This is a genomic window from Methylomicrobium lacus LW14 (genome assembly GCF_000527095.1).
In the GTDB taxonomy this organism is placed as follows: domain Bacteria; phylum Pseudomonadota; class Gammaproteobacteria; order Methylococcales; family Methylomonadaceae; genus Methylomicrobium; species Methylomicrobium lacus.
This window is the reverse complement of sequence record NZ_AZUN01000001.1, coordinates 2,625,639-2,681,333: the sequence shown is the minus strand read 5'-3', so window position 1 is coordinate 2,681,333 and position 55,695 is coordinate 2,625,639. Positions and strand designations below refer to the sequence as shown.

Annotated in this window: 57 protein-coding genes and 1 pseudogene (2 of these 58 running past the window's edge); 29 read left to right on the top strand and 29 right to left on the bottom strand. The window is 53.3% G+C overall.

Annotated elements, in window-relative coordinates; translation table 11 throughout:
* From METLA_RS0112265 to METLA_RS0112255, 3 genes are all read right to left on the bottom strand, one after another.
* Positions 1-39, bottom strand: partial view of a DUF4136 domain-containing protein gene (locus METLA_RS0112265; protein WP_024298829.1) — the beginning only. 516 nt of this gene lie to the left of the window's left edge; the window shows 39 of its 555 coding nt (coding positions 1-39); the start codon lies at positions 37-39; the stop codon falls past the left edge of the window.
* Between the two features lie 427 nt (positions 40-466).
* On the bottom strand, positions 467-1,204 hold the full coding sequence (locus METLA_RS0112260) for a hypothetical protein (RefSeq protein WP_024298828.1): 738 nt from the start codon (positions 1,202-1,204) through the stop codon (positions 467-469).
* An 857-nt stretch (positions 1,205-2,061) separates the two neighbouring features.
* Positions 2,062-2,607, bottom strand: a complete 546-nt coding sequence (locus METLA_RS0112255; RefSeq protein WP_024298827.1) for a hypothetical protein — start codon at positions 2,605-2,607, stop codon at positions 2,062-2,064.
* Positions 2,608-3,014: 407 nt separating this feature from the next.
* On the opposite strand from METLA_RS0112255, the gene METLA_RS20900 reads away from it, so the two are divergent.
* Complete coding sequence (locus METLA_RS20900; RefSeq protein ID WP_036281702.1) at positions 3,015-3,278, top strand: hypothetical protein; 264 nt, start codon at positions 3,015-3,017, stop codon at positions 3,276-3,278.
* A gap of 128 nt (positions 3,279-3,406) precedes the next feature.
* On the opposite strand, the gene METLA_RS0112250 is transcribed toward METLA_RS20900, so the two are convergent.
* From METLA_RS0112250 to ylqF, 7 genes are all read right to left on the bottom strand, one after another.
* Complete coding sequence (locus METLA_RS0112250; protein WP_024298826.1) at positions 3,407-3,685, bottom strand: hypothetical protein; 279 nt, start codon at positions 3,683-3,685, stop codon at positions 3,407-3,409.
* Between the two features lie 166 nt (positions 3,686-3,851).
* Entirely contained in the window at positions 3,852-4,271 is a 420-nt protein-coding gene (locus tag METLA_RS20895) for a DUF4431 domain-containing protein (protein ID WP_036281698.1), read from the bottom strand.
* A 104-nt stretch (positions 4,272-4,375) separates the two neighbouring features.
* Complete coding sequence (locus METLA_RS0112240; RefSeq protein ID WP_024298824.1) at positions 4,376-4,813, bottom strand: hypothetical protein; 438 nt, start codon at positions 4,811-4,813, stop codon at positions 4,376-4,378.
* A gap of 459 nt (positions 4,814-5,272) precedes the next feature.
* A complete protein-coding gene (locus tag METLA_RS20890) occupies positions 5,273-5,674 on the bottom strand; it encodes a DUF4304 domain-containing protein (protein ID WP_152539432.1) in 402 nt (133 codons plus the stop codon).
* A 78-nt stretch (positions 5,675-5,752) separates the two neighbouring features.
* On the bottom strand, positions 5,753-6,211 hold the full coding sequence (locus tag METLA_RS20885; RefSeq protein ID WP_152539431.1) for a hypothetical protein: 459 nt from the start codon (positions 6,209-6,211) through the stop codon (positions 5,753-5,755).
* A gap of 160 nt (positions 6,212-6,371) precedes the next feature.
* Entirely contained in the window at positions 6,372-7,238 is an 867-nt protein-coding gene (locus tag METLA_RS0112230; RefSeq protein ID WP_152539430.1) for a hypothetical protein, read from the bottom strand.
* Positions 7,239-7,531: 293 nt separating this feature from the next.
* Entirely contained in the window at positions 7,532-8,455 is a 924-nt protein-coding gene (ylqF, locus tag METLA_RS0112225; protein WP_024298821.1) for a ribosome biogenesis GTPase YlqF, read from the bottom strand.
* Between the two features lie 76 nt (positions 8,456-8,531).
* Here ylqF and METLA_RS0112220 point away from each other — a divergent pair, with 76 nt between their 5' ends.
* The 5 genes from METLA_RS0112220 to METLA_RS0112200 all read left to right on the top strand — a co-directional run bounded on the left by METLA_RS0112220 (position 8,532) and on the right by METLA_RS0112200 (position 15,199).
* A complete protein-coding gene (locus METLA_RS0112220) occupies positions 8,532-8,792 on the top strand; it encodes a hypothetical protein (RefSeq protein WP_024298820.1) in 261 nt (86 codons plus the stop codon).
* Entirely contained in the window at positions 8,792-9,406 is a 615-nt protein-coding gene (gene yfbR, locus METLA_RS0112215) for a 5'-deoxynucleotidase (protein WP_024298819.1), read from the top strand. The genes METLA_RS0112220 and yfbR overlap by 1 nt, the downstream gene beginning before the upstream one ends.
* Before the next feature lie 401 nt (positions 9,407-9,807).
* On the top strand, positions 9,808-10,470 hold the full coding sequence (locus METLA_RS0112210) for a DedA family protein (RefSeq protein ID WP_024298818.1): 663 nt from the start codon (positions 9,808-9,810) through the stop codon (positions 10,468-10,470).
* A gap of 35 nt (positions 10,471-10,505) precedes the next feature.
* A complete protein-coding gene (locus tag METLA_RS0112205; RefSeq protein WP_024298817.1) occupies positions 10,506-13,595 on the top strand; it encodes an efflux RND transporter permease subunit in 3,090 nt (1,029 codons plus the stop codon).
* Positions 13,583-15,199, top strand: a complete 1,617-nt coding sequence (locus tag METLA_RS0112200; RefSeq protein WP_051459775.1) for a SagB/ThcOx family dehydrogenase — start codon at positions 13,583-13,585, stop codon at positions 15,197-15,199. The genes METLA_RS0112205 and METLA_RS0112200 overlap by 13 nt, the downstream gene beginning before the upstream one ends.
* On the opposite strand, the gene METLA_RS0112195 is transcribed toward METLA_RS0112200, so the two are convergent.
* The gene (locus METLA_RS0112195; protein ID WP_024298815.1) at positions 15,126-15,881 is read right to left on the bottom strand and encodes an ABC transporter ATP-binding protein; all 756 of its coding nucleotides are present in this window, start codon (positions 15,879-15,881) and stop codon (positions 15,126-15,128) included. The genes METLA_RS0112200 and METLA_RS0112195 overlap by 74 nt on opposite strands.
* Entirely contained in the window at positions 15,878-17,014 is a 1,137-nt protein-coding gene (locus METLA_RS0112190; protein ID WP_024298814.1) for an efflux RND transporter periplasmic adaptor subunit, read from the bottom strand. The genes METLA_RS0112195 and METLA_RS0112190 overlap by 4 nt, the downstream gene beginning before the upstream one ends.
* A gap of 166 nt (positions 17,015-17,180) precedes the next feature.
* On the opposite strand from METLA_RS0112190, the gene METLA_RS0112185 reads away from it, so the two are divergent.
* From METLA_RS0112185 to dcd, 4 genes are all read left to right on the top strand, one after another.
* A complete protein-coding gene (locus tag METLA_RS0112185) occupies positions 17,181-17,801 on the top strand; it encodes a methylthioribulose 1-phosphate dehydratase (protein WP_024298813.1) in 621 nt (206 codons plus the stop codon).
* Complete coding sequence (locus METLA_RS0112180) at positions 17,798-18,358, top strand: 1,2-dihydroxy-3-keto-5-methylthiopentene dioxygenase (RefSeq protein WP_024298812.1); 561 nt, start codon at positions 17,798-17,800, stop codon at positions 18,356-18,358. The genes METLA_RS0112185 and METLA_RS0112180 overlap by 4 nt, the downstream gene beginning before the upstream one ends.
* Entirely contained in the window at positions 18,355-19,047 is a 693-nt protein-coding gene (gene mtnC, locus METLA_RS0112175; RefSeq protein ID WP_024298811.1) for an acireductone synthase, read from the top strand. Before METLA_RS0112180 ends, mtnC begins: the two co-directional genes overlap by 4 nt.
* A gap of 63 nt (positions 19,048-19,110) precedes the next feature.
* The gene (dcd, locus tag METLA_RS0112170; RefSeq protein WP_024298810.1) at positions 19,111-19,677 is read left to right on the top strand and encodes a dCTP deaminase; all 567 of its coding nucleotides are present in this window, start codon (positions 19,111-19,113) and stop codon (positions 19,675-19,677) included.
* Positions 19,678-19,689: 12 nt separating this feature from the next.
* Here dcd and METLA_RS0112165 read toward each other — a convergent pair whose 3' ends face one another.
* Positions 19,690-19,944: a YcgL domain-containing protein gene (locus METLA_RS0112165; RefSeq protein ID WP_024298809.1), complete on the bottom strand. Its 255-nt coding sequence runs from the start codon at positions 19,942-19,944 to the stop codon at positions 19,690-19,692.
* Positions 19,945-20,025: 81 nt separating this feature from the next.
* Here METLA_RS0112165 and METLA_RS0112160 point away from each other — a divergent pair, with 81 nt between their 5' ends.
* Complete coding sequence (locus METLA_RS0112160) at positions 20,026-20,628, top strand: CPBP family intramembrane glutamic endopeptidase (protein ID WP_024298808.1); 603 nt, start codon at positions 20,026-20,028, stop codon at positions 20,626-20,628.
* Positions 20,629-20,671: 43 nt separating this feature from the next.
* Here the strand turns inward: METLA_RS0112160 and METLA_RS0112155 are convergent, their stop codons facing one another.
* On the bottom strand, positions 20,672-21,058 hold the full coding sequence (locus METLA_RS0112155) for a hypothetical protein (RefSeq protein ID WP_342665874.1): 387 nt from the start codon (positions 21,056-21,058) through the stop codon (positions 20,672-20,674).
* 342 nt (positions 21,059-21,400) lie between these two features.
* Here METLA_RS0112155 and amoC point away from each other — a divergent pair, with 342 nt between their 5' ends.
* From amoC to METLA_RS0112130, 5 genes are all read left to right on the top strand, one after another.
* Positions 21,401-22,153 (top strand): bacterial ammonia monooxygenase, subunit AmoC, encoded by a 753-nt coding sequence (gene amoC, locus METLA_RS0112150; protein WP_024298806.1) that lies wholly within the window; start codon positions 21,401-21,403, stop codon positions 22,151-22,153.
* A gap of 124 nt (positions 22,154-22,277) precedes the next feature.
* On the top strand, positions 22,278-23,021 hold the full coding sequence (gene amoA, locus METLA_RS0112145; protein ID WP_024298805.1) for a bacterial ammonia monooxygenase, subunit AmoA: 744 nt from the start codon (positions 22,278-22,280) through the stop codon (positions 23,019-23,021).
* Between the two features lie 118 nt (positions 23,022-23,139).
* Positions 23,140-24,384, top strand: coding sequence for a bacterial ammonia monooxygenase, subunit AmoB (gene amoB, locus METLA_RS0112140; RefSeq protein ID WP_024298804.1), 1,245 nt, complete (start codon positions 23,140-23,142; stop codon positions 24,382-24,384).
* A 206-nt stretch (positions 24,385-24,590) separates the two neighbouring features.
* Positions 24,591-24,725, top strand: coding sequence for a hypothetical protein (locus tag METLA_RS23750; protein WP_281171951.1), 135 nt, complete (start codon positions 24,591-24,593; stop codon positions 24,723-24,725).
* A 92-nt stretch (positions 24,726-24,817) separates the two neighbouring features.
* Positions 24,818-25,018, top strand: coding sequence for a hypothetical protein (locus METLA_RS0112130; protein WP_152539429.1), 201 nt, complete (start codon positions 24,818-24,820; stop codon positions 25,016-25,018).
* A gap of 227 nt (positions 25,019-25,245) precedes the next feature.
* On the opposite strand, the pseudogene METLA_RS23235 reads toward METLA_RS0112130, so the two are convergent.
* The 7 genes and pseudogenes from METLA_RS23235 to groES all read right to left on the bottom strand — a co-directional run.
* Positions 25,246-25,539: pseudogene (locus METLA_RS23235) on the bottom strand (lytic transglycosylase domain-containing protein); the annotation flags it as partial.
* 72 nt (positions 25,540-25,611) lie between these two features.
* Positions 25,612-26,091, bottom strand: coding sequence for an SEL1-like repeat protein (locus METLA_RS23230; RefSeq protein WP_198408469.1), 480 nt, complete (start codon positions 26,089-26,091; stop codon positions 25,612-25,614).
* Positions 26,092-26,245: 154 nt separating this feature from the next.
* The gene (locus METLA_RS0112120; protein WP_342665873.1) at positions 26,246-26,899 is read right to left on the bottom strand and encodes a M48 family metallopeptidase; all 654 of its coding nucleotides are present in this window, start codon (positions 26,897-26,899) and stop codon (positions 26,246-26,248) included.
* Positions 26,900-26,963: 64 nt separating this feature from the next.
* A complete protein-coding gene (locus METLA_RS0112115) occupies positions 26,964-27,629 on the bottom strand; it encodes a transglutaminase-like cysteine peptidase (protein WP_024298801.1) in 666 nt (221 codons plus the stop codon).
* A gap of 29 nt (positions 27,630-27,658) precedes the next feature.
* Entirely contained in the window at positions 27,659-29,560 is a 1,902-nt protein-coding gene (locus tag METLA_RS0112110) for a bifunctional diguanylate cyclase/phosphodiesterase (protein WP_024298800.1), read from the bottom strand.
* 280 nt (positions 29,561-29,840) lie between these two features.
* The gene (gene groL / locus METLA_RS0112105) at positions 29,841-31,499 is read right to left on the bottom strand and encodes a chaperonin GroEL (protein WP_024298799.1); all 1,659 of its coding nucleotides are present in this window, start codon (positions 31,497-31,499) and stop codon (positions 29,841-29,843) included.
* A 51-nt stretch (positions 31,500-31,550) separates the two neighbouring features.
* Positions 31,551-31,838 (bottom strand): co-chaperone GroES, encoded by a 288-nt coding sequence (gene groES / locus METLA_RS0112100; RefSeq protein WP_024298798.1) that lies wholly within the window; start codon positions 31,836-31,838, stop codon positions 31,551-31,553.
* A gap of 131 nt (positions 31,839-31,969) precedes the next feature.
* Between groES and METLA_RS0112095 the strand changes: the two genes are divergently transcribed.
* From METLA_RS0112095 to METLA_RS0112080, 3 genes are all read left to right on the top strand, one after another.
* Positions 31,970-32,725 (top strand): HesA/MoeB/ThiF family protein, encoded by a 756-nt coding sequence (locus METLA_RS0112095; protein ID WP_024298797.1) that lies wholly within the window; start codon positions 31,970-31,972, stop codon positions 32,723-32,725.
* Between the two features lie 656 nt (positions 32,726-33,381).
* Entirely contained in the window at positions 33,382-36,288 is a 2,907-nt protein-coding gene (locus METLA_RS0112085) for a PAS domain-containing hybrid sensor histidine kinase/response regulator (protein ID WP_024298796.1), read from the top strand.
* Between the two features lie 20 nt (positions 36,289-36,308).
* Positions 36,309-37,508: an EAL domain-containing response regulator gene (locus METLA_RS0112080; RefSeq protein WP_024298795.1), complete on the top strand. Its 1,200-nt coding sequence runs from the start codon at positions 36,309-36,311 to the stop codon at positions 37,506-37,508.
* A 158-nt stretch (positions 37,509-37,666) separates the two neighbouring features.
* Here METLA_RS0112080 and METLA_RS0112075 read toward each other — a convergent pair whose 3' ends face one another.
* Positions 37,667-37,873, bottom strand: a complete 207-nt coding sequence (locus METLA_RS0112075; RefSeq protein WP_024298794.1) for a hypothetical protein — start codon at positions 37,871-37,873, stop codon at positions 37,667-37,669.
* 348 nt (positions 37,874-38,221) lie between these two features.
* Here METLA_RS0112075 and pqqA point away from each other — a divergent pair, with 348 nt between their 5' ends.
* The 5 genes from pqqA to METLA_RS0112050 all read left to right on the top strand — a co-directional run bounded on the left by pqqA (position 38,222) and on the right by METLA_RS0112050 (position 43,652).
* Entirely contained in the window at positions 38,222-38,296 is a 75-nt protein-coding gene (gene pqqA, locus METLA_RS22020) for a pyrroloquinoline quinone precursor peptide PqqA (protein ID WP_006892363.1), read from the top strand.
* Between the two features lie 118 nt (positions 38,297-38,414).
* On the top strand, positions 38,415-39,326 hold the full coding sequence (pqqB, locus tag METLA_RS0112065) for a pyrroloquinoline quinone biosynthesis protein PqqB (protein ID WP_024298793.1): 912 nt from the start codon (positions 38,415-38,417) through the stop codon (positions 39,324-39,326).
* Between the two features lie 10 nt (positions 39,327-39,336).
* Positions 39,337-40,068, top strand: coding sequence for a pyrroloquinoline-quinone synthase PqqC (gene pqqC, locus METLA_RS0112060; protein ID WP_024298792.1), 732 nt, complete (start codon positions 39,337-39,339; stop codon positions 40,066-40,068).
* A 271-nt stretch (positions 40,069-40,339) separates the two neighbouring features.
* Positions 40,340-43,033, top strand: coding sequence for a cation-translocating P-type ATPase (locus tag METLA_RS0112055; RefSeq protein ID WP_024298791.1), 2,694 nt, complete (start codon positions 40,340-40,342; stop codon positions 43,031-43,033).
* 232 nt (positions 43,034-43,265) lie between these two features.
* Complete coding sequence (locus METLA_RS0112050; protein ID WP_024298790.1) at positions 43,266-43,652, top strand: hypothetical protein; 387 nt, start codon at positions 43,266-43,268, stop codon at positions 43,650-43,652.
* 59 nt (positions 43,653-43,711) lie between these two features.
* On the opposite strand, the gene METLA_RS22965 is transcribed toward METLA_RS0112050, so the two are convergent.
* From METLA_RS22965 to zwf, 5 genes are all read right to left on the bottom strand, one after another.
* Entirely contained in the window at positions 43,712-43,888 is a 177-nt protein-coding gene (locus METLA_RS22965) for a hypothetical protein (RefSeq protein WP_161635408.1), read from the bottom strand.
* 18 nt (positions 43,889-43,906) lie between these two features.
* Positions 43,907-45,778, bottom strand: coding sequence for a hydrogenase maturation protein (locus METLA_RS0112040; RefSeq protein ID WP_024298789.1), 1,872 nt, complete (start codon positions 45,776-45,778; stop codon positions 43,907-43,909).
* 151 nt (positions 45,779-45,929) lie between these two features.
* Entirely contained in the window at positions 45,930-46,937 is a 1,008-nt protein-coding gene (locus METLA_RS0112035; RefSeq protein ID WP_024298788.1) for a GlxA family transcriptional regulator, read from the bottom strand.
* Between the two features lie 239 nt (positions 46,938-47,176).
* Complete coding sequence (gene edd / locus METLA_RS0112030; RefSeq protein ID WP_024298787.1) at positions 47,177-48,997, bottom strand: phosphogluconate dehydratase; 1,821 nt, start codon at positions 48,995-48,997, stop codon at positions 47,177-47,179.
* Between the two features lie 145 nt (positions 48,998-49,142).
* Positions 49,143-50,609, bottom strand: coding sequence for a glucose-6-phosphate dehydrogenase (gene zwf, locus METLA_RS0112025; RefSeq protein WP_024298786.1), 1,467 nt, complete (start codon positions 50,607-50,609; stop codon positions 49,143-49,145).
* A 689-nt stretch (positions 50,610-51,298) separates the two neighbouring features.
* On the opposite strand from zwf, the gene METLA_RS23225 reads away from it, so the two are divergent.
* The 4 genes from METLA_RS23225 to speD all read left to right on the top strand — a co-directional run bounded on the left by METLA_RS23225 (position 51,299) and on the right by speD (position 53,735).
* The gene (locus METLA_RS23225; protein ID WP_036281688.1) at positions 51,299-51,481 is read left to right on the top strand and encodes a hypothetical protein; all 183 of its coding nucleotides are present in this window, start codon (positions 51,299-51,301) and stop codon (positions 51,479-51,481) included.
* A gap of 183 nt (positions 51,482-51,664) precedes the next feature.
* Positions 51,665-52,027, top strand: coding sequence for a hypothetical protein (locus METLA_RS0112010; protein WP_024298785.1), 363 nt, complete (start codon positions 51,665-51,667; stop codon positions 52,025-52,027).
* 474 nt (positions 52,028-52,501) lie between these two features.
* Positions 52,502-52,921, top strand: a complete 420-nt coding sequence (locus tag METLA_RS0112005) for an OsmC family protein (RefSeq protein ID WP_024298784.1) — start codon at positions 52,502-52,504, stop codon at positions 52,919-52,921.
* Between the two features lie 4 nt (positions 52,922-52,925).
* Entirely contained in the window at positions 52,926-53,735 is an 810-nt protein-coding gene (gene speD, locus METLA_RS0112000) for an adenosylmethionine decarboxylase (protein ID WP_024298783.1), read from the top strand.
* 72 nt (positions 53,736-53,807) lie between these two features.
* Here speD and METLA_RS0111995 read toward each other — a convergent pair whose 3' ends face one another.
* Positions 53,808-54,998: a (Fe-S)-binding protein gene (locus METLA_RS0111995; protein ID WP_024298782.1), complete on the bottom strand. Its 1,191-nt coding sequence runs from the start codon at positions 54,996-54,998 to the stop codon at positions 53,808-53,810.
* Positions 54,991-55,425, bottom strand: coding sequence for a hypothetical protein (locus METLA_RS0111990; RefSeq protein WP_245598787.1), 435 nt, complete (start codon positions 55,423-55,425; stop codon positions 54,991-54,993). The genes METLA_RS0111995 and METLA_RS0111990 overlap by 8 nt, the downstream gene beginning before the upstream one ends.
* 268 nt (positions 55,426-55,693) lie before the next feature.
* Here METLA_RS0111990 and METLA_RS0111985 point away from each other — a divergent pair, with 268 nt between their 5' ends.
* Positions 55,694-55,695, top strand: a 2-nt sliver of a protein-coding gene (locus METLA_RS0111985) for a hypothetical protein (protein WP_024298780.1). It continues 469 nt past the right edge of the window; just 2 of its 471 coding nucleotides fall inside the window; only part of the start codon is in view: it crosses the right edge, with 2 bases visible at positions 55,694-55,695; the stop codon falls past the right edge of the window.

The window sequence follows — 55,695 nt, the reverse complement described above, 5'->3', positions numbered from 1 at the left end:
TAAGGCAACGAGCAGGTATGTGGAGGGTTTTGTAAACATAGCCGTTCTACCTCAGATTGGAAGTGCCGGAATGAAAAATCAACTTATACGACTCTAACATTGCTGTCGAGTTCAAGTGCCCCAACAAGAATCGAGGGCTTTATGACGGTGATATTGATCGATTCCGCAGGGGGCCTTCCAGGCGCCCTTGTTGTGAGTTGACCGATCTCCCGGGCAACAGTGCTTTGAACATGAATTCGTTAACCTGCCGCCGTTGAGGAAACAGCTTCATTAGCTTGTTTGCATTTGAAATGCGTCGATATTTGAGATAACCCTAACTGCATTAGAGAGGTAAGCGATAATCAAAGTCGGCAGGTAAAATTAAGGCTGCCTAAGGCAGCCTTAATTAAAACAGCATCATGCTCGCCTTAATTAGGCGTCGAATCCTAATACTAGGCAACCTAGTTATTACAACGTGAACTTAGTTCTACTGTGGCGCAGGTTTCAAGGGATCAATGCAACCAAGTTTCCGGTTAGTATTTTGTTCCCAACTCTGTGCGCAAGCGAACAAATCATTTGCGGTTGGAATTTTCGTAGGGTCCTTGACCCATGCGAATTTCAAGTTGGTGTGATCTTGGCCTTCAATTACTTCAGCACCTAACAGGGTCACGTTCTCGTGATAATCCGTCAAGCCTTGCTTTGTCGTTAAGGTCTTAACACTTGATAAACCTCCTTTACTAGCTATCTTGGGTTGCAGTATCAATGTGCCGGCAAAGCTTACGGCATGAAATTCAGGCTTGGTTAAATCAGAACCTACTGCCGGCATTTCCAGAAAAACCGCATCTTGCCCAACGTTGCCATCGGCCATGTCAAAAACTCTGTCGGCGGTGGACTGGTGTGTCCACGCGGAGTTAACAAAGCAATAAACCTCTACGAGATAATCAGGAGTAGCAGGAGCAGGGGGGGCAGGATTATTATCGATTAAGTGGGTATAGCAAGTTTTTTTGCCGGTATCGACTTTGAAGTTTTTGACAGTGACCCAAGATGAGGGATTTTCAGAATCCTTTTTGTCAATAACCTTTGGCAAGGTTTGTTTTATCTGCGTTTCAAACCATGTGTCATTCAATGAGCCGGGTGGTGGTACTGTGGCTGCTGCTGAGGCGTTCGCGCTCATGCCAATAGCGGTTGCCATGATCAAAGATGATACCAATGTTTTCTTTTTCATAAAAAGATCCTCTCAGTTTGTAAAGTATATAAAAACTTTTGCAGCTGCATAGCCTAAAGCGCTTAACAACAAGTCAGGCTATATACAAGTTTTGTCACTGTGTATTCAGGCATTGTGTTTAAAAACAATGCCCATGAGCCTGTTGCTAGGCGTCTAAGCAAACGAGACTCTCCTCCCTATTTTTTAAGCCACAATAGAATGATAAGCTATGGTAGGTAAGGAATAAGTGCCTAACAAAAAGATTTCCGGCATTCATATCTGAATCGGTCATGTGCACAGCACAGATGATGCAATAAAAAATACCCTTACAGTTTATTACGACCAGCTTAAGAAGTTCTCGTTAGGGGTTATTTGATCACATGGGCAACCTAAAAACTATTAGTACAATTACCTATATGAACTAAAAAATTTCGAATTAATAACCCATTTGCTTGAAAGGATAAAATTACAATAAGTGTGGTTTATATGCGAAATATCAATTACTTAGTGTTGTCAGGCCTTTGCTGTAACATTGCATTGGAAGCAGTTCAATGATTTTTATACTAAATCCTGTCAATACCTCCATCTCGGCTGAAACACAAACGGGCGCTCCCGGTTGATCTGCTATCTTGTAGATTTTTCAGACCATTCATCTTTTCCAGAAACGAAGAGGCATAGGATGGGGTGCAGACTCCTGTCTGTCCTTCCGCAATAAACCACGCATCTTACGCTGCCGACACCGAAATGATGCTTCTGTCGAGTTCGGTACGGTTCTTCGCTGCTTCAAGTGGGTTCTGGTCTCCACTATTTTGAAACAATCAAGAACGCCTAACGTAAAATTCAGGCGGTCCGCTGCAAGGCGGAGCTGGGTATTTTATTCATTTTACGAAACGTCCCATATCAATGAGTCCAAAGGCGCTCATCTTGTCGAATATCGGTGAGTAGATTGCCCATAACTCTTTTGTTGTGCCCGAAATTGAAACAACCGCAATGTCCGTTCCGCTACGCCCCCAAAATAGCGAGTAGAGAATATGGTAAGGGCCTTCTTCGGTTTCTAGGCATGTGTGTGTGAAAAGCCCCTGGTTCGATTCATTGCAAGAGTTGACGATCGTGGCTTCATTTTTCTTCGTCGCAAGAAAATCGAGTATGAATTGCTTTGCCGTTTTGCCAGTGCCTTGTTTGACGTCAACGAATGCCTGGATGCGAACACCCGTGGTATATGGCTTACTCCCTGAGGTGTCTTCACGGGAGAGCGTCCATCTGTACGCGGGGCCTCGATGTCCCTCAGCATAGAACCAGTCTTTTGGACGTAGAATTTTCCCTCCCGTGGGTTCGAGAACCTGTGTAACGAACTCCATCTGGGGCGTTTCAGCGCAAGCCGAAGCGCAGAACGTAAAAAGCAGGACGGATAATAAAGTTTTCATAATTTCCAAAACGTGGCTGGAATATAAAAATTTCAGTTGGCTCGGGCACCGGTGATTCCAGAAATTTCGACATATCCTGAAACGGGGAGGTTTCCGCATAGGCTGTAGGCAGTTGCGATAGTCCTATTACGCAACCGACAAGCAGATGCATGATAACATTCAAGCAGAGTTGACTCATTTAGCTTGAATTAAACGTTTTATTTTACAGGTCAGTCATGGTGCGCATCGCGCACCGTTTGTTTGAGCGGCCGTTATTGTGCAGAGCTGGGCTTAGGAAAATGGTGAAAAACTTTTTATAATATAGTATTTATACTAAGGTGGCTGACTAATTTTGTGATCTACCTAGCAAAAATCAAATTGTTTGCTATCATTAGCAAACACTGATTTTCTGAGGAAAGGTCTCTCAAATGTTTTATGCGGAAAGGGTTTACACTCAACGTAATCCTACTACGGGAATAATGGAATGGTTCTTTTTGGCAAGGGAAGGCAACTTTGGCCCTTATCGCAGCAAAGAAGAAGCAAAAGAACGGCTGAGTAAATTTATTTGCTTCTGTATTATGAATAACGATGATGGCGGACGTGGGGCAGGCAAAAATAATGGCCTACAATTAAGTTTACATCTTGAGCCGGTGCCGGAGTTTTCATTTAAACGCCGGGAATTTCGGGATTAAACGCATTGCTTCACGCAACTTTCGCTGTTGCGGCTCCTGCCGTTGGTACATTCTGTGACACAGGAATCGAGGGTGGTGGGGCATGAGCCTCTCGATTCCGTTACCCTTTTATCGAGGCTACCTGGCTTTTACGATTTAGCCTGTTTGAAATGCAAGAATTTAAACCCGATGGCGCAGACGGCGCCCACCAGGATATAAGCGTAATTGACAAACAAGCCGGACAGGGTGCCGGGATTATGTTCGACTGCATCACGCAGGCCTGGGGTTACGGTTAGGGTCCAGACTATGCAGGGAATCAAATAGGACAGAAAACCCAATCCGGCGGAAAATAACGGGTTCTTGCCGGTCGCTTCGGCGCTTTTGTAAAACCAGTAGGTGATGAGGAAAGCGGTAATTGTGCCAGCCATAATAAAACTCCGTGAGTTATGTGAGTTACAGCTGCACAGTATCAAAATGGTTTCTTACACTCAAGCATCGCTCGCGATTGATGCGCTTCGTGCCGCAGCGCCTCTTACGGCCCTGACAAACTCAGACGAACCGAGCGTAAAGATCATGCCGAGCAAATAGCCGAAATCAGGAAAAATTGGTTGGACGGCATTTGGCGCCGTCCAAGAGCACAGGCGAATGATGATGCTCGGTAATTGCATGGAAGAAACTGCCACGACAAACAACCTCTTTGCCTAGATATGGTCGCAATCGTTGATACGAAATGGTTCCGTCAGGGAATACGAGTTGAACTTGACTGACTTGCGGCTCCGCAGGCTCAAGGCCGTCGGTGTTTCTGCCTTCCGCGACACAAAAGGTTTTGTTGGGCGAGACAAAGAAATAGATTGCCTTGGCATCGCCTTTAGCGATGCTTTCGTAATTCGGCTGTTCGGGAAAAGTGTGCCGACCGAGCACGCCTTGAAGGGTGACCGGATTGAAATAGGTAAGGCACTCAGTAGCATGTGCTGAAGTACCGACCAACAGCAATAGAACGGTGGATAGTTTCATGATGCTCAACGTTGAAGTCAACCGGCAAAAAAGGGGGCGTAGCCAGCCGATATTTGTCCGGTTGGACGAGGGGTTCGGCCGCACTCTCGATATGTCAATCCGGATCAGTCGTTCATGTCGAGCCCCTTGAGCGCTTCGAACTTCTCGAAGCCGTGGTGGCCAATATCCACCGGCCAAACATAGTTGCGCGTGATAGCTTGGGTCGTCCGCGTCCCTCCCATGTTTTTGACTTCGACGATGAGTTTCGGCTTGAACTCAAACGCCGCGAGGTTTCGTAGGACCCCAGCGATCATCCATAGCTGGCACTGTGGGCAGACGATGTTGTCAACCCAAATCTTTACCTCTACCCCTTGGCCCGCAAAGCCAGTGCGGTGGGTGTCATACCACCCCTGAAGCTTCTTCTGGGCCTCCCTCCAAGCTTGCCGTTCCGCGTGACTCTGGGCTGTGTTGTTGTCTGCGCCAACGCTCGAGCCCTCACCAAACGGACCCTGCCAAGCGTTCCCGGCACCATCGAACCTGAAGAAGATTTTTGCTTTTGCCATTCTGCTCTCCTAGTCGTAATAGAGGATAAATTGCATTCAATGAGCGCCCGGTTTTGCGGCTAGCTGGGCTGCGACAAAACTCAATTTTAAGCATTGTAGCATTCGCGCCGAGTAGACTCCTTTATCCTGGGTTAAGCGGTTTATTTTGCATGTTAGCAAGTAGCCCGGATGCAGCGCAGCGGAATCCGGGATAGGCCTTTGCCGATGCCTAATTTTTTAGTTCCAATCGAGTGTCATGATTATGTCGATGGAAAATCACATGAACAGCACAGTTTGCGTCTGTGCAGCTCCCGGATTCCGCTGCGCTGCATCCGGGCTACTCGCTTTCGACAAGCTACAGCGACCCGCGACATCCGAAAAGCTATTTTCTTATAATAAAGTCTGCCTTCCACCACCGGGCTCGTCCAACAACCGGTTCAGATTGTGGTTCGCTTCGCTCACACAATCTAACCTTATTCGTTAGGCACCATTCTGCCACCAGTCTTCAGCCGCCTTGATATGAGGAAGAACAGAATTAGCTACCTCAGAATATGCTTCACTTTCAAATCTAAACCAAGCGTCCGTACCTGAACCTGGGAGTGGTCGGAGGCGCATTCGTTGATTTGGATTGAGATCGTGGGCTGTTACTTTATTTGGTGGAATGTGTTTGCCCCAAGAGGTTGTATGCCCAGAGATGGGGCAATTTGAAATCTCGATTATGAAACCACCGCCCCATTTATCAAATTGGAAGGTAAGTAAGTCAACTCTGTCAGTGAGCATTCTGCGGAAATGCGGGAGCGACCCTTTAAACCCATTGGTGCGAAGAACAGGAATGACAATGTTTTTGAGCGCAGCTTTCATCGCTTGTGAGTCAGTGGTCATGATGGCGCCTAACGTTTGAGTTCAGCGGGACGCAAAAGCGCAGCTTTTGTCGGTCCGCTGGAACGACTGGTTATGCGCTTACTTGGATGGAAACACATCTGCCGCCCCCTTTTGCGCGAAAGCCTCACCGAAGGTAAGTTGACCATTTAACAACTGGTACGGGAAGAAAACCGTAACCGAATAATTATCGCGGTGATTGAGAGACACGGAGATGGCATCAGACTTCTTGCCTGAGGAGGGTAGCACAATCTTCACGTCGTAAACCAAAGCAGTAGCTTTGTACTCCCCTGACTTTGCCCCTTTAATAAAGCCCTCTTTCAACAGGCGAATGATGTCGTTTGATGGCGGTTGTTCGTGACCGTCGTAACCAGCGAAACTTACAATTTCACTGGTTGCTTTGAGTGCGGCACCATAAGGAAAAAATTCGCCATGCTTTTGAAGCATTTGCTCAGCAAATGGCAGGGCTGAGTTCATAAGGTTTTCGCACTCAGCCTTTGGCGGTGTCATGTTCTGTGCTCCGGCGACCAGGGAATACATCAACGAAAGAATAGTGAGCGGGATTCTCATGGCGCATAACGTTACGGTAAGGGGCTGCCCGCGAGATTGCCTACAGCGAAGCCGCTTACCCGTGAAAAAAACAGACTTTGCCAGCCGGAACGGCGGGCAGTCCCTTTGACTGACTTGTTGGGCTACGATGTCACAGGTTTTTTTCAAGAACATGAATAATTATCTCTGCATCTGATAAAAGGTAGCTAAATAAGTTGTCAAGCCTATCAATGTGTGACTCAATAGGAGCTAGTTCTTCAATGCGAAACTCAAGTAGCAGGATGTTATTTTCTAGGACACCACCAGCGAAGTAAAACGCCAGAAAATTATAATCATCTTGTGAGTATTTTCCGTTGTTAAAAACGCCTGCGTCCGAAAGTATTTTTTCAATGGACTTTTTCGTATCCTGAACGCGACCAGCGTTGTGTACGATGATGTGGCGAAAATACTCTATTGCAAGAACTGACAGATGCAAGTTTGCATTTCTCTTGTTTTCTTTTTCTAGGCGTGATAACTCTGGATATTTCTGTCTGAGCCAATTACGAATACTAGTTGGCTTTCCTTTTTTGTCTTTCACTCGTTCTGAAAACCAACCGTAGTCTTTATTTTTCAGATCACTAAGTGTTATGTTGCCAAAATCTTGCAAAGGCCACGAATTGTTATTTATATAGCCAATGTTTGCGTAGATTTTTTCTAAAAAATCTTCATATTTTTCGTATGCTTCTGCTAAAAACCATTGGTATTGTTTATTCTTATGAATCAAAACCCTCTGGATTTTTTCGTCGATTGTCGTTTCCTTAAAGCCGTAGAAGAAATGCTCTCCGCTTAAAGCAGATAAAAAACTAATGTTATCAAGCGACTTTGAATATTTCTCGAATTCCGGGTTGTTTTTTACATGCTCTTTATATTTTGCAAGCGCTCCAAGTTCATCCTTAGAAGATTTTTTTGCTGTTCTGTAATAAAGCTGTATTTCAGCCATTTGGCTGAGATAATCTTTGAAAATATCTACTGGTCGCATTTCAGTTATTTTTATTAGCCCAACTAATATTAGACATCCTAAATGACGTAAAACATTGCGTCACCAAGTTGCCTTATGCATCATAAAAATGAAAAAATTATTTATATTCAGTTATATACGAAAATATATCGCATCCTAAATATTTGTTCAGGGCAATCAGTTAAGCGACTAATAGGGTGCGACAAAAATCTTTTGAGGCATTGTAACATTCGCGCCGAGTAGACTCATTTAGCTTGGATTAAGCGTGTTATTTTTCATCCCCTCGGCAAAAAACACCCGCGCAAGCGGGAGGGTTAGCCCTCCGAAGAGCCGCGCTTTTGCTTACGCAACCGATTTTTCTCGGCCTTCTGCTCCCGAATCACAGCCACCTCGGCCATTTCCTGCTCCATCATCGCCGGCGTCTCAAGGCTGATCCGCCCCAGCGTACCGGATCGCAGTTCGGCCAGCAGGATTTTAGCCGCCTTGTCCAACTCCACGCGTCCGCCGGAACGCAAACAGCCGCGTTTCCTGCCGATCGCTTCCAGCACCTCGTCCGCCGATTCCGGAATTTCCTGCAACTGAAAACGATCGCGCAGGCAAGCGGGGTAGTGTTGGCCGAGATAGCCGGCCACGAAGGCGGCGATGGCTTCATGGTGAAGGGCGGTGTCCTTGATCGCGCCGGTCGCGGCCAGCCGGTAGCCGCTGTTCTTGTTTTCGATATTCGGCCAGAGCATGCCGGGGGTGTCGAGGAGCACGACGTTGTTGCCGATCGCGATGCGTTGCTGCGTCTTGGTGACGGCCGGCTCGTTGCCGGTCTTGGCGACCGTGCGCCCGGCCAGGATGTTGATCAGGGTCGATTTGCCGACGTTCGGGATGCCCATGATCAAGGCATGCACGATGCGGTCGTTTTGCACCTGCTCGGGCAGCATTTTCCGGCAGAGTTCCGCTATCTTGCGCATTTTCTCGGGCTCCCGGCTGGTCAAGGCGAGCGTCTTGACGCCGTGCTCCCGCTCCAGATAGCTTTGCCAGGCGGCGGTCAGTTCCGGGTCGGCGATATCGCTTTTATTCAGGATCTTCAGACAGGGTTTGTCGCCGCGCAACTCTGCCAGGAACGGATTGGCGCTGCTGAACGGGATGCGCGCGTCGAGAACCTCGATCACGATGTCGGTTTTCGGCAGGATTTCCTTAATTTCCTTGCCGGCCTTGTGCATATGGCCGGGGTACCACTGAATCTGCATGATGTCTTGTCACAGTCAAAATGATATATTTAACCATCAAAACCTGATTAGTCACGCTAATTGATTAAAGGAAGCCATGAAAAAAATGATGTTGTTTGCCCTGATCATCCTGTCGACGGGATGCTCGCAGGACTGGTTTAACAGGCTGTCGCGCAAGGCGGTCGAGTATATGGACGGCAATTACAAGGTCACCTACGCGAACGGCAATACCGAAAAAACCTGGACCGTCAGGAACGGCAAGGTGACCACATCCGACAAAGGCTATTACTATTTCTGGGATGAAAACAAACATTATGTGCAGTCGCCGATGGAAAACACCTTCGTCGAAGAATTCTGATGGCTGACGCGGCGAAAAACATTTCGGTATCGACCCCTTTCTATGCCTATCTGTCTAGGCTCAGGTGGATCAAGCGCTGGGGCCTGAAGCGCAACGCGCTTGACGAGAACGTGATGGAGCATAGCTGGGAAGTGGCGGTGATCGCGCACACTCTGGCGTTGATCAAAAACCGCTACTACGGCGGCAGCCTGGATGCGAACGCGATCGCGACCGCGGCGCTTTATCACGACATTACCGAAGTGATCACAGGCGACCTGCCGACGCCGATCAAATACCATTCCGACGCGATCAATGTCGCCTACAAAGAGATCGAAAAACAGGCCGAGAAGGAGCTGCTGAAACTGCTGCCGGCCGAATTGCAGGCCGATTTCGAGGCGCTGATTCATCATGACAGCATGCCGGAAGAGCATGTGCGGATCATCAAGGCGGCCGACAAAATCTCGGCGTATTTGAAATGCCAGGCGGAATTGAAGGCCGGCAATACCGAGTTCGAGATGGCCGCGCAGGAGTTGGCCAAAACGATAGCAGGCTACCGGCAGCCGGAAGTGGTGTTTTTCATGCAGGCGTTCGCGCCGAGCTGCGGTTTGACCCTGGATGGGTTGATGAGGACTTAAGGGGTCTATTTGGCGTAGGGTGGATAAGCGTAGCGCATCCACCAAATATGCCACGATAAGGTGGATGCGCTGCGCTTATCCACCCTACAGACTCGGGAGAAGTGGGCCGTTATTACCGTGAAAATCGATAGCCGTGGTGGGAGCGACGCCTACGTCGCGATTAAAGCCTCAAGTCGCGACGTAGGCGTCGCTCCCACGTACGAGTTTTCATGGTCTTGGGAGTCCTCTTGGAATAGGGTGGTCTGCTATTCTATAAAATATTTTTCAACCGCCGCAACAGGGTTTTAATCCGCGTGCGGCCTTCAGGTTGAGGTAAAATTTCAACCGAGCAAACGATCGGCCTTCGTTGCGAATGAGGCAACAGAAGGCTCGCTAATTTATCCATCACCCAATATGTTTCTATGGAACTCTTGACGCAAATCCTCGATTTCTTCCTGCACATCAACGCGCATCTGGCCGCAATATTCGAACAATACGGCACGCTGACCTATTCGATCCTGTTCCTGATCGTGTTTTGCGAAACCGGCCTGGTCGTGATGCCTTGGTTGCCCGGCGATTCGTTGTTGTTCGCGGCAGGCGCCTTGACCGCCAGCACCGGCAAATTGGACATCTATGTGTTGATCGGGCTGCTGATCGCGGCCGCGTTGACCGGCGACAACGTGAATTATCTGGTCGGCAGGTTCCTCGGCAAAAAAATCAAGGCACGGGAAAAAATCGGCTTTTTCAAGCGCGAATATATCGAGCGCACCGAAGCGTATTATGAGCAATACGGCGGCCGCACGGTGATCATCGCGCGCTTCATTCCGTTGATCCGCACGATGGCGCCGTTCGTGGCCGGCGCGGGCAACATGCGCTATCTCCGCTACATCGGCTTTTGCATCAGCGGCGCGGTGTTGTGGGTCGGCGGGTTGACGACGCTCGGCTACCAATTCGGCAATCTGGAGATCGTGCAGAAGAATTTCGAACTGGTCATTTTGAGCATCGTCGCGATCTCCCTGCTGCCGATCGTGCATCAGGCCTGGAAAAGCGTGCGCAAGAAAGCGGTCGGCGCCGCGTCGGTTTAGACGCCGTCACTCCTACACTCATGGACGAATAGACTATGCTGGCCGCGCTGGTTCGTTTTTCGATCCGTTTTTACGGTGTCGTGATTACGCTCGCGGTGCTGATTTTGTGTTACGGCGGTTACCGGTTTCTGACCGCCGGGCTCGACATCTTCCCCGAATTTTCGCCGAAACGGGTGATCATTCAAACCGAGGCGCCGGGCTTGTCCTCCGAGCAGGTCGAGGTGCTGGTCACGCAGCCGATCGAAATGGCGGTCAGCGGTCTGATCGGCCTCGAAACCGTGCGCTCGGAATCGATCCAGGGCTTGTCGATCGTAACGGTCAATTTCGCAGAACAGTCCGACATTTACCGGAACCGGCAGTTGATCGGCGAGCGCCTGACCGAACTGCCGGCCAAATTGCCGCCCGGCGTGATGCCGGTCGCGGTGCCGTTGTCCTCTTCCTCGGCGACCGTGCTGACGCTCGGCCTGACCTCCGACAGGCAGGATCTGATGGCGCTGCGCAGCCTGGTCGACTGGACGATCGTGCCGCGCCTGCTGGCCGTGCCGGGCGTCGCGGACGTGAACGTGTTCGGCGGCGACATCAAGCAATTGCAGATCCAGGTCGAACCCTCGCGCCTGCGCAAATTCAATCTTGCGCTCGACGAGATCAGCCGGGCGGCCGAGCAGGCCGGCGTGATTCAGGGCGGCGGTTTCATCGAAAATCAAAATCAGCGCTTTACCTTGCAAACGGCGGGATCGGCCTCTACGCCGGAGCAAATGGCCAAGATCATCGTGAAGCGCGACAAGGGCATGAACGTCACGCTCGGCGATGTGGCGGCGATCGCCTATGCGCCCGAACCGCCGATCGGCGCGGCGCAGATACTCGGCAAGCCCGGCATCGTGATGATGGTGATCGGCCAATACGGCGCGAATACGCTGTCGGTGTCGCGCCAGGTCGAACAAGCCCTGAGCGAATTCGATCGCCTGTTCAAGCAGCAGGCGATCAGTTTTTATCCGCATCTGTTCCGGCCCGCCGATTACATCGAACGCTCGGTTGCGAACCTGTCCGGCCACTTGCTGATCGGCGGCCTGTTCGTGCTGATCATCCTGTACCTGTTTCTGTTCAATTTCCGCACCGCGTTCATCTCGGCGCTGGCGATTCCGGTGTCGCTGGTCGGCGCGGTGATCGTGCTGCTCGAAGCCGGCGTCAATCTGAACATCATGGTGCTCGGCGGGCTCGCGATCGCGCTCGGCGAGGTCGTCGACGATGCGATCATCGATACCGAAAATATCTTTCGCCGCCTGCGCGAAAACCGGCTGTTGCACGCGCCGAAGCCGGTCTCCGAGATCGTTTATAGCGCCTCGCTGGAAGTCCGCAGTTCGGTCGTTTACGCGAGCTTCATCGTGGCGCTGGTGTTCGTGCCGCTGTTGACCCTGCCCGGCGTAGCCGGCCGTCTGTTCGCGCCGCTCGGCTATTCGTATATCCTGGCGATCCTGGCCTCGCTGATCGTCGCGCTGACCTTGACGCCGGCGCTCTGTTATCTCTTGCTCGGCAGGGCGGCCCTCGCGATGGACGATCCGCCCCTGATCAAGCGCCTGAAGCCCTTTTATCAGAAGACATTGAGCGCGGTTTATTCGCGTTTCAACTGGATCGTCGGCGGCAGTCTGCTCGTTTGCGTGGCGGGGCTGTTGGCGTTTACGACGCTGAAAAGCCAGTTTCTGCCGGAACTGCGCGAAGGCCATTTCATCGTGCATACCAGCAGCCTGCCCGGCACCTCGCTGAAGGAGTCGATACGGATCGGCACGCAGTTGACCAAACAAATCCTGCAAATTCCCGGGGTTGAGTCGATGTCGCAATGGGCCGGGCGCGCCGCGCGCGGGGCCGATACCTACGGCAGCCATTACAGCGAATACGAAGTGCGGCTGAAACCGCTGTCGGGATCGGAGCAGCAGCGGATTCTGAACCGGATTCGCGACGTGCTGGAAGATTTTCCGGGCATCTCTTTCGAGGCGAATACGTTTTTGACCGAACGCATCGATGAAACGATTTCGGGTTATACCGCGCCGGTGGCGGTGAATATCTACGGCAACGATTTAAACGGGCTGGACGCCAAAGCCCAAAGGTTGGCCGCCTTGCTGCGGGACGTGGAAGGGGCGAACGACGTGCAGGTGCGCTCGCCGCCCGGCGCGCCGCAAATCCGGGTCGAAATGAATCTCGATCGGATGAAATTCTGGGGCGTCACGCCGAAGACCGTGCTCGACAGCTTGCGGATTGCCTACGAAACGCAGGTTACCGGCCGGAGGCTCGAAGGCAACCGGATCTTCAATATCGCGGTCGCGCTGTCTCCGAGCCTCCGCGAGCGACCCGAAGCGCTCGCCGAGCTGCCGATTCGAACCCAGGACGGCAAGCTGATTACCTTGGCCGAGGCCGCGGACATCCGTTACACCCTGACCCGCTACAACATTCTGCACGAAGGCGCGCAGCGGCGGCAGACGGTCACCTGCAACGTGCAGGACAGGGATCTGGATGCTTTCATGGCGGACCTCAAGGCTCGCATCGCGAAAGACCTGCCCGAAACCGGCGACAGCTATATCGAGTTTACCGGCGCGGCGGTCGAACAGGCCAGCGCGCGCAAGGACTTGATCGTGCATTCCTTGCTGGCCGGCATCGGCGTGTTGATCTTCATCTATCTGGCGATCGGCAGCATCCGCCATGTGGGGCTGACCCTGTGCAATCTGCCCTTCGCGTTGATCGGCGGCGTCGCGGCCGTGTTGGCAACCCAGGCGGCGCTATCGGTCGGTTCGGTGGTCGGCTTCGTGACCCTGTTCGGCATCACCGTGCGCAACAGCATCATGCTGCTCTCGCATTACCGCTATCTGATCGAAGTCGAAAAGCAGGAATGGAATCTGGCTACCGCGGTGCAGGGCGCCGAGGAGCGGCTGCCGTCGATCCTGATGACCGCACTGGTGACTGCCCTGGCGATGTTTCCGATCGCGTTCAACAGCGATAATCCCGGCCGCGAGATCATGGGGCCGATGGCCGCGATCATCATCGGCGGCTTGGTCTCTTCGACGGCGCTTAATTTGCTGTTATTGCCGGGGATGCTGTTACGCTATGGGAAATTTAATGAGACATGGACAAAATGATTGAATCTCCGGCGGCAACCGATGCGGTTTTTGCATATCACGAACGCACCAAGCATTACCTGAACCGTTATGCTGCCGGTCCGGGTGGGCTGGACTGGGCCGACCAGCCCGATCCGTTCCGGCGTTTTAAAGGCTGCGAAATCATTTCGCTGCCACCACCGGGAACAGAATTGCCGGTTTTGTTTGCCGAACTCGATCAAACGGTCCAAACTCCCGCGCAACCGTTAACATTGAGTCGCTTAGGCTTGCTGCTGGAACTGGCGTTCGGTTTGTCGGCCTGGAAACAGTACGGTGCCGACCGCTGGGCATTGCGCTGTAATCCGTCCAGCGGCAATCTGCATCCGACCGAAGCGTATGTCATCAATAGCGGTGCCAACTTATTGCCGGCCGGCGTCTATCATTACTTGAGTCATGATCACGCGCTGGAGAAGCGTGGCGAATTTAATCCCAATTCAACAGGGTCTGAACTCTGCATTGCTTTGACCTCGATCCACTGGCGCGAAGCCTGGAAATACGGAGAACGTGCCTACCGTTACTGCCAGCACGATATCGGTCATGCGCTGGGCGCATTGCGTTATGCGGCGGCGACATTGGGCTGGTCGCTTGAACTGCTGACCGAATGCGGTGATGACGAATTGGGACGGCTATTGGGATTGGATCGGCGCGCCGATTTTAAGGAGGAGGAAGCGGAGTTGCCCGATTTGATTTGCCGCATCCGGTTCATGCAGGGTGTCCAGCTAAGACCCGATGTCGACGGCTTGCTGAAATGCGCCGAAAATGCCGTCTGGCATGGGCAAGCCGAGTGTCTGAGCCAATTTCATCGCAATCGATGGCCGATTATTGAGGAAGTCGCGAAAGCTGTGCATAAGGCGCGGGCCAAGGAACCGGACTCTCAGTCCGCCCATCACCCCCTTCCCGTCAGCGTTTGTCCTCAAACCGCTACCGCTATCATCCGCCAACGCCGCAGCGCGCAGCGTTTCGATGCATTGACTTATTTGCCGCTCTCCGATTTCAAGCGCATTTTGAGCTCCGTGATGCCGGCAAGCCGCGTTCCTTTCGACGTGTGGCGCTGGCCGCCTGCGGTCCATTTGTTGCTGTTCGTGCATCGGGTCGAAAATTTGGTGCCCGGTTTATATCTGCTGCCGCGTTCGCACGCGGCGGTCGAGCCGTTGCGCGCGGCGATGAGTGGCGCGTTCGCTTGGCAGGCGGCGGAAAACATGGCCGATTTACCGGTATACCGTTTGGTGGCCGGCAATTGCCAACGCATGGCCAAAACCGTGTCCTGCCATCAGGATATTGCGGGTGATGGCGCTTTCAGTCTGGCGATGCTCGCGGAGTTTCAACAGCCGATCAGCCGTGAACCCTGGTGCTATCGCCGCTTGTTTTGGGAATGTGGTTTGATCGGTCAGGCACTGTATTTGGAGGCCGAAGCCGCTGGTATGCGCGGCACCGGCATCGGCTGTTTTTTCGATGACAGCGTGCATGATATTCTCGGTCTTAAAGATAACCGATTCCAAAGCCTCTATCATTTCACGGTTGGTCAGGCGTTGGAAGATGCGCGCTTGCAGACGCTGCCGGCTTATCACCATCTAAGCCAGAGATAGAAATCGCTGCGTCGTCTGCCGCTTTTACGATTCTGCCGTCAACAATCCTTATCTTGCGGTTAGCCCGGCCGCCTATATTCGGGTCGTGGGTGATGATCATCAGGGTGACGCCTTGCCGGTTCAGGCTTTCCAGAAGCTCGATGATTTCCTTGCCGGACTGGCTGTCCAGGTTGCCGGTCGGCTCGTCCGCGAGCAGGATTTCGGGTTTCATGATCATCGCGCGGGCGATCGCGACGCGTTGCAGTTGGCCGCCGGAAAGCTGGTCCGGCTTGTGCTCGGCGCGGTCTTCGAGGCCGACTTCGGCGAGGGCTTTGGCGACACGCTGTTTGCGTTCACGCGCGTTGATTCCGGCCAGTATCATCGGCATTTCGATGTTTTCGGAGGCGGTCAGGCGCGGAATCAAATGAAAAAACTGAAACACGAAGCCGATGTTTTCGCGGCGGACTTTGGCGAGTTCGTCATCGCTGAGTTGGGTGGCCGGGCGGCCGTTCAGCAGGTAGCGGCCGGAAGAGGGTTGGTCGAGCAGAGCGATCACGTTCAATAGGGTCGATTTGCCGGAACCTGACGGCCCCATCACCGAGACGTATTCGCCTTTCGTGATCGTTAGACTGATGTCGTTCAGCGCCTTGACGGTCTGTTCGCCGACCTGAAAGGTGCGGCGGATGTTTTCGAGTTCAATCATGGCTTGATGCGCGCATGGGCGCCCGCGACCACGCCGTCCTGGCCGATCGACAGCACGATCTGGTCGCCGGGCTGCAAGCCTTCCAGCACTTCGACATAATTCCAGTTCGCAAGGCCGGGTTTGAAACTGCGTTCGACCAGCAGGCCGTCGTCATTCAACAGCAGGACCTTATGATTTTCGATCACCGCTTCGGCGGGCACGCGCAGCGCTTTCGGCTTGTCGGCCAGCAGCACTTCGATATCGGCGCTGTAGCCGGGCAATAATTCGTTCAGGTCTTTCGGGTCGGTCAGTTTGACTTCGACTTCGACCGTGCGCGCCTGTTTCTCCTTTTCGAGCACGTAGGGCGCGATGCGCGAGACGGTGCCGGAGCAGCGTTTGCCTTCAAAAGCGTCCAGCGACACGCAGGCGGCCATGCCGGTTTTGATTTGCGGCGCATCGACTTCATCGATCGGCGCGGACACGTACAGGCAGCTCACGTCGAGCAGATCGATCGCAGGCAGGGTCGGGATGCCGGGCGGGGAAGGGGTCACATATTCGCCGAGCTCGACATTGATTTCGGCGACGGTGCCGTCGAACGGTGACTTCACCAGGGTGCGCTCGATCGCGGCCTGGGCGGCGTCGCGTCTGGCCTGGCTGACCTCGATCTCTTCCCGGGCGGAGCGGCAGGACGCGCTCTGCGCCTTCGCGTTGGTGACCTTGGTGTCGACCTGTTCCTCGGAGACGATCTGGTTGAATTTTTGCAGCCGGGAGATGCGTTCGGCTTCGCGGATTGCGCCGGCTTTCAGTTGACAGGTCTGCTCGGCGGCGGCCTGGTTGGCGCGTATCTGGGCTTCCTGCAAGGCGAGCTGGGCTTTCAGGTCCTGATTCCAGACTTCCATCAATAATTGGTCTTGTCTGACCTTGTCGCCTTCCTTCACGTTCAGTCTGGCGACCTGGCCGCCGGCGGCGGGCGCGAGATACGCGCGCCGGCAGGCTTTGACAGTGCCGACGCGGGTATTGGAGACGGTCGCGCGGACTTCGCCCGCTTCGAGGCTGACGATTTCGACTTCCACTGGCTTCGGGCGTTGATAATAGACGGCAAGTGCGGCGGCTGCCGCGAGGCTTCCGAAAACGATCAGTGTTTTTTTGCGCATGGAGGCTTTTAGTTTGATAATAAACGGTGGCTGGCGGGCTATCGTCCTGATTGGGCCGGGCGGCGAAATGTCAGCTATTATTTTAAGCCATTAAGCTACATTCTTTAACGATCTCAACATATAATCTTGCAAGACAGGCCGATGGGCATTTTTTTATCAGGGACTCATGAAATATAGCGAAGCATTTTTAAACGCCGCCGCCGATCTTTGCGAAGCCGGGCGTTTTATCGACAGCAAGGGCTGGGTGCCGGCGACCAGCGGCAATTTTTCGATTCGCTTGCCGGACGGCACGATTGCGATCACCGTTTCCGGCAGGCACAAAGGCCGGCTGCAAATCGAGGATATCATGCTGATCGATGCGGAGGCGAATGCGCTGGACGGCAAAAAGCCGTCGGCGGAGACGCTGCTACATACTGCCTTATATAAACATTTTCCGTCGATCGGCTGCGTGCTGCATCCGCATGCGATCCATGCGGTGCTGGTGTCGCGAATTTTCAAAACCGAAATCGTGCTCGAAGACTATGAGTTGCTGAAAGCGTTCAAAGGCATCGGCACGCATGAAAGCCGTATTGCCGTGCCGATCTTTGCGAACGACCAGGACATTCCTCGTCTTGCCGCCGAAGTCGACCGTTACCTTGAGCGGCATGCCGATTGTCATGGCTACGTGATTGCGGGGCATGGATTTTATACCTGGGGTGCGACGGTCGCCGAAACCTTGCGGCATATCGAAGCCTTCGATTACTTATTTGATTGTGAATTACGCTTGCATGGAGTGAATAAAGTATGAGCGCGTTAACCGTTTATCCCGATAACCAGCCTCAAGCAGGCGAGTTATTTACCGAATTTGCCGAGATTGAAGCGCAGTTAAGCGGCATCGGTGTGCAGTTTGAGCGTTGGACCGCCGATGGCGAGCTGGCCCTTGATGCCGATCAGGAGTCGGTGGTCGCCGCTTATCGCGATTCGGTCGATCGCCTGATGCGGCAGTACGGTTTTCAGTCGGTCGACGTGGTCAGTTTGCAGCCGGATCATCCCCAGAAAGCGGCGTTTCGGGAAAGATTTCTGGCGGAACATACACATAGCGATTTCGAAGTCAGGTTCTTCGTCGACGGCAAGGGGCTTTTCTATCTGCACGTCGGCGGCAAGGTCTATGCGGTGCTTTGCGAAAAAGGCGACCTGATCAGCGTGCCGGCCAACACCACGCACTGGTTCGACATGGGCGAAAACCCGTGTTTCAAGTGCATTCGGCTGTTTACGACGGCGGAAGGCTGGGTCGCCTCGTTTACCGGCAGCGACATTGCCCAGTCGTTTCCGACTTACGATCAATATGTCGCCGCCTTGTCATGATCAGGGCGATCGTTACCGATATTGAAGGCACTACCTCGTCCTTGTCTTTTGTGAAGGACGTGCTGTTTCCGTATGCGCGCGCGCATATCGCGGGATTTGTGCAAAACCATGCGGACGATCCCGAGGTCCGGCGCTTGCTGGCCGATGTTTCCGCGGAAGCCGGGCGACCGCTCGATGCCGAGCAAACGCTGGCGCAATTGCTCGAATGGATCGATCAGGACAAAAAAGTCACGCCGTTGAAGGCGCTGCAAGGCCTGATATGGGACGAGGGCTACCGGCAGGGCGCGTTTACCGGGCATGTTTATAAAGATGCCGAAAGAAACCTGAAAGCCTGGCATGCCTGCGGACTGCACCTGTATATCTATTCGTCGGGCTCGGTGCATGCGCAGAAGCTGCTGTTTTCGCATACCGAATACGGCGATTTGACGCCGTGGTTTTCGGGCTATTTCGATACCCGGATCGGAGGCAAGCGGGAAGTCGATTCGTATCGCCATATCGCGGAGGAGCTGCGGATTCCCCCCGAAAATCTGATGTTTCTGTCCGACATCAAGGAAGAGCTGGATGCGGCGAAACAGGCCGGATTCAACACGATTTGGCTGGTCCGCGAAGGCAATCTCGATCCCGAGGCGGAACACCGGCAGGTACAGGATTTCGATCAGATCGAAATTGTTTTTTCAAACGATCTATAAAAGCCATCGCCGTTGTTTGTTACAATGCTCTTTTTGTTGATTTTTTAAGGTATTAAAGCTGCGATGAGCATTAAATCGGACAAATGGATACGCCGGATGGCGACCGAATACGGCATGATCTCGCCGTTTGAAAGCGGCCAGGTCAGAGACTCCGAAAAGGGCAGGGTAATTTCGTTCGGGACATCGAGCTATGGCTACGATGTGCGCTGTTCGGACGAATTCAAGATTTTCACCAATATCAATTCCGCGATCGTCGATCCGAAGGATTTCGATTCGAGCAGCTTCGTCGATGTCAAATCCGATGTCTGCATCATTCCGCCGAACTCGTTTGCCCTGGCGCGGACGGTCGAGTATTTCCGCATTCCGCGCGACGTGCTGACCGTGTGTCTAGGCAAATCGACCTATGCGCGCTGCGGCATCATCGTGAACGTGACGCCGCTGGAGCCCGAATGGGAAGGCCATGTGACGCTGGAGTTTTCGAACACGACGACCCTGCCGGCGAAAATCTATGCGAATGAAGGCGTCGCGCAGATGCTGTTTTTCGGCAGCGATGAAGTGTGTGAAACCTCCTACAAAGATCGCGGCGGCAAATACCAGGGACAAGTCGGCGTGACTTTGCCGCGCGCCTGACGATTACGGGATTTACTGCAAGGTGGCGGGTGCGGACAGCGCCGGCGGCAGTTGCAGGAAAAAGCCCTGCTTGCTCAGGCTGTTCAGCACCGACACCGGATCGGCATTGGCGAGTTTGCGCTCCGGCGTGATTTCAAGGCTAAAAACAAATTCCATCCTGCCGAGGGAATTCTGTAGCGCTTCCGGCAGGCAGGTAAAATCGTCCTGATCCCTCAGATATAAATAAATGTCTTGTTTTTTCAGGCTTTTATAAATAAAACATTGCATAGTAAAGTTCGATGCTCGGTCGTTCGTGTTTGCAGTCAATGATAAAGAAAATTGCCTCGCCATTATTCATCGCATTCGCCAATGAATCAAGCCTCGCTTCAAGTCCGCGATTTTTTTAGCAAAGCCTGTTATTTCGAGGCATCGCTGATCCTTGTCGCGATCGTGCTCGGTTGGGTAGCCGGCATCGATCCGTTCGCCAAGCTGTTTTACTCGGAAGCGGCGCTGCTGTACGGTCTTCTGGGTACGCTGCCGATGGTGTTGTTTTTTCATTGGGTTGAGCGGCGGCAGGTAGATTCGTTTCAAAAAGTCAGGCGACTGTTGCTGGAAACCTTGGGGCCCAGTCTGCATCGGCGGCACTGGGCCGATTTGTTCATGCTGGCGGCGATTGCCGGCTTGGCGGAAGAAATTCTGTTCCGGGGCGTGATTCAGCCCTGGATCGAAGCGGCCTGGGGAGCGAGGGCGGGTTTGATCGGCTGCAATCTGCTCTTCGGGATCGCGCATGCGGTCACGCCGTTGTACACGCTTTTGGCGTTTTTGATCGGCTTATATTTGAGCGCGGCGATGGATTATGGCGGCGCGCGGAATTTGCTGACGCCGGTACTGATTCACGCTTTATACGATTTTTGGGCGTTCTTGGCGTTGGTTCGGGCTTATAAAATAGAGCGGGACGGGTCAGGCGTGTAAAGGATCATCAAGGATCGCAACACGCCTGAGCGAGAGATGCGGGTTAAAGCCCTTCGATGCCGGAAAGACCGATCATCGTCCAATTGTCAAAATCGAGAACGCCTTCCTGGTCGTCTCCCTTGTCATAAGTGATCCGGCAGACATATTTTTGCGCGGTCATCTTGCCGGACTCGTCAGCGATCTGAATGTCGGCGTTAATCAAAAACTGATAGTTGCCCATGCTCCAGGCTTTTATCGGCTTGTCAGCAAAGGTTACAGCCGTGTCGGAGTCGAGTTCGGATTTGATATAGTTATTGCAATGCGTGAATGCGATAGTTGTCAATTCCGTTGAAATGGGGAGTTGGCTGCCTTGGTCTTTGCTGTCGACCAAAAAAGCATCGGATTTGATCACTTCAGTCACAAGGGGCATCACGACTGATCTTTGCAGCATAATCAACACGGCAAGACCGATGACGAGTAGGATAAATGGATGTTTTTTTACAAAATTTTTCATGGATATAGAGTGCCGATGGTTGCGTTCGTATCCGAGCAATTGTATCAGAAATCAACGCATTAAATGTATGTGAAAATACGCGGCCGTGCAGTGGGGGGCGGATTTTTTTAGCGTAAGTATTTTTTGTCTTGACAAGGTGACTTGAGCTGGTAAACTGAGCGCTCACCAAACTGGACAAGGTGGGATTCCTGGTTAAAAGCCAGAGAATGCGGAAAAGGAGTTGAACAAAAAAACTCCCGACTTAACGGTTGGGGATTGTTAAATTTTTAGGAGGTAGAAATGGCAGCTACAACTGAATCAGTGAAAGCTGATGCTGCGGAAGCACCGCTGTTAAATAAAAGAAATCTGTTCCTGGGCATTTCCATTTACTTGGTATTTTATGCTTGGGTTCGTTGGTACGAAGGCGTTTTCGGCTGGTCCGCTGGTCTTGACTCTTTCGCACCCGAGTTCGAAACATACTGGATGAACTTCCTGTATATCGAGTTCGTTTTGGAAGTATCAACTGCAGGTATCCTGTGGGGCTACATCTGGAAATCTCGTGACCGTAAAGTGATGTCAATCACTCCAAGAGAAGAACTGAGAAGACACTTCACTCACTGGATCTGGCTGTGCTGCTACGCGACTGCAATTTACTTCGGCGCTAGCTACTTCACCGAACAAGATGGTACATGGCATCAAACTATCGTTCGTGATACCGACTTCACTCCAAGTCACATCATCGAATTCTATTTGAGCTACCCAATCTACATCATCACTGGTGGCGCATCTTTGTTGTATGCAAAAACCAGACTGCCTACTTACCAACAAGGTTTGTCTTTGCAGTATTTGGTGTCTGTTGTTGGTCCTTTCATGATTCTGCCAAACGTTGGTTTGAACGAATGGGGTCACACCTTCTGGTTTATGGAAGAGTTGTTCGTTGCTCCTCTGCACTATGGCTTCGTATTCTTCGGATGGGCAGCTCTGGGCGCACTGGGTGTTCTGAACATCGAATGCCAAGCAATTGCGAAATTGCTGAAGAAAGACTTGGCTTAATTCTGTAGCCATAGCCTGTAAATAACTATCTCCTAGCTGTTTCGTTCGTTTCATTCCGAATGGACGAAACAGCATAGATAGATAGTAAATAAAAATAATTTTAAATCCTTTAGGAGGTAAGCTAATGAGCGCATCTCAATCAGCTGTACGTTCACGTGCCGAAGCTGTCAAAGTTTCTCGCACGTTCGATTGGCTAATTTGTTTCACTTTGTTCTTCATTATTCTTGGTGGCTACCACGTTCACTTCATGTTGACTGGTGGTGACTGGGACTTCTGGACTGACTGGAAAGACCGTCGTCTGTGGGTAACCGTATTGCCAATCGTTGGTATTACTTTCCCAGCCGCTGTTCAAGCTGTTCTTTGGTATCGCTATCGTCTGCCATTCGGCGCAGTTCTGGCTGTTTTGGGCCTGCTGTTCGGCGAATGGGTTAACAGATATTTCAACTTCTGGGGATGGACTTACTTCCCAGTTAACTTTGTATTCCCATCACAATTCGTTCCAGGCGCAATCGTTCTGGACGTAATCCTGATGTTGTCTAACAGCGTTCAGTTGACTGCTGTTGTCGGTGGTTTGGCATACGGTTTGTTGTTCTATCCTGGCAACTGGCCTGTTATCGCTCCATTGCACGTGCCTGTTGAATACAACGGCATGGTAATGACCCTGGCTGACTTGCAAGGTTACCACTATGTAAGAACTGGTACTCCAGAGTACATCAGAATGGTTGAAAAAGGTACTTTGAGAACCTTCGGTAAAGACGTTGCTCCAGTATCAGCGTTCTTCTCTGGTTTCGTAAGTATCATCATCTACTTCTTGTGGCACTTCTTCGGTAAATGGTTCGGTAGCACCGCATTTACTCAAAGCAGCTGATCTTTTTTGATCACCACTGCGTTAGTAACACAATAAATAAATGGCTAGTAGGTAAAATGAAAATATTATCTGCTGGATACTTAAGAATAAATAGATTCTCTATTATAGAGGAGGATATATGAAGTTAATAAAAGACAAGGTAGCAAAATTGTCCTTTGTCGCACTGTTGCTGACAGTTGCAGCAGCGATGTTCTACACACCAGCTGCGTCTGCACACGGTGAAAAGTCTCAAGCGGCTTTCATGCGTATGCGTACCATTCACTGGTATGATCTGAACTGGTCAAAAGAAGTTGTTAAAGTTAACGACACAATGACAATCTCTGGTAAGTTCCTGGTATTCTCAGGATGGCCGGAAACTGTTGACAAGCCAGAAAGCGCGTTCTTGAACATTGGTATTCCAGGCCCAGTATTTATTCGTGCTGGATCTTGGATCGGTGGTCAATTGGTTCCACGTTCGGTTTCTTTGGAACTGGGCGAAACCTATGAGTTTAAAGTTCTGTTGAAAGCACGCCGTCCAGGTGACTGGCACGTTCACACTATGATGAACGTTGAAGGCGGTGGTCCAATCATCGGTCCTGGTAAATGGGTAACGATTGAAGGTTCTATGAAGGACTTCACCGACCCAATCACTACTCTGACCGGTCAAACCATTGATCTGGAAACCTATAACCTGGGCAACACTTACTTCTGGCATGCTTTCTGGTATGCAATCGGCGTAGCTTGGATGGTTTACTGGATGCGCAAACCAATGTTCATTCCACGTTTGATCGCTGTTGACGCTGGCAAAGCTGACACTCTGATCACTCCGGTTGACAAAAAAGTTGCTTTGGCTTTCGGTGCAGGTGTAATCGGTATCGTTGCGTTCTCAATGAGCACAACTAACGCTGAATACCCAATCACCACTCCTCTGCAAGCTGGTTTGTTGCGCGGTATGAAGCCAATTGATCTGCCTACACCAACAGTTAGCGTTAAGATTGACGACGCTACCTACCGTGTACCAGGCCGTTCAATGAACATGACTCTGACCATCACCAACAATGGCGATACTGCTGTCCGTTTGGGTGAATTCAACACCGCTGGCGTTCGTTTCTTGGATGCTAACGTAACTGAAGACACCACTGGATACCCAGATGACTTGTTGGCTCCAGAAGGTCTGACTGTTAGCGATAACAGCCCACTGGCTCCAGGTCAAACCAGAACTGTTCAAGTTACTGCATCTGATGCTGCTTGGGAAGTTTATCGTTTGGCTGACTTGATCTATGACCCAGATAGCCGTTTCGCTGGTCTGTTGTTCTTCCACGACGAAAATGGAAACAAACAACTGGTCCAAATCGACGGTCCTCTGATCCCAACCTTCATCTAAGAAGATTGCTGGTCTAATAACAATAATAAGAAGTTAATCATTTAAACCCCCGTTATTCATTGAATAGCGGGGGTTTTTTTATGGGAAAAATATGGCGAGCGTAGGGGACTCGATAAAGCATAAACGCCTTTCAGTCTCCCCGGCTCGGATAAAAAGCAAAGCCCGCTCCCTGTATCATTTTTGACCAAGGTCAAGGCGGGTGTTCTATGAATATCAAGCTGATCACATGGAATGACAGGAAAAAGCGGTCAGACACAGAGAGCTTAATGCCGGCAGCACAGGTCAATGCCTTAGTTTTTGCGTGCAGTGAGGATGACCTCGATGCAATGACGATCGCATAATGTTGGGATCGTGCAGATGGCGGAAGCATCTAAAACGAGCATTGCTGATTGGGTCTTTCGGCTTGGCAGAGCAGAGACAAAGTTATTATCTGATGTTACGCATTATCCACGAAAAACACATCCATTTTTTCGTGCCTTTCGGGTTTTTCGTGGATATTAATCGTACGGCCTCAGTTATTAACTTGCCTTTGCAGGTGTTCAAGGCCGTCATGGATAGGGCGGAAGACATAGACAAATGCCATTGTCCGGAAGAGGGGCAAGGTGATTTTAGCGGAATGAAAATATCCCGCTAGTGTTCAGAGGGTTAGTGCTGTGGCAACCCATAAACGGGGATCACGGCGCATCGAAGAAGCAGGGGGGCGTTGAAGCAGGAGTGAGAAACTGGCGTCTAAGCCGGCGCGATAATTACAAGCAGTCGGCTAAAAAGGATATGCACTTCGTGAGCAATCGGAATCGATAAGGCAGTGAGAGGCCATGCCTAAAAGGCATCTAAAAACGACTCGCTAACGTCTAAGTCTTCTTAAGACTTTTCAGGATGAAAATTGTGTTTGTGGGATTGATAGCGGCGAAGCACTTTAGTGACATAATCTTGAGTTTCCTGATAAGGCGGTATGCCTTTGTATTTGTCAACGGCACCTTCGCCGGCATTGTAAGCCGCCGCAACCAATTCAATATCTCCATGGTACCGATCCAAAAGCCAGCGTAAGTAGCGCACGCCGCCTTTTACATTTTGGCTGGCATCAAAGGCATCCTGTACATTAAACCGAGCCGCAGTTGCCGGAATTAATTGCATCAAGCCCATCGCGTTTGCCTTCGATTTGGCGTGTACTTAGAAAGCGGATTCGACGCTAACGATGGATAAAGCCAGTTTAGGATCAACCTGATGCTAGGAGGCAATCTGCCTGATCATGTTGATCAGCCAGTGACGATCTTTTGACAATGCGGCAAGCACAGCATCCAATGAGGCGTCATTGGCCCAGCGAGCACGGTAATGGCCGCGAGGCGGCAAGACGTCGGAAAGGATGCAGTTCGGCAGTTTATCGGAGCTGTAAAGGATGGTATCCAGCATATTGCCGGCTTCCTGGTGGCCCTGTTGCGCTGCGGCAGCAAACAAGGAGGCGGCAATTTCTCTGTCTTCGGGGACGCCTTGGCCGAACGCAAATAACATCCCAAGCCGATAATGCGCCTCGAGCGAGCCGTTTCTGGCGCTTTTGCAGTAAAGCGCAGCGGCCTCCCACGGGTTGACGCGCTCGAGTTTACTGGCCTTGGTGAGTAATTTTTGTTGAATATCATCAAGATCGCTGTAAGCCTGAGCAGTTGCACAGCCAAGCGCTAGTAAAAACATCAAAGAAGCTAATCTGGACATATGAGGTTCCTCATTCTGACCGTTTTAGCCAATGATATACAGGGGAGTGGAAGAAGTCCACTTATATATAGATGGGCAGTAAGTAAAAAATAATCGCGATGAAATTAAGGCATTGTCAGGAGTAATTACAGGAGATAGAGAAAAGACAGCGCGTCTAAATGCCTAGCATGAGCGTTCTGCCGTGCTGTTTCAGCCATAGCCTGGCGCTTCGGTAAGTGGGAAGGTGTTGCGCGACGAGTGCCCAGAATTGTTTTGAATGATTTTTTTCCTGGATATGGCAAAGTTCGTGCACCACGACATATTCCAAAATTTCAAGCGGGGCCAGGGCGAGAAGCCAGTTGATTGCGATGTCATTATGAATGCCGCAACTGCCCCAGCGCGATTTTTGCGATTTGATAACAATCGATTTGGGAAATAATTGGTGCTTGGGGCCATGCCGACAAACCAGCTGCTCCACGGTCATTTTTACATTGATCTTCATCCAGCGGATAATCGCGGCTCTGATCTCTTCGCTGCCGATTGTGTCCCATTGTGCATGCGGAATATGCGCGGTAAAGGTCAACGCATGTTCAATTTTGATTTTTTTTAAGTCGGTCGGTGCCAAAGACAAGGGATAAGTTTTTCCCTGGTAAGGGATGGATGCGCCATCATGATAAGCTTTGGGTGCTAGACTTTGATGTTGCGCGGCACGGGATTTAAGTTTTCGAACCGCATCGGTAATCCAGCTCCACTGCTCCTTAACAAATTGATGCAGCCTGTCGTCAGAAATATGAAACGGTGCGATGACTTCAATTTTTTCGAGCGTCACAACGATGCGCGTTTTAGAGGCTCGCGGCGTGCGTTTGATCTGATATGTAAACGATTCCATCAGGCTACAATGGATTTTTCAGCATTCTATCTTGGAGTTCACTCCACAATTTCAAGCGGTTTGAATCGCCCACACGGTTGCCGGCAGTTCTCGCTTTAGCTGTCCATAAACCGGTACCGTTAAAGCTGTAAACCGGCAACAGGTCGGAGCGTTGCGTGGCAGGCTTGATCTCAGTGATCAAATTGTCGAGCACTTCCGAAACCGATTTGAGTGAGGCAAAAAAAGTTAATACCATATGGGGCTGATTGCGTCGCAGTGACTTGACATAAGTAATACGCATTTTGCTTTCGTCTACGCCAAGTTCCAGTAAGGTGAAATATTTGGCGATCGCAAAGTCCTCGCAATCGCCGGCACCGGTCGCCAGCAATTCCAATGGCGTGGCCCAGTAGCCTTCTGTCTTCCACTGTATTATATCGTCAATGAAAAGCGCATTGAGATTAAAAAAATCATTTACCTGTTTCAGTTTGTCTTTTTCGGGAAGGTTTTTCGCGGAGGTCAGTAAATTTTGCCAGCGGATGAGCCGGTGTTGCGCTTGCTCGCCGTGTTTATGCTTCGCCTGAGTCAGTATTTCGGCAGTTAACTCAATCCAGCCCAAAGCACTGCCGGCCATCATCAGGCAAATATAAAAGATGATGGCTTGGGCAAAAATTGGGCGGTGAGAGCGCGGCATACATTAAACTGTTTGAGAACTTCGCGGCGTCAACGACTCGCCCCGGTGAGCCCTATATTCTTGACAATATCAAAATCGGTATCTGCAAGAACGTTTTCGGCAAGAATCGAAATGTCCAGCAGGTCGCCGATTTCTTTAACGGTTTGCAGAAAGGAGATTTTTTCCGAATCGCCGTGCAAATTATTGCTCAATTCCCGGCTTAAACGGACAAAGTCGGGTTTTAGGGTTTTTAGTTTGTCCAGCGGCATCGATTGGGCGTCGAAACGTTTCAGCGCGACACGAACACCAAAAGTGCGGAGAAATACAATAAATTCGTGATAGGTGTCGAAATCTTTAGCGACCGCATAGGCGGAAAAGCTGGTGATCAATTGCGGCGCGATCGCGGCGTATTGTTTGAGTTGCTGGGTTAACCATGCGCGAAAGTCGCCGTTTTTAATCGTTCGGCTAGACAGGTTGACCGCGATATTCAGCGAGGGAGAAGCGCTTTCCAGATGGGCAATCACTTTTTCGATCACACCGCGATCCAATGCGACAATTTTTTCGTATTTTTCGGCTATCGAGACAAATAAGCCGACAGGCAGTGACGTGCCATGTTTGTCGAAGACCTGGATAAAAGCCTCATCCATTAAAATGCGTTGATCAGCCAAGTTTTGAATCGGGCTGATGAATTGAATGGTGTAGGAATTTCGATCAACCACATCGAATACCAGAGATTTCCATTCCGCTATGTCTTTGGCGCGATCGTCTCCGGTTCTGATGTAATAGCTGTTGGGGCCGATGATCACGGCCTGTTCGTAAGCTTCGTGCGCCGCGGCCAGCATATCTTCGGGTGAGCCCAAAGGGTCGATTGCAACCACGCCAATATGGCCGATATCGTCTTTGTGATGGACGTGTCCTAGTTCGGAGAGGGTCATGCTCAAGGATTTTGCCAGTTTTCGCGCTTGCGACGGCTGAATATTGCGGGCCAGGACGGCAAATTCCGCGCCATAAAAATGATAGGCGGTCGCTTCGCTGGAAAAATTTTGTGCGGTCTGCTTCAATTGCGCGGCGCAAGCTTGTAAAAAAGCATCGATTGCCTCGCTGCCGCGCTCTTTGACCAGGTTGGCCAAACAGTCGGTTTTGATCAGAAAAAGGTAGCCGTCCGTGGGTTCCAGATAAAGCTGTTTTAAATCCGAGTCGAAGGAGTTTTTGTTATAGAGTCCGGTGAGTCCGTCGAGCTGGAGCTTTTGGCCGAGAGCAGAGAGTTTGTCGTTCAGATTCGTCATCACGCCGCTCAATTTGCGCGACATGACGTTCATCGAGTGTGCGACATTTTTAACCTCGGTCGTCCAAGGCAAATGCGCGATCTTGTCGAAGTGGCCATCGGCGATCGCCAAGGCGAGTTCATTAATCTTTTTGAGCGGCCTGAGCGTCAGGCGCAGGACGAAAAACAATACGCAGATCCATACTGAAAATGCCAGCAGAGAAAAATAAAATGCATTTTTCGCCTGCTGGTAGAGTTTTAGATAGGCGTAGCCAGGGTTGACCGTCACAAATAAGGTGCCGCCGAATGTCCAGCCCGAGTTGATTTCGCTTTCCGCCGTCACGGTTTCCATCGGCAGCAGCTTGATGAACCAGCTTGGCACTTCTTCAAAAACCTTGGTATTTGTCAATTTGACCAGCGTCTTGTCATCGGCATTGTCCAGTTTGATTTCCTTGTAATAGCCCATGTCAAAGACCGCGCTGATCATCGTTTTCAGGATCGGATCGGATTCCTTCAGAATGTAGGGGCTCAATGACAAGCCTAACGATGTGGCTGTGTCCTGCGCATGCACTTGTGATTCGATCTGAAGATAACTTCTGATATTGTTGATGCTGATGACATAATTGACGCTGAATATCGCGAGGAAAAGCACTGAAATCAGAATTGATAGCTGCTTGGATAACGTCATGAAGTTGACCTGCTAGAAGATGAACCGTGCGGATAATAAGCGGCGAGTTCATTCGGATATGGGACTCTTAAGTGTAGTTCAAATATCTCCGGCCGGATGATCCTGGGTAAACTTGAAGCCTGGAAGAGGTATGGGGGGTACCATGCCAAGCTCTTAAGCTCTGTCGACAGGAATAATATATCTTGTTCAGCGTAAGAGTAAAAACAAAAAAGCCCCGGCTGAACTGCGTCCAGCCGGGGCTTCGAGCTTAAAGCGCTTAGGCGCTTTAAAGGCGGGGCGATTACATCATGCCGCCCATACCGCCCATTCCACCCATGCCGCCCATGCCGCCCATGTCCGGCATGCCGCCGGCTTTGTTGTCGGCAGGCGCATCGGCGATCATCACTTCGGTGGTCAGCATCAGGCTGGCCACGGAAGCCGCGTTTTGCAACGCGGTGCGGGTCACTTTCGCAGGGTCCAGAATACCCATTTCGATCATATCGCCGTATTGGCCGGTCGCCGCGTTGTAACCGTAGCTGCCTGTGCCCTTTTTGACTTCATTGAAGACGACAGATGGTTCGTCGCCGGCGTTCGCGACGATTTGGCGCAGCGGCTCTTCGATCGCGCGGCGCAGAATGTTCACGCCAACGGTTTGGTCGTGGTTCGCGCCTTCCAGCTTTTCCAGTGCGGAAAGCGCGCGCACCAGCGCGGTGCCGCCGCCGGCGACGACGCCTTCTTCAACCGCAGCGCGGGTTGAATGCAGCGCGTCTTCGACGCGGGCTTTCTTTTCCTTCATTTCGATTTCGGTTGCCGCGCCGACTTTGATTACCGCAACGCCGCCGGCCAGTTTCGCCAGACGCTCTTGCAGTTTTTCCTTGTCATAATCGGAAGTGGCTTCGTCGGCTTGCGCGCGGATTTGTGCGACGCGGCCTTTGATCTTGTCTTCGGAGCCGGCGCCGTCGATGATCGTGGTGTTTTCTTTGGTCACCAGGACTTTCTTCGCGGTGCCCAGTTGTGACAGCTCGGCTTTTTCCAGAGACAGGCCGATTTCTTCAGAAATCACGGTGCCGCCGGTCAATACCGCGATGTCTTCGAGCATCGCTTTACGGCGGTCGCCGAAGCCTGGGGCTTTAACCGCAGCGACTTTGACGATGCCGCGGATCGTGTTGACGACCAGAGTCGCCAAGGCTTCGCCTTCAACGTCTTCGGCAATGATCAGCAACGGACGGCCGGATTTTGCGACCGCTTCCAGAACCGGCAGCATTTCGCGGATATTGGAGACTTTCTTTTCGTAGATCAGAATCAGCGGATCGTCCAGTTCGACGCTCATGCTGTCTTGCTTGTTGATGAAGTACGGAGACAGATAACCGCGGTCGAACTGCATGCCTTCGACGACGTCCAGTTGATTGTCCAGGCCCGAGCCTTCTTCAACGGTGATTACGCCTTCCTTGCCGACTTTTTCCATCGCTTCGGCGATGATGTTGCCGACAGACTCGTCGGAGTTAGCGGAAATGGTGCCGACTTGCGCAATCGCCTTGTTGTCGGTGCATGGGGTCGCGGAAGCGACGATCGCTTCGACCGCTTTGGTGACCGCGAGGTCAATGCCGCGTTTCAGGTCCATCGGGTTCATGCCCGCTGCAACCGCTTTCAAGCCTTCATTGACGATCGATTGCGCCAGAACGGTCGCGGTGGTGGTGCCGTCGCCGGCCACGTCGGAGGTATGCGACGCGACTTCCTTGACCATTTGCGCGCCCATGTTTTCGAATTTGTCCTTCAATTCGATTTCTTTCGCAACCGATACGCCGTCTTTGGTGATGGTCGGCGCGCCAAAGCTCTTGTCCAGGATTGCGTTGCGGCCTTTAGGGCCCAAAGTGACTTTTACTGCGTTTGCCAAAATATTGACGCCTTTCGCCATGCGGCTACGTGCGTCATCACCAAAATATACGTCTTTTGCTGCCATTTTAATTCCTGACTGATGTGTTAATTGATTGTGATGAGGTTACGGGGTGGTTTAACCCAATACGCCCATAATGTCGTCTTCGCGCATCACGATAAGTTCTTCGCCGTCAATCTTGACTTCGTTGCCGGAGTATTTGCCGAACAGTACCTTGTCGCCGACCTTGACTTCCAAGGGGCGAATGTCGCCATTGTCCAGATGTTTGCCGGTGCCGACCGCAAGGATCACGCCTTGGCTAGGCTTTTCGGCCGCTGAGCCGGGCAGCACGATGCCGCCTGCGGTTGTGGTTTCTTCCTCGACGCGTTTGACTATCACTCTGTCGTGTAACGGACGTATTTTCATCAATCTCTCCTAAAAAATTAAAGGTAAAAGGTTATTAGCACTCGCGTTCAATGAGTGCTAATAATAAACAGGTTTTGCAGTCTGTCAAGTTCTTTGGCATCATTCCCGCTGCCTTACAATCCCTACGACTCATGAACGACAACCAACTCTTACGCTACAGCCGGCAAATCATGCTGCCGCAGATCGATGTCGAAGGTCAGCAGAAACTGCTTGCCGCGAAGGTGCTGATCATCGGCGCCGGGGGGCTCGGGTCGCCCGCATCGATTTATCTCGCCGCGGCAGGCACCGGCAATATCACCATTTTCGATGATGACGATGTCGATTTATCCAATTTGCAGCGACAGATCGCTCACTACACCGACGATATAGGGACTCCGAAAGTCATTTCAACCCGGCAGACTCTGAATCGGCTGAATCCTGACGTGAATGTCAGGGCGGTCAAGCAACGGCTCGGCGGCGCGGAGCTTGCCCAGGAAGTCGAAGCCGCCGATCTGGTGCTCGACTGCAGCGACAATTTCACGACCCGCTTTGCGATCAATCGGGCCTGCGTCGAACACGAAACGCCGTTGGTCTCAGGCGCGGCGATCCGCTTCGAAGGCCAGGTCGCGGTGTTTACGCCGGGCAGGGGAGACAGCCCTTGTTACAACTGCCTGTATCGGATGGACGGCGAGGAGCCGCTGAATTGCGCCACGAATGGCGTCGTGGCGCCGGTGACCGGCATCATCGGCGCGATTCAGGCGATGGAGGCGATCAAGCTGATCGTCGGCATCGGCGCAACGTTGACCGGCAGGTTATTGCTATTGGACGGATTGACGATGGAGTTCAATACGATGAAATTGAGAAAAAACCCGAAGTGTCCGGTATGCAGCGAAAAGCATCTTGGATAGATATTTTCACCGATCTGAATAAGATTAAGCCGGAGGGATGCAACGATGCGTGGCTTACCTAGCAAGTTAAATTATTACACGTACGGTGTCGATGCTGGGTGAATCCCGTAGAAAACAAAGCGTATCCGATAGCATTTTTAACATAATGGCACGTCGGAAAAATGCGATAAGCAAAAAATGGCATGCAGAATATACACTGCGCCGGAACGGGAAAGTGGGGGCGAAGTCACTGGCGGCAAGACAAGGCGTGAAAACTCAAAATAGCGTTGTCGAAACGGCATTGCAGTGGCCGGGTCAGGAGAGTATATGTTTAATTTACAGTATTTTGTCTGTTAGGTAATAAATCAATAAGATTGGTTTGATATGATTTTACGCGAATCATTAATAAACAATTGAATAGGTATTGTCATCATGCTGCGTTTGGTGTGGGTTCGACAATCCCTATGGGAAATACCCGAGAACTTTTCGTTAAGCGCTTATTGATGACGGCTGAAATAGCCGATAGTCACATGCGTTCGCTTTGTCTCGACAAAAGGTTTCCATTTTTTCTTGTGCTTTCGAGTGATGTTGGCGGACGCTCGCCGGGGGTCGAATATGGCCGTAAAATACATTGGCTTGAGCTCTTCGCAAGCGCTCGACTTTTAGGAGGCTAACTCATGATCAGAGGAGGCGGTCCTCTTTTCTCATCGGTTAAGCCGAGCGCCAAGCCGGTACGGAAGCCCGATTTTCAGGTCTTGTTCGAATCCGTGCCGGGATTGTACCTGGTGCTGGATTGCGATTTTCATATCGTCGCGGTCAGTGATGACTACGCGCGCGCCACCATGACTCGCCGGGAAGACATTATCGGCTGCGACATCTTCGAAGTTTTTCCTGACAATCCCAGCGATCCCGCCGCCGACGGGGTGCGCAATCTTCAAACCTCCCTGATGACGGTGCGGAATACCCGGAAAGCTCATGCGATGCCGATACAAAAATATGACATCCGTAAGCCGGGAACGGAAAGCGGTTTCGAGGGTCGTTATTGGAGTCCGCTGAACTCACCCGTTTTTCATGCCGACGGCTCGCTTGCCTACCTCATCCACCGGGTCGAGGATGTGACCGAGTTCATCCGGCTGAAGCAGCAGGGGGTTATCACCGAAGAACTGCAAGAGCGCATGGAAAAGATGGAAGCTGAAATATACCAGCGCGCACAGGAGGTGGTCAGGGCGAACGATAAGCTGCGCAACAGTGAGGAAAATCTTGCTGTCACGTTGAATTCGATCGGCGATGCGGTACTGACGACGGACGCCGAGGGGAGGGTCACGCGTCTGAATCCGAGTGCGGAACAGCTTACCGGTTGGCCCGATAAGGAGGCCGTAGGTCGGCCGGTCACTGAAATTTTTCGAATTCTCAACCAGGACACGCGGCAACCGGCCGCCATTCCGGTGCTCGAAACCTTGGCGAAGGGGGCGATGCAGGGGCTGGCCAATCACACCCTTTTGATCGCCCGCGACGGCAGCGAACATCCGATCGCCGACAGCAGCGCACCGATTCGGAGCCGCGCGGGGCAGGTGATCGGGACGGTATTGGTATTCCGCGACGTCTCCGAAGAATACGCCACGCAGAAGGCCTTGCGGGACAGCGCCACGCACATCCGCACGATCCTCAATAATATCGCGGACGGCATCATCACCATCAGCGAAAATGGCATCGTCGAGACGGTGAATCCCGCCGCTGAGCGCATCTTCGATTATGCCGGTGCTGAAATCATCGGGAGGAACATTAAAATGCTGATGCCTGAACCCTACCATAGCGAACACGACGGCTATTTAAGGCATTATCTCGCCACCGGAGAGGCACGTATCGTAGGCCGGGTGCGGGAAGTCCACGGACGCCGCAAAGAGGGTGGCGTCTTCCCGCTCGATTTGAAGGTCAGCGAAATGCGCTCGGACGATAGCCGCCGGTTTATCGGCATCGTGCGCGACATCACCGAGCGCAAGCGCACCGAAGAACTGCTGCAACAGGCGAAAGAAAAAGCCGAATTTGCCAACCGCGCGAAAGATTCGTTTCTGGCGACCATGAGTCATGAAATCCGCACGCCGCTGAGCGGATTGCTGGGCATGCTGGAATTGCTCGCCCTCACGCCTCTCGATAACGAGCAAAAGAAAACGTTGCAATCGGCTCGCAATTCCGGCCATAGTCTGCTGCGGATCCTCAGCGACATTCTCGACTGGTCAAAGATCGAAGCCGGCATGCTTGGGCTTTCGGTGCAGGCGACCACCATCGCGCATCTGCTCCAGGATGTGGCGAATACTTATGCGCATGTTGCCAGCGCGAAGAAATTGATTTTGCAGCGGCATGTCGATGAGAGGATCGGCAAGGCGCATCTTGTCGATTCCCTCAGACTCTCGCAGATTCTGAATAATCTGGTCAGCAATGCGATCAAGTTCACCCATCAGGGTTCGGTACAAATACGTGCCGAAGTGCTCGAACAGCTTGAGGGCGCTGAAAAAATACGTTTTTCGGTCCAGGACACCGGCATCGGCCTCGATCAGGCCCAAAAATCGCGACTGTTCCAGCTCTATACGCAAGCGACCGACAATACCGCGCGCATGTACGGGGGCACCGGACTCGGCCTGGCGATCTGCAAACGCCTTGCCGAAATCATGGGCGCCGACCTCGATCTGGAAAGTATCCCGGGACGGGGCTCGACCTTCAGTCTTACGCTGGTCCTGCCTTTGACCGAGATCAAGACGATACCGTCATGTGTGCAAGGCACCGAGATTTCGCCCACCGAGCCCCTCGCGGCTGATGTCGCCACAGCTCCGATCGTGCTTGCCGTGGATGATCATCCGGTCAATCTTGCCTTGCTGGTACGTCAGATAGAACTGCTCGGTCTGCGCGTCGAATCCGCACAAGACGGCGAGTCAGCATTGGCGTTGTGGCGGAGCCGATCGATCGCAGCAATCATTACCGATTGCCATATGCCCAATATGGACGGCTATGAATTGGCCAGGGCCATCCGGAAGGATGAACGATTGGAAGCGCGTCCTCGCCTGCCGATTATTGCCTGTACGGCGAACGCCCTTGGCGAGGAAAACGAACGCTGCCGCGTTGCCGGCATGGATGAAGTGATGGTCAAACCGACCAACCTGAAAACCTTGCGGGCCATGTTGCTGCGTTGGCTTCCCGGGCTTGGTGAGGTCGAGAAGCAGACGCATCGTAAGCCTCCCCAACAAAATGCCGATCCTCCGGTTGATTTTTCCGACCTTTCCGAAACGGTGCCGGACAGGGCCGGGCAGATCGACCTGCTGCGCAAGTTTCAAAGCCATCAGCGCAACGATCTTGAGCAGTTGCAAGCTCGTTTCGAGCAGGCCGATATGGCAGGGACGGCATACGCGGCGCATCGCATCAAGGGTGCGAGCAGAATGGTGGGGGCGCGCGAACTCGCGAGCGCTTATGCAGCTATCGAGCAGGCCGCGAAGCAGAACGATCACGATGCCGTATGCCTGGGCTTTCAGTTACTGGCCGATGCGGTGAATCGATTTGAGAATTATCTCTCTATGCTGAGCGATGCGGAATAAAGAAGCTTGAGGAAGCATTGATGAAAGCGGATGATCTCCATTTCCTGGTGGTCGAGGATGATGATTTTCAACGCCAAACCCTGGCCGAGATGCTGCATTCTCTGGGCGCTAAGTCGGTGCAGCAAGCTGGCGACGGCAAGCAGGCGCTGGCGATATTGCAAGCGGAACAGTTGCAACCGATTGATATTGTGCTCTGCGATCTGGAGATGCCGGAAATGGATGGCATGGAATACTTCAGGCACCTGGGCAGTTCTCATGCCGATATCGCGCTGGTCATCATCAGCGCGCTGGATTCCGCTCTGATCACCTCGGTCGAAAAAATGGCGCTTGCTTACGGAATCAGGCTGCTGGGCGCGATTGAAAAACCCATCACGCGGTCTCGTCTGCAAGCGCTGATCGGGCAGCATGAATCGGCTCGTCCCAAGCCGGCAGCGGCATCGACTATTCCTTCGAGCTTTACCTTCGAAGAGATCATGAACGGTTTGCAGCATGATCAATTCGAACCGTTTTTCCAGCCCAAATTGGATTTATCCACGGGGCGCATCACGGGGGCAGAAGTGCTGGCAAGGTGGATACATCCGGACTATGGCGTGATCGCGCCTTATGCCTTTATCGGTCTGCTGGAGCAAAGTGGCAAAATTAATGATCTGACCTTCATCATGCTGGAAAAAGCGGCTGTCGCCTACCGCCAGCTGCTTCAACGCGGACAGACGTTAAGTCTGTCGGTCAATATTTCGCTGGCTTCGCTCACCGACACGACGCTGGCGAGCAGGATTACGCAGGTCATGCGCAATGCAGGTATCGATCCTCGACATATTATCCTGGAAGTGACCGAAACCACGGCCATGACCGATGTTGCGCGCGCCCTGGAAAATCTGGCGCGTTTGCGTATGTACGGCTTCGGATTATCGATAGACGATTACGGCACCGGCTACTCCAGCATGCAGCAGATTACGCGCATTGCCTTCAGCGAACTGAAGATCGATAAGGCGTTCGTGAAAGGCTTTGCCGAAAACGAGCCGCTGCGGATCATTGTCCAGTCGAGTATTGATATGGCGCACAAGCTCCGCATCAAGTGCGTCGCCGAAGGCGTCGAGACGGAGCAGGACTGGGATACGCTCAAGAGCATGGGGTGTGACGTGGCGCAGGGTTATTTCATCGCCAAACCGATGGACCTGGCGTCGCTTTGCGATTTTTGCGAAAGAGATGTCTTATTCTAAGCCAGGGGTAAACGATTCAGCCTCCAGAATAGCAGTTCCTTATTTGAGGGTTCTCCGATCTGTCTGAAGCGAATCCAGTCCGACAGATTATTAAAACCAGGGGGCTGGATTCGCAAAAATGCATAGCTGCATTACATAGGCGTCGACGACGGCCGTTGTTATTTGCCGCCGGCCATGCCTTTAATCATGCCGATGACTTTTTCGGCGAGATCGTTGATCACCGAAGGGCTATCGCCGTGCGGTTCGGTTTCGCCGAAAGGTTTCGCATTGGTCTGTGTAAATTTGTAGATGAAATAGCCGAGCGGCGCAAAAGCCCCGGCGGCGATCACCAACATCACCACAAACAGTTCTGTCACTTCACCCATAGTGCCTCCTCATGATTTATATAGTTATATTCGCTTTTAGGTGAAATTTGATCATACTCTTTTCCTTATCAAAAAACATCAGTAAAACTGTGGCAAGGGCGCGTTCGAGGCGCGTGCGGTTACGGATTCGGCGGTCTTTGCCGGGCGTTTCAAATGCCGAGGCCGATGTTTTTCGCATGCCTTGTCAATGACTTGAAAAAGGGGCGATTTAGCCACGCGAACAACGCAGAATGGGAAGCGAAGCCGGCGCGGGCAAAATGTTGCGTTAGGCGGGAGATCATCGTATACTTCGGCTTGGCTTACTTGATCAAGCTGGCATAAACACAATAACTTCTGGAGGTTACTACTATGAAATGGGAAACACCAAGCTACACAGACCTGCGTTTCGGTTTCGAAGTCACCATGTACATCTACAACCGTTAATCAGCACTTCGGTCTGGTTAGAAAAAGGGGATCGCAAGATCCCCTTTTTTTTGCCTGCCGACCGCTATTCCCTTATAGTATGCGGTATTTTTCGGTCACAGCAGGATAGTTTCAGCTCATGAAGATCAGAGTTCTCGGCGCCGGCGCCGGCGGCGGTTTTCCGCAATGGAATTGCAATTGCCACAACTGCCGCAGGATTCGCCGTGGCGAAATGAACGGCAAGCCCCGCACCCAGTCATCGATCGCGGTCAGCACCGACAATCGTAACTGGCTGCTGATCAATGCGTCGCCCGATATTCGCGCGCAACTGGAAGCGTTTCCGGCGATTCAGCCGCAACAGGGCATACGCGATACCGGCATCAAGGCGATTTTGCTGATCGACAGCCAGATCGACCACACGACCGGCCTGTTGATGCTGCGGGAAGGCAAGCCGCTCGACATCTATTGCAGCGAAATGGTCCGCCAGGATTTGACCACCGGTTTCCCGGTATTCAACATGCTCTCGCATTACTGCACGGTCAATCACCATCCGGTGCCGACCGACGGCGGCAGTTTCACGATTCCGGGCATCGACGACCTGCGTTTTTATACGCAGGCCTTGAAAAGCAAGGCGCCGCCGTATTCGCCGCACCGCCACGATCCGCATGACGGCGACAATATCGGCCTGATCGTCGAGCAGATTTCGACCGGCAAGAAACTGTTTTATTCGCCGGGACTCGGCGAGATCGAGCCGCATGTGCTGGCGGCGATGCAGGCGGCCGACTGCCTGATGGTCGACGGCACCTTCTGGACCGACGACGAAATGTGCACGCAACAGATCAGCCAGAAGCGGGCGCGGCAGATCGGCCACTTGCCGCAATCCGGCGAGGGCGGCATGATCGAGGTGCTGAACGGCGTCGGCAAGGCGCGCAAGATTTTGATCCATATCAACAATACCAATCCGATCCTGGACGAGGATTCGGCCGAACGCAAAACACTCGACGCCAACGGCATCGAAGTCGCTTACGACGGCTTGGAAATCGATTTATAACGGAGACCACATGAGCCAGAACGAAAATCAGCCTTGGAGCCGGCAGGAATTTGAAGCCCAATTGCGCGGCATGGAGAAGTATTACCACATTCATCATCCGTATCATCTCCTGATGAATGAAGGCAAGCTGACCCGCGAGCAGATTCAGGGCTGGGTCGCGAACCGCTATTACTATCAGGTCAGCATCCCGCTGAAGGATGCGAACATCCTGGCCAATTGCCCGGACCGCGAGACGCGCGCCAAATGGATTCAGCGGATTCTCGACCATGACGGTCATCCGGGCGATCCCGGCGGCATCGAAGCCTGGATTCAACTCGGCATCGCGGTCGGCCTGACCCGCGAGGAAATCACGTCCGAAAAATATGTGCTGCCTGGCGTGCGTTTCGCGGTCGATGCCTATGTCAATTTCGCGCGCCGCGCGGAATGGCACGAAGCCGCCAGTTCGTCATTGACCGAGCTGTTCGCGCCGAAGATTCATCAACAGCGCCTCGACAACTGGCCCGAGCATTACCCGTGGGTCGAGCAGGAAGGCTACATCTATTTTCGCAAACGCCTGACCGAAGCCCGCCGCGATGTCGAACATGGTCTTGCGATCACGCTGGACTGGTATAAGACCCGCGCACAGCAGGAGCGGATGGTCAAGATTCTGCAATTCAAGCTGGATGTGCTGTGGACGATGGCCGATGCGATGTACATGGCTTATGTCCACAAGATGCCGCCGTATTTCAATATCGAAAAGTAACGGGGCGGCGCCTTAAAATTCGACACCCGCCTCAGCGGGTGTTAGGCATTGTCCGCGAAAAACACGAAAGGCGCGAAAAATTTTATAGCAGAATCCGTTCAGCCGTTGCTTTCGGATTTTTCGTGGATAGTCGCCTCGGTTAATCTCCTTCGATGGGGTAAAAGCCCTTGGGGCTTGAATGGGGCGTTTTCCTGTTGTGCCAGGGAACGAAACAGAGCCCTCCTCCTCTTAATATTGAGCGCTGCTTTATATTACAAGGGGAACGCCACCGATGAAAATCCATCATCTCTCGCCCGACGAAGCGCTCAAAAGTCTGATCAGCAGTCACGACGGCTTGTCCGGCGACGAAGCCCGCCGCCGTTTGAGCGAATACGGCCCGAACCGGATCGACAAGGTTCAGGGCGAGCCGCTTTGGCTGGTCTTTATCAAAGAGTTCGTGCATTTTTTCGCCCTGATTCTGTGGCTGGCGGCAGGACTGGCTTTTTTCGCCGACTACCGGCGGCCGGGCGGCGGCATGGATACGCTGGGTTACGCGATCCTTGGCGTGATCGTGATCAACGGTTTGTTTTCTTTCTGGCAGCAATTCCGCGCCGAGCGCGCTGTTGCTGCCTTGGAGAAACTGTTGCCCCAGACCGTCAAGGCGCTGCGCGCCGGTAAAATGAGTCTGATTCTCGCGGCCGACCTGGTGCCCGGCGATGTGATTTTGTTGCAGGAAGGCGATAACGTGCCGGCGGATTGCCGCTTGCTCGAAGCTTTTTCCTTACGGGTCAACAATGCCACCGTCACCGGCGAGTCGATGCCCAAGGCGAGGGATGCAGCACCCTCCTCCGAAGAAGATCTGCTGCATGGCCGCAATACGCTGTTGGCGGGCACCTCCATCGTGTCCGGCGACGGTAGAGCGGTTGTCTTCGCCACCGGCATGCACACCGAGTTTGGCAAGATTGCCCATCTGACGCAAACTGCTCGGGTGTCGACTTCGCCGCTGCAGCAGGAAATCCTCCGCCTGAGCCGCATCGTCGCACTCCTGGCGCTCTCGCTCGGCGTGGTGTTTTTCTTCATCGGCCAAAGCATGGGTTTGTCGTTCTGGGAGAACTTCATTTTCGCGATCGGCATCATCGTCGCGAATGTGCCGGAGGGATTGCTGCCTACGGTTACGCTGTCCCTGGCCATGGCGACCCAGCGCATGGCCAAGCGCAATGCGCTGATTCGGCATCTACCGTCGGTGGAGGCCTTGGGGTCGGCAACGGTGATCTGCACCGACAAGACCGGCACACTGACCGAGAACCGCATGATGGTGACCGCGCTTTATTTGAACGGCCAAATCCTGGCTCCGATTGAAGTCAAGCGCCAGCGCGAACTGGCGCGGGTGAGTCGCCGTTTTTTTGAGGATGCCTTGCTTTGTCATAATCTGAAAGAGACCGTCGTCGCCGGCAAGCCGCGGTTATTGGGCGATCCAATGGAAGTGGCGCTCGTGCGCATGGCGAAGACTTGCCTCGGCGAACATATTACCTACCCCAAAATCAATGAGGTGCCCTTCGATACCGATCGCAAGCGCCTTTCCACGGTGCACCAGACGCCCAAGGGACCGGTGGTTTACTGCAAGGGCGCGCTCGAAATGCTGCTGCCTTTATGCAGCCGGGTGCAAACCGGTGCTGAAATAACGCCGCTGACTCCGGAAGCCCGGCAGGCTTTCACACACGCGCTGGAAGAGATGGCGGCTAACGGTTTACGCGTGCTGGCGTTCGCCTGGCGCGAATTGGAAGAGGGACATAACGGCGCGCAAGTGGAACAGGATCTGATTTTGTGCGGGATGGTAGGATTGGAAGACCCGCCCCGACCCGAGGTTCGAGGCGCCATCGAAAAATGCCGGGAAGCGGGCATCAAGGTGATCATGGTGACAGGCGATCATCCGCATACGGCGCTGGCTATCGGCCGGCAGATCGGCCAAATTCAATCGGAAACTCCGGCCGTCATTACCGGCGATCAATTGCGGAAGTTGTCCGAAATCCAGTTGCGGCTGGCGCTGGATGCGCCCGACATCATTTTTGCCCGGGTCGGCGCGGATCAGAAAATGCGCATCGTGAGCGCGCTGAAAAAGAAGAAGCATGTCGTGGCGGTGACTGGAGACGGCGTCAACGATGCCCCGGCGCTGAAAATGGCCGATATCGGCATTGCGATGGGCGTGATCGGCACCGACGTGGCCAAGGAAGCTGCCGACATGATCCTGCTCGATGACAATTTCGCCAGCATCGTCGCCGCGATCGAGGAGGGTCGGGCGGTTTACGACAATATCCGCAAGTTCCTGACCTATATCCTGACCTCCAATATCCCGGAACTGGTGCCCTATCTGGCCTTCGCCCTGTTCAACATCCCTTTGCCGCTCACCATCATGCAAATTCTGGCGGTCGATCTGGGCACGGACATGCTGCCCGCCTTGGGCTTGGGAGCTGACCCGCCAGCCCCCGGCATCATGCAAAAGCCGCCCAGGGCGCGCCAGGAAAGGCTGCTCAACTCGTCTTTGCTGTTGCGGGCCTACCTTTTTCTGGGCCTACTGGAGGCTGCCGCCGCCATGGCGGCTTATGCTTTTGTCCTGCACGGCGGCGGCTGGGTCTGGGGCGAACGCCTGGGAAGCCGCGACACGCTTTATCTCCAGGCCACCACGGCCTGTCTGAGCGCGATCATCCTGATGCAGGTCGTCAATGTGTTTCTTTGCAAAACGCCGGGGCAAAGCCTGTTCTTCGGCGCCCGCCTCCTTGCCAACCGCTTGCTGCTCTGGGGTGTCGCCTTGGAACTTTTCCTTCTCGTTGTGATCGTCTACACGCCTTGGGGAAACATGGTCTTTGGCGCGGCGCCCCTTCTGCCGGAAGTCTGGTTGTTCATGCTGCCCTGTGCGCTGGGCATGCTGGTGTTGGAGGAAGGGCGCAAGTGGGCCGTTGTGCGGTGGAGAGGGAAAAAGGGCGACTAAACGGGTATCTGCATTTGCTATAGGCAATATAGGTAAAACCATAGCGACGGGATGATTGAATGGATGCGGGACGCTGCCGAATGTGCGGTTGAGCTGCGAGTTTTACAGTTTATGTGTTACCATAACCTACTTATATAGTCGGTTAATCTGGATTTGCGCTTTTGGCCTAAAGTCTCATGTTAATGGTTATATAAACATTACTGTTCTCAATTATTTAGGTTTAATAAACGCAATGAATTCTTTCAAAAAAATCCTGGTTTCTTTGACCATGGCGGCCGCAATTTCTAGCGTATCAACAGCCGCATTTGCCAAACCAGCCGGCGAAGAAGCGGTAACAACTGCCGTTACCAGCACTATTGCCAGCCTCGAGCAGGCTTTAAGCTTGATGGAAAAAGGCGGAGATAACGAGGCCGTCAATAAAGCCATCGGCACCGCGCGCCAACAACAAAAAGAGTTTCGTTTCGAGGTGACCGAACGTCAACGTCAAAAAGCCGTTAACATGCTGGTTCGCGCCCAAAACGAGTTGAAAGGCGGCAATCTTCAGCCGGCTGAACAAAGTTTGAGAGAAGGGCTGGCTTCTTTTAAGGAAATGAAAGCCATCTACGACAAGACTCACTAAAGGACTGTCTTGATGGCGAGGCAGGTTATCGCCGTCTCACTCCAATAGTTAGGGAAGATTCAATCAGGAACCGAGTGTCCCCTTTTCGGAAAGACGCCGATTTCTGTGTCCGGTTCGAAAGCGACCGCGCTGCCGACGATCGGCCGGCGCGGCGTTTCGGCCGCTTCCCGGCTGAGTTCGCCGATCAGTCGGATAGTCTCCTCTTTGCCAAACTCAGTATCGCTTTTGAGCGGCAAACCACGGCGATAAAATTTTCATCGCCGGTCTTTAAGCCGCAGTTCATCGATTTTGTCGTCCCCCTCCGGTCCTATTTGAAAAATAGAGCTTCTTCTTAATAAGCCCAGGATTGCCGCAGTTCGCTGAGTTTTGGCCGCATCGAGGCGCATATGTTTGGCCAGATAGTCGGCGGTTTCCTTTGGCCTGATCTTATGCACGAAGTTGTGGCGTGCTTGATGATAATTGATTTCGCCGCAGTCAAATTTTCCGGAGAAGTTGCTTTTCATCTTGCGCAACTCGGCGGCGCGATAGGCCGCTAACGGTTTGATGCGCTCGTCCTTCTGCCGGAGCTTGCGTTTTTCTTCGAGCTGGCGCGGATAGTGCGGAGCCGTCGCCAACGCCTCGGCCATTTGCTTGACCTGTTGCAGATAGTCTTCGTGTTGGTCTGACAAAATCTCGTCCAGATAGCCGATCGCCTTCGCTTTTCGGGTGCCGATCGGCAGCGGCGTTTCGGTCAGTTCCAGGGCCTTGACCGGGCCGACCCGCTTCGGCAGCGAATAGGTCCAGTATTCGGAGCCGTACAGGCCCATCGTTTTATAATGCGGATTGAAGATCGCGCCCGCGCGCGCCCAGACCCTGTCGGCGGCCAGAATCGCCATCGCGCCGCCGGCGCCGCAGCCGCCCCAGACCGCAGAGACGGTCAATTTGTTTTCGGTGGTCAAAATTTCATAGACGAAATCGTCGATCGCATTGATATTGCGCCAGGATTCGCCTGCCGGATTTTCGGCCGCCTCGATCATGTTCAGATGAATGCCGTTCGACCAAAAATCGCGTCCGCCCATCAACACCAGAACCTTGGTCGGCCGCGCCAGCGCCAGGCGGTAAGAGGCGATCAGACGGCGGCATTGCAAGGTCGACATCGCGCCGTTGTGAAAATCGAAATGCAGGTAACCGACCTGGTTTTTTTCTTCGTACCAGATTTCCTTGAAGGTCGCCTCGCTTCCGTTGAATAACGGAGCGATCGGCGCTTCCGGCGTGTTTTTCAGCGTGCTGCCCAATATAGTGGCGGCCGGCAGCTTGAAATCGAGATGCTTGGCGTGTGGAAGAAAACGTTGATAAAACGGTTGTTTTACGCTGTTCTTGCGCTTCAGATGCGAGATCCAGACCGCGCCGTCGATCGCCGCGCGGCAGATCGCGCCGTGGCGCTGGGCGATGATAGCGCCAGGCTGCCTGCCTTGCAGCCGGCTTTCCGCGTGCGCGCCGTAAAGATAATATTCCAGGTCGTCGATCCGATCGAGCACGCCGGGCGCGCTGTCGGCGGCGTTGATTTTTTTGATGATTGTCGAGGCAGAGTCCTGCGCCCAATCGATCCTGCGCTGCTCTTGCTTCATCAAGGGGCGGAGTTCGCCGCGGACATCGGGTTTTGAATAATCCAGGGCTTCGGGGGCGTGGCTGCCGGACTCGATGCGTTTGACCGCGAGCCGCATCGCTTTGATCGCGGCCTCGGTCAGTTCGCTCCGGTAGATGCCCGCCTTGCTGGCCGGGCGCACCGTAAAAGTCTCGCTCGCCCAGATGTCGCCGGCGTCCATGTCCTCGGCCGCCTGCAGCACGGTCACGCCCCATTCCGGTTCGTCGTTCATGATGGCCCAGTCCAGCGACGACGGCCCCCGGTCGCCCTTGATGCCCGGATGGATAATCAGGCAATGATGCTGGCTCCACACGTCTTTAGGGATCTTTTCCTTTAAAAACGGGCAGATGATCAGATCCGGTTGAAACAAGGCCACGCCTTTACGCACGGCGTCGGGGTTCAATGCCAGCGTGATCGAAATGTCATGGCCCAAGGCTTCGAGCTCCACATGCGCCCGTTGGCATAAACCGTTGTAGGCCGATGAAATCAGTAAAATTCGCATGATGCTTCTCCTTTGTTTTTGTGATGACGGGTCAGGGCCGAAAATCGGCATCGCTGCGTTTTTCTCCGAAGGGCGTGCGGCAAGTTGAAGCGATAAATCTTTTTCAATGGCTTCGGACAAGAGGGCAAATGCGTTCTCGCAGCAGCCCGGTCTATTTGAAGTTCGCTCGATACTCCTGCGGAGAAATAGTTAAAAACCGTTGAAACGTGCGGCGCATTTGTTCGGCGTTATTGAAACCGCACTTGCCGGCAATACTTTCCATCGGAAGATCCGTGCGCAACAGCATATTCCGCGCCGCTTCGAGGCGAGTGCGTTCGACAAACTTTGCCGGGGTCATGCCGACTTCATGGCAAAAAACGCGCGAGAAATTTCTCGGGCTCATCGCCATGCGGCCTGCGAGTATTTCGACGCTCAGGTCTTCTTCCGGATGGCTGGCGATCCAGGCTTGCAATTCGCGGAAATCCTTGCGGGTTTTTGCCTCGTTAAAAGCGAAACTGCTGAATTGCGATTGTCCGCCAGGCCTTCGCATGAAGATCAGCATGCCGCGCGCGACGCTCGCTGCGACTTCCCAGCCCCAGTCCTCTTCGACCAAACTCAAGGCCAAATCGATGCCTGCGGTCACGCCGCCGGAGGTATAAATGCTGCCGTCGCGGACGAAGATCTTGTCGGGTAGAATCTGTACATGCCGGTACTGGTTAGCCAGCAATTCGCAATAACGCCAGTGGGTGGTGGCTTTGCGGTTATTCAACAGCCCGCTTTCGGCAAGGAAAAATGCGCCGGTGCAAATCGAGGCCATACGCCGAACTTTGGGCATCATGTGCCTCAGCCAACGTGAAATTTTCTCATCCTGCAAGGCGGCAGCCTTCAGAGGAGCGCCGGTGACAAATAAAGTGTCTATGTTTTCGGTGACATCTTCGTAGGCAATATCGGCTACAAGCCGCATTCCGGAAGCGGTTCTGACTGGCCCTGCCTGTTCCGCGATCAGCGATAGAGAGTAGACCGACTCTGTTTCGGCAATCTGTCCGGCTAAACGCAACGCGTAATTGGCGAAAAAAAACACATCCATCGGGCCGGTCACATCGACAATTTCGCAGTCCGGATAGATTAGCATCGCGATGTGGCGATGCTGCAAGAGGATCGATTGTCTGGCGTGGGTCATGGAAGTCATCCCCCGTGGCTTTTGGACTGGCTATTAGACTGCTACATTTTTTTGCTGGATAAGAGACAAAAATCCCGCAATTTCGGACAATCTTAATGCGGGATTAATTCCTGGCAAGATTCCGGCTTATAGCCGGGAAGGGGGTGGGAGAAGGGAGGAGAATTGAGCGTGGCGGGATATTGATCCCGCCACGCTCCAGGCCGATAACCCTCCCTGATCAAAGGGAGAGTCGGTTTGTCTTAATCGTAAACGAACACGTTCGTTGCGCCGGTTTCGGCGGACGAGGCGTTCAGCCGGAAGCCCGCGAACAGTTCGCGGCCCATGCCGTGATGGTGATCTTTCGCACTGTTGACCGCGGGTTTGCGCGCATTGAACTCGTCCTTGTCAACCAGTACGTTCACTTCGCCGGTTTCGGTGTTCAGATAGATCATGTCGCCGTTGCGGACTTTCGCCAGAGGGCCGCCGTCTGCGCATTCCGGGCACATGTGGATCGCCGAAGGGATCTTGCCGGAGGCGCCGGACATACGGCCGTCGGTGAGCAGGGCGACTTTGTAGCCCTTGTCTTGCAAGAGGCCCAACGGCGGCGTCAGTTTATGCAGTTCCGGCATGCCGTTCGATTTTGGGCCCTGGAAGCGGATCACTGCGATGAAATCCTTGTCCAGTTCGCCGCGTTTGAAGGCGGCCATCATGTCGTCCTGATCGTCGAAGACGACGGCCGGCGCTTGCACTTCACGGTGATCCTTGCTGACCGCGGACACTTTCGAGACGCCGCGGCCCAGGTTGCCGTGCATCACATGCAGGCCGCCGGAGGCGTCGAAAGGCGAGGCGACGGGCCTGAGCACTTCGGTGTCGAGCGAGGCGGCAGGGCAGGGCTCCCAAACCAAGTGACCGTCTTTAAGTTTCGGCTCCTGGGTGTAGTTGTGCATGCCCTTGCCGTCGGCGATGGTCAGAGTGTCTTCATGCAGTAGGCCGTGGGCCAAGAGTTCGGCGATCAGCACGCCCATGCCGCCGGCCGCCTGGAAATGGTTCACGTCGGCCGGGCCGTTCGGATAGATGCGGGTCAACAATGGCACGACCCGAGACAGCGCATCGAAATCGTCCCAGTTGATGATGATGCCGGCCGCGCGCGCGATCGCGATCAAGTGCATCGTGTGGTTGGTCGAGCCGCCGGTCGCGAGCAGGCCGATGATCGCGTTCAGGATCGCCTTCTCGTTGATCACATGGCCGATCGGACGGAAATCGTCGCCGAGCGCGGTGAATTTGAGCACCTGCTGGGCGGCGGCCTTGGTCAACTCGTCGCGTAGCGGCGTATAAGGATTGATGAACGAAGAGCCGGGCAAATGCAGGCCCATGATCTCGACCATCATCTGATTGCTGTTCGCGGTGCCGTAGAAGGTACAGGTGCCGGGGCCGTGGTAGGATTTCGACTCGGATTCGAGCAGTTCTTGGCGGCTGATTTTGCCTTCGGCGTATTTTTGTCGGGCGCGCGATTTTTCCTTGTTCGTGATGCCGCTGGGCATCGGTCCCGCCGGCACGAACACGGCCGGCAGATGGCCGAAACTCAATGCGCCGATCAGCAGGCCCGGTACGATCTTGTCGCAGACGCCGAGATACAGCGCGCCGTCGAACATGTTGTGGCTGAGTCCTACCGCCGTCGCCATCGCGATCACGTCGCGGCTGAACAGCGACAACTCCATGCCGGGCTGGCCCTGGGTGATGCCGTCGCACATCGCCGGCACGCCGCCTGCGAACTGGGCGACGCCGCCGGCCTCGCGGATGGCTTGCTTGATCTGCTCGGGGGCTTCCCGGTAGGGTTCGTGCGCGGACAGCATGTCGTTGTATGACGAGATGATCGCGATATTTGCTTTTTGCGGGCCGGCCAGATCGGATTTTTCGGTCGCGGAGCAGGCCGCGAAACCGTGCGCGAGGTTGCCGCAGCCGAGCGTCAGCCGGCGAGGGCCTTGTTCGACCGCCGAATCGACGCGGGCAAGATAGATGGCGCGGCTTTCGCGGCTGCGTTTGATCACGTCGCGAGTGACTTTTTCAATGACTGGATGCATGGTGAGTACCTACTGTGCGGCGACACCTTGTTAAAGTGCGCCAATGATAATAAATAATTCTTTGAGCCAAAGACTGGTTCGAGCGTTCAGAAATCTTGCCGGGTGAATCAGCGCCGGCGCACGAATCCACCCTGCGGCGTACCCCTCAGCCTTCCCAGGCCCGGCCATCGCGGTCGAGCAGCAGATCGGACGCAATCGGCCCCCAGGTGCCGGCCTGATACGGCTTCGGTTTTTCCGGAGATTTGGCCCAGGCATTCTGGATCGAATCGATCCAGGTCCAGGCCTGCTCGATCTCCTCACGGCTCAAAAACAGCGTCGGATTGCCGCGCATCGCTTCCAGCACCAGCTTTTCGTAGCCGCCGAAAATCCGGCTCTTTTTAAATTCTTCGGAAAAGCTCAAGTCGAGCTTGGTTTTTTGAATCTTCAAGTTTTCATCGATGCCGGGCACCTTGTTCAGCATCTCGATTTCGACGCCTTCGTTCGGCTGCAAATGGATGACCAGTTTGTTCGGCGGCAGGCGCAGATAGCTGTCCTTGAAGATGTTGTGCGGCACGCGCTTGAAATACACCACGATCTCGGTGCGCTTGTTGTGCATGCGCTTGCCGGCGCGCAGATAGAACGGCACATCGGCCCAGCGCCAGTTGTCGATATCGACCCGGATCGCGACGAAGCTTTCGGTCGTGCTGTCGACATTCGCGCCTTCTTCTTCGAGGTAGCCGGGCACCGGGCTGCGCTTCACGTAACCGGCGCTATATTGGCCGCGCACGGTTTTTTCATCGACATTCTTGGCCGTGATCGGCCGCAACGCTTTCAGCACCTTGATCTTTTCGTTGTGGATGCTTTCGGCTTCCAGGTTGGCCGGCGGCTCCATTGCGATGAAGGTCAGGATTTGCAGCAGATGGTTCTGCACCATGTCGCGCAGCTGTCCGGTCTTGTCGAAATACTCCCAGCGTCCCTCGATGCCGATGTCTTCGGCGACGGTGATCTGGATATGGTCGATCGTGTTGTGGTCCCAGTTGTTCGTGAAGATCGAATTCGCGAAACGCAAGGCCAGGAGATTCAACACCGTTTCCTTGCCGAGGTAATGATCGATCCGGTAAACCTGGTCTTCGTTGAATACTTTCGCGACTTCGTCGTTGATTTCGATCGAGGACTTCAGGTTATGGCCGATCGGCTTTTCCATCACCATCCGCGCCGCGGGCGTCAGGATGCCGGATTGATCGAGGCCCTGGCAGATGGGCTTGAATAAAAACGGCGCGACCGCGAAATAATTGACCATCACCCGGCTTTGTTGGTCGATCACCTCGTGCAGGCGCTGATACTGCTCCATCTGCGTCAGATCGATCTGGAGATAGGACAGCCGGCTTGAAAAGCGTTTCCAGACGGCTTCGTCCAGTTTTTCATTCAAAAATTGCTTAAGGCTCTGGTGCGCCACATCGATATAGAAAGCGCCTTCGCCGGGATGCCGGTCAACGCCGATGATGCGCGTATCGGGTTCGAGCAAATTGGCGTTTTCGAGGCGGTATAGCGAAATGAGCAGCTTGCGCCGGGTTAAATCGCCGAGGGCGCCATAAATAACCAGATCGCAGGGTTTGAATTTTTTGTCCTTCATTGGAGATGGTTTTACCGAGTCAAGTGGAGATTATTGCCAGGTTTTCAGTCAATCAGGGATTAAACGAGCGGCGGTATTATCGCAGAAAAGCGCCTTTGCCGCCGTACTCATTGCAATGCGGCTGGCTTCGGCGCGGCCATCGCGGCGGTCGCGATGGGCGGGTTTTCCATTCGATTAGGGATGCGCGGGCAGGAAAAATAGACTTTCTATGATTTCGACTCGAAATTCATTGACACGGCAGATAACTGCAACTATAGTATCGATTCACTACTATTGGAAATGGCGATAGTTTTCGTTGTACGGGTCGCGGCGGCGTAATGACCGAAAATAAGAAATATAAACGCTTGTCGCGATAGGAGAGCCGATTCGGGAAGAATCTTGGACTGAGTAACTCCATTATGTAGTGAGCGCCCGAACTGCGTCAATGACGCGTTGCAGCGAGGAGCAGTTCAGGAGCCGCGGCGCCTGAGCCAGTCTTCGATAAACCTGGGTTTATACGCTGCAACCCCGCCGGCGGGATGCCGGTGTAGCGCAAGGAACGCAGAGGTGATTGGGCGTCAAAGGGTTGCCAAACACGGATCACCGGGACGTGATCCGCTCTGCAGCCAAGCCGGCTTGATGGGCGAAGAAACACGCGGCAGGCGGGTTCAAGGCACAATAATTTTGGTTATCTATTCGAGGTGGACACTATGAGCAGTATTAGCGAAGAAGTACAAGTTAAAGACCGGTTTTGGATTTATGTAGGTTGCGCGGTCTTTGTGATCGTGACCGGCATCCTGATGGTCAAGCAAAGCGAAAATGAAAAATATGCTCCGATCAAGCAATTGGCGGACGATGAAATAGTATCCATGAATATTCGCGTGCTGAATTAATTCTCGATACATTGACGTTGTGCTTGCGGAAAACCGCGCCAATTCGGGTCTGCAATGACAGGATGGCTTGGCGCGGTCACGGTGTGCGACGCATTTGGCTGCATGCGCGTTTTATTGATCGGCTTCATGTTCGGTCAAGATGGAGCGCAGTTGAGCTCTTAAACATTCCGAACAGGATAAACTATGAAACGTAATTTTACATGGCTGATCGTTGCCTTGACCGTATTTTCGGGCGGCGCTTCGGCATCCGAGTATATCTTTAGAGACTTGATGGGCAACACCCTGGCTTCACCCGGCTGCGCCGCTGAGTCTGAAGCGATCGCGAAGGCGACCAAACCTTATAATATCAACAACTACAGCAAACGTTTTTGCCAAACCCAGGGCTACGGCTGGTATGTTTCCGAAGTCAAAGACAATGGCAAGGCTGTTTGTAATGAGTGTACAGGCGCCGATGCGGGTAAAAAACAATGCCACGTCGAAGATGTCGTCGTGACCTGCAAGCGTCTGAAACCCGGCACGGCGGGTCTGATTCCGGGCAAGAGCTAAACCGCTGCTTTACCGGTTAATTTTTCCTGCCAACAGCAATCGGCGCGGATTTATTTGCATGATCCCCCCTCATGTAAAATAAATTCGCGCCGGTCCTTCCTGTATCCCTCGAAGCTGTCGACTTGCGTCCGATCCTCCTGGCGGAGGCTTGTGTGGGCGAGTTGATATTTCATCTTCCTGTCACGCATCCGGTTTATGCTGGCAGCATGCCTTGACCTTCGATTTGAGGCGATGTGAGCCAAACTCCCGATCTTAGCCGATTTTATTCAGATTGTCCGGTGTGATCTCCCTTCACGTTGGAGAAAAAGGAGTGAAAAGGTGGGGCTTAAGCCTCGATGTATTCCTTTCCGATTCATGGCATTAGAATGACAAGATGCAGTAGGGGATTTTGACAAAAAAATCAATATCGAATCTCTGTCAATCCGCATTTCTGTGCTACTCTATGCGTCTTTTTTTATCGGGGATAAAAAAGCAATGAAAGCGACTGTCAAATGGGTTGACGGCGTGATGTTTGTCGGCGAATCCGGCAGCGGTCACGCGGTCGTGATGGACGGTCCGCCCGACCACGGTGGACGGAATATGGGCTTGCGTCCGATGGAAATGCTGTTGCTGGGCGTGGGCGGCTGTTCGTCATTTGATGTCGTGCAGATTCTGCAAAAGGGCAAGAATGACATCGTCGATTGCGTGGCCGAACTGACGGCCGAACGCGTCGATGCGGTGCCGGCCGTGTTCAGTAAAATTCACCTGCATTTCATCGTCAAGGGCCGCAATTTGAAGGAAGCGGTGGTCGAGAGAGCCGTCAAATTGTCGGCGGAAAAATATTGCTCCGCATCGATAATGCTGGGTAAGGCAGGGGTGGAAATCACCCATGATTTTGAAGTGATCGAGGTTTAATGAATTGAAAAACAAATTGCAATTACACGGCTTTAACAATCTGACGAAGTCGCTGAGTTTCAATATCTATGATGTTTGTTATGCGCCGGCCGAGCAGCAAAAAGCTTATATCGAGTATATCGATGAAGCCTATAATGCCGACCGCCTGACGCAAATTTTGAAGGATGTGGCCGAGATCATCGGCGCGCAGATCCTGAATATTGCGCATCAGGACTACGAGCCGCAGGGTGCCAGCGTGACGATGCTGATTTCGGAAGGCGACTCGCCGCCTCCGCCGAGCATGAACAGTCAGACGCCGGGTCCCTTGCCCGACACCGTGCTGGCGCACCTCGATAAAAGCCACATCACGGTGCATACCTATCCCGAGAGCCATCCCGACAACGGCATCAGCACGTTCCGGGCGGACATCGACGTGTCGACCTGCGGCCGCATTTCGCCGCTCAAGGCGCTGAATTATCTGATTCACAGCTTCGAGTCGGACATCGTGATCATGGACTACCGGGTGCGCGGCTTTACCCGCGACATTACCGGCAAGAAGCATTATATCGATCACAACATCACCTCGATCCAGAACTATATCGCGAAGGATACGCAGGAACTGTATCAGATGATCGACGTGAACGTATATCAGGAAAACATCTTCCACACCAAGATGATGTTGAAGGAGTTCGAGCTCGAAAATTATCTTTTTGAAAAAGAAAGTAATTTAAACGAGATACAAAAAGTGGAAATCGAAAAGAAGCTGCAAACCGAAGTCACCGAAATATTTTACGGACACAATTACCGCCGCAAAAAGATCAAAGTGGCCGATTAAGCGCTTTTGGGCGTTCTCATGTACTGCGAGGGAACGCCGGCCGCAACGCTTCATCGAGGCGTTGCGCAGTCTTCACGGCAATTGCCGCGCCAGCAACGCCAGCGGGTGCAGCACCTCTAGGGTTTTCCCTCTTTCCCGCAGTCCGGCCGCCAGATGCAACGCGCAGCCGATATTCGATGTGATCAAGGTCCCGGCTTGCGTCGCGATGGCCGCGTCCAGTAGCTGATCAACCAACGTCTTCGCCATCTTCGGGTGTTTCAACACATAACTGCCGGCCGCGCCGCAGCAATGCGTTGTTTGGGGCAGCTCAATCACCTTCAGGTCGGGAATCTGCCGCAATAAAGTCAAAGCGCCTTGTTCCTCGCGCATCGCGTTTTTCAGCGAACACGGCGTATGCAGGCAGACAGTCGCCGCGAGCGGGATGAGCCGATCCGAAAAATCGGCGTTTTCGGCTAAAAACCGGCTCGCATCGACCACTTTTCCCGCCGCCTCGGCATTTTGATAGTCTTTCAACTGCGCGCCGCAGCCGGAGGCGACCGTTACGATCGCGGTCAGATTCGGCATCGCGAAGGCGCGGCAATTCTTTGCCGCCAGTTGAGCCGCCGCATCCACATCGCCGTCATGCTGTGCGAGCGCGCCGCAGCACGTTTGTTCGGCAGGCACGTGAACATCGAATCCGGCCGCGGTCAGGCATTTGATGGCTGCGCGCAGCGTTGCAGAGTCTAGCAGCGTAGCGATGCAGCCGGTGAACAGGCCGACCTCGCCTTTGGCGTTGCCGGAGGCGGCGTAGTGACTTTTAAGCGCTTCTGCGGGGGCGTTGCCGGCGGGCAGCAGCCGATTGAGGGTGCCCAAATTGAGCAAGCGCAGCAGGCCGAGCCGTTTGATCGAAGGGCTTTGGTAAAAGCGAAGTCCCGCCTGTGCCCAGCGCTTAAGCGTGGGATTGACCGCGAGCCGTTTGAGCAGCGCCACGGCCGGCGAAAAAGGCTGCATGACCTGGGTCTGTGCGCGAAAACGGTCGACCAGCCGGCCATAGGGCACTTCGGCCGGACAGGCTTTTTCGCACGCCCTGCATAACAGGCAGTGGTCGATGTGGGCGAGCAATGCCGGGGTCGCGTCGAGATGGCCGCCCGCGTAGCCCTGAATCAGCGCGATACGGCCGCGCGGGGATTCGTTTTCATTGCCGGTCTGCCCATAGGTCGGACAATGCGGCAGACACAGCCCGCATTTGACGCAAAGATCGGCATCCTTTAGCAGTTCATGCATCGTCTTTGCGCGCGAGCGCGTCGACGATGCGTAGATATTCCGAAGGTTTGGGGCGGTACAAAATGAAACCGAGCGCGGCCAGGCCGGTAAAGATATACAGTGTATTGGCGCCGTCGCCGAGCAGGAACAGCGCCACGCCCAACCCGCCGATGTTTTCAACCAGGACCAGCGACACGAGCACGGGCGCGAGATAACGGCGCTTTGCGGGTTTGTCTCCGGGCATCGTCTGACACAGGCGCATTTGAATGTAGCGGATCAGATTCGTCAATGGAAAGAGGATGATCGCGAGCGCATAAAACAGCGTGCGGTAGGTGATCAGGCGCTCTTCGGGCCAATGCAGCCGCCAGGGTTCGCCTTGCAGGATACAAGCCGCGACAACGGCCGCCAAACAGGCCGCCATGATCGCCATGATTGTGCGGTGAAGCATCAGATCCGAGTTGATTTGGGCATTATCGAGTTGCGGCTGCATCCTTATTCCTGAGCATTGATCGTAGGCTTATGATACCAGACCTTCACGCGGACGGCCGGTTGGCGCGGGCGATTTCTGCGCGCTGATTTTTTATCGGCGAGGAAAGTAGATCAAGCCTTGAGAAAGTGATAAAGTTCAGCATTTTTACAGAACGGCTTGCCGGGATTCAGCCACAGGTGGTCGGGCGCCTTCATGACTATAATAACGAAACCACGATGATCTCAATAT

What these genes read in the sequence shown, in the direction of transcription:
- METLA_RS0112155 (WP_342665874.1), bottom strand. Translation starts at nt 21,058, where the DNA reads ATGCTGCAAAGATCAGTCGTGATGCCCCTTGTGACTGAAGTGATCAAA.
- METLA_RS0112080 (WP_024298795.1), top strand. Translation starts at nt 36,309, where the DNA reads ATGAAAGCGGATGATCTCCATTTCCTGGTGGTCGAGGATGATGATTTT.
- METLA_RS0112130 (WP_152539429.1), top strand. Translation starts at nt 24,818, where the DNA reads ATGTTACGCATTATCCACGAAAAACACATCCATTTTTTCGTGCCTTTC.
- METLA_RS0112110 (WP_024298800.1), bottom strand. Translation starts at nt 29,560, where the DNA reads ATGACGTTATCCAAGCAGCTATCAATTCTGATTTCAGTGCTTTTCCTC.
- METLA_RS0112260 (WP_024298828.1), bottom strand. Translation starts at nt 1,204, where the DNA reads ATGAAAAAGAAAACATTGGTATCATCTTTGATCATGGCAACCGCTATT.
- METLA_RS0112055 (WP_024298791.1), top strand. Translation starts at nt 40,340, where the DNA reads ATGAAAATCCATCATCTCTCGCCCGACGAAGCGCTCAAAAGTCTGATC.
- dcd (WP_024298810.1), top strand. Translation starts at nt 19,111, where the DNA reads ATGAGCATTAAATCGGACAAATGGATACGCCGGATGGCGACCGAATAC.
- ylqF (WP_024298821.1), bottom strand. Translation starts at nt 8,455, where the DNA reads ATGCAGATTCAGTGGTACCCCGGCCATATGCACAAGGCCGGCAAGGAA.
- mtnC (WP_024298811.1), top strand. Translation starts at nt 18,355, where the DNA reads ATGATCAGGGCGATCGTTACCGATATTGAAGGCACTACCTCGTCCTTG.
- METLA_RS0112075 (WP_024298794.1), bottom strand. Translation starts at nt 37,873, where the DNA reads ATGGGTGAAGTGACAGAACTGTTTGTGGTGATGTTGGTGATCGCCGCC.
- METLA_RS0111995 (WP_024298782.1), bottom strand. Translation starts at nt 54,998, where the DNA reads ATGCATGAACTGCTAAAGGATGCCGATCTTTGCGTCAAATGCGGGCTG.
- pqqC (WP_024298792.1), top strand. Translation starts at nt 39,337, where the DNA reads ATGAGCCAGAACGAAAATCAGCCTTGGAGCCGGCAGGAATTTGAAGCC.
- METLA_RS0112040 (WP_024298789.1), bottom strand. Translation starts at nt 45,778, where the DNA reads ATGCGAATTTTACTGATTTCATCGGCCTACAACGGTTTATGCCAACGG.
- METLA_RS20890 (WP_152539432.1), bottom strand. Translation starts at nt 5,674, where the DNA reads ATGACCACTGACTCACAAGCGATGAAAGCTGCGCTCAAAAACATTGTC.
- METLA_RS0112200 (WP_051459775.1), top strand. Translation starts at nt 13,583, where the DNA reads ATGGACAAAATGATTGAATCTCCGGCGGCAACCGATGCGGTTTTTGCA.
- METLA_RS23750 (WP_281171951.1), top strand. Translation starts at nt 24,591, where the DNA reads ATGAATATCAAGCTGATCACATGGAATGACAGGAAAAAGCGGTCAGAC.
- groL (WP_024298799.1), bottom strand. Translation starts at nt 31,499, where the DNA reads ATGGCAGCAAAAGACGTATATTTTGGTGATGACGCACGTAGCCGCATG.
- METLA_RS0112190 (WP_024298814.1), bottom strand. Translation starts at nt 17,014, where the DNA reads ATGCGCAAAAAAACACTGATCGTTTTCGGAAGCCTCGCGGCAGCCGCC.
- METLA_RS23230 (WP_198408469.1), bottom strand. Translation starts at nt 26,091, where the DNA reads ATGTCCAGATTAGCTTCTTTGATGTTTTTACTAGCGCTTGGCTGTGCA.
- METLA_RS0112180 (WP_024298812.1), top strand. Translation starts at nt 17,798, where the DNA reads ATGAGCGCGTTAACCGTTTATCCCGATAACCAGCCTCAAGCAGGCGAG.
- METLA_RS0112160 (WP_024298808.1), top strand. Translation starts at nt 20,026, where the DNA reads ATGAATCAAGCCTCGCTTCAAGTCCGCGATTTTTTTAGCAAAGCCTGT.
- METLA_RS0112230 (WP_152539430.1), bottom strand. Translation starts at nt 7,238, where the DNA reads ATGCGACCAGTAGATATTTTCAAAGATTATCTCAGCCAAATGGCTGAA.
- METLA_RS0112250 (WP_024298826.1), bottom strand. Translation starts at nt 3,685, where the DNA reads ATGGCTGGCACAATTACCGCTTTCCTCATCACCTACTGGTTTTACAAA.
- METLA_RS20885 (WP_152539431.1), bottom strand. Translation starts at nt 6,211, where the DNA reads ATGTATTCCCTGGTCGCCGGAGCACAGAACATGACACCGCCAAAGGCT.
- METLA_RS0112255 (WP_024298827.1), bottom strand. Translation starts at nt 2,607, where the DNA reads ATGAAAACTTTATTATCCGTCCTGCTTTTTACGTTCTGCGCTTCGGCT.
- amoC (WP_024298806.1), top strand. Translation starts at nt 21,401, where the DNA reads ATGGCAGCTACAACTGAATCAGTGAAAGCTGATGCTGCGGAAGCACCG.
- METLA_RS0111990 (WP_245598787.1), bottom strand. Translation starts at nt 55,425, where the DNA reads ATGCTTCACCGCACAATCATGGCGATCATGGCGGCCTGTTTGGCGGCC.
- zwf (WP_024298786.1), bottom strand. Translation starts at nt 50,609, where the DNA reads ATGAAGGACAAAAAATTCAAACCCTGCGATCTGGTTATTTATGGCGCC.
- METLA_RS0112005 (WP_024298784.1), top strand. Translation starts at nt 52,502, where the DNA reads ATGAAAGCGACTGTCAAATGGGTTGACGGCGTGATGTTTGTCGGCGAA.
- METLA_RS0112095 (WP_024298797.1), top strand. Translation starts at nt 31,970, where the DNA reads ATGAACGACAACCAACTCTTACGCTACAGCCGGCAAATCATGCTGCCG.
- METLA_RS0112165 (WP_024298809.1), bottom strand. Translation starts at nt 19,944, where the DNA reads ATGCAATGTTTTATTTATAAAAGCCTGAAAAAACAAGACATTTATTTA.
- METLA_RS0112085 (WP_024298796.1), top strand. Translation starts at nt 33,382, where the DNA reads ATGATCAGAGGAGGCGGTCCTCTTTTCTCATCGGTTAAGCCGAGCGCC.
- METLA_RS0112115 (WP_024298801.1), bottom strand. Translation starts at nt 27,629, where the DNA reads ATGCCGCGCTCTCACCGCCCAATTTTTGCCCAAGCCATCATCTTTTAT.
- amoB (WP_024298804.1), top strand. Translation starts at nt 23,140, where the DNA reads ATGAAGTTAATAAAAGACAAGGTAGCAAAATTGTCCTTTGTCGCACTG.
- amoA (WP_024298805.1), top strand. Translation starts at nt 22,278, where the DNA reads ATGAGCGCATCTCAATCAGCTGTACGTTCACGTGCCGAAGCTGTCAAA.
- METLA_RS0112050 (WP_024298790.1), top strand. Translation starts at nt 43,266, where the DNA reads ATGAATTCTTTCAAAAAAATCCTGGTTTCTTTGACCATGGCGGCCGCA.
- METLA_RS0112220 (WP_024298820.1), top strand. Translation starts at nt 8,532, where the DNA reads ATGAAAAAAATGATGTTGTTTGCCCTGATCATCCTGTCGACGGGATGC.
- METLA_RS0112205 (WP_024298817.1), top strand. Translation starts at nt 10,506, where the DNA reads ATGCTGGCCGCGCTGGTTCGTTTTTCGATCCGTTTTTACGGTGTCGTG.
- METLA_RS0112210 (WP_024298818.1), top strand. Translation starts at nt 9,808, where the DNA reads ATGGAACTCTTGACGCAAATCCTCGATTTCTTCCTGCACATCAACGCG.
- METLA_RS23225 (WP_036281688.1), top strand. Translation starts at nt 51,299, where the DNA reads ATGAGCAGTATTAGCGAAGAAGTACAAGTTAAAGACCGGTTTTGGATT.
- METLA_RS0112195 (WP_024298815.1), bottom strand. Translation starts at nt 15,881, where the DNA reads ATGATTGAACTCGAAAACATCCGCCGCACCTTTCAGGTCGGCGAACAG.
- METLA_RS0112035 (WP_024298788.1), bottom strand. Translation starts at nt 46,937, where the DNA reads ATGACCCACGCCAGACAATCGATCCTCTTGCAGCATCGCCACATCGCG.
- METLA_RS20900 (WP_036281702.1), top strand. Translation starts at nt 3,015, where the DNA reads ATGTTTTATGCGGAAAGGGTTTACACTCAACGTAATCCTACTACGGGA.
- yfbR (WP_024298819.1), top strand. Translation starts at nt 8,792, where the DNA reads ATGGCTGACGCGGCGAAAAACATTTCGGTATCGACCCCTTTCTATGCC.
- METLA_RS0112010 (WP_024298785.1), top strand. Translation starts at nt 51,665, where the DNA reads ATGAAACGTAATTTTACATGGCTGATCGTTGCCTTGACCGTATTTTCG.
- groES (WP_024298798.1), bottom strand. Translation starts at nt 31,838, where the DNA reads ATGAAAATACGTCCGTTACACGACAGAGTGATAGTCAAACGCGTCGAG.
- METLA_RS0112185 (WP_024298813.1), top strand. Translation starts at nt 17,181, where the DNA reads ATGAAATATAGCGAAGCATTTTTAAACGCCGCCGCCGATCTTTGCGAA.
- edd (WP_024298787.1), bottom strand. Translation starts at nt 48,997, where the DNA reads ATGCATCCAGTCATTGAAAAAGTCACTCGCGACGTGATCAAACGCAGC.
- METLA_RS0112240 (WP_024298824.1), bottom strand. Translation starts at nt 4,813, where the DNA reads ATGGCAAAAGCAAAAATCTTCTTCAGGTTCGATGGTGCCGGGAACGCT.
- pqqB (WP_024298793.1), top strand. Translation starts at nt 38,415, where the DNA reads ATGAAGATCAGAGTTCTCGGCGCCGGCGCCGGCGGCGGTTTTCCGCAA.
- METLA_RS20895 (WP_036281698.1), bottom strand. Translation starts at nt 4,271, where the DNA reads ATGAAACTATCCACCGTTCTATTGCTGTTGGTCGGTACTTCAGCACAT.